Source organism: Streptomyces dangxiongensis (assembly GCF_003675325.1).
GTDB lineage: Bacteria > Actinomycetota > Actinomycetes > Streptomycetales > Streptomycetaceae > Streptomyces > Streptomyces dangxiongensis.
In genome coordinates this window covers 340,509-398,179 of record NZ_CP033073.1, presented here as the reverse complement: position 1 = coordinate 398,179, position 57,671 = coordinate 340,509, and the positions used below count along the sequence as shown (strand labels likewise).

Sequence of the window (57,671 nt, the reverse complement as noted above, 5' to 3'; positions counted from 1 at the left end):
CGCTGTACCTCGGCCCGGAGGTCCCACAGGAGACCCTGCTGTGGCAGGACCCGCTGCCCGAGCGCGAGGGCGAGTTGATCGACGACGCGGACATCGCGGCCCTGAAGACCAAGCTGCTCGACTCGGGTCTCAGCGTCTCCCGGCTGGTCACCACCGCGTGGGCGTCCGCGTCGACCTTCCGCGGCAGCGACAAGCGCGGTGGCGCCAACGGCGCCCGCATCCGGCTGGCCCCGCAGCGCGGCTGGGAGGTCAACGACCCCGACCAGCTCGCCCAGGTGCTGCGCGCCCTCGAGGGCATCCAGCAGGAGTTCAACGCCTCCTCCGGGGCCCGCAAGGTGTCCCTGGCCGACCTCATCGTCCTCGGCGGTGTCGCCGCCGTGGAGAAGGCCGCCGAGGAAGGCGGCTTCCAGGTCCAGGTGCCCTTCACCCCGGGCCGCGTGGACGCCACCGAGGAGCACACCGACGCCGAGTCCTTCGAGGCGCTGGAGCCGACCGCGGACGGCTTCCGCAACTACCTCGGCAAGGGCAACCGGCTGCCGGCCGAGTTCCTCCTGCTCGACAAGGCGAACCTGCTCGACCTCAGCGCCCCCGAGCTGACCGTCCTCGTCGGCGGCCTGCGCGTCCTCGGCGCCAACCACCAGCAGTCGCAGCTCGGCGTCCTCACCCACACGCCCGGCGTCCTCACCAACGACTTCTTCGTCAACCTGCTCGACCTGGGGACGACGTGGAAGGCGACCTCCGAGGACCAGACCACGTTCGAGGGCCGTGACGCGGGCACGGGCGAGCTGAGGTGGGCCGGCAGCCGCGCCGACCTCGTCTTCGGCTCCAACTCCGAACTGCGCGCCCTCGCCGAGGTCTACGCGAGCGACGACGCGAAGGAGAAGTTCGTCAAGGACTTCGTCGCCGCCTGGGACAAGGTCATGAACGCGGACCGGTTCGACCTCGTCTGACCCCCGGATCCTCTGGCCCGCCGGCCGACGCGTCCGGGTCCGCCCCACGGGGCGGGCCCGGACGTTTTTCCGCTTCCGGGCGGTCAAGTCCGGTTCCCGCCGCCGGGCCGCCGGCGGCCGAGCACCGCCGCACCGCCCGCGCGTACGGTCGTCCGGGGGGATCGGTTCAGGCGCTCTGATGGAACTCCCGCAACCGGTCGGTCCCGGGAACGGGCGCGTCCCGGACAACGGCGCCGCGGTCGTCACTTCCGCCGGTCGGTGGGCGCGGGGCCGGCGGTGGGCGGGGGCGTCCCCTCGGCGGCGGCCCAGGCCGCGAGGAGCTGGATCCTGTCGTGGTCGGGCGTGTGGGGCGGGGCGCTGTAGGCGGTGAGGGTCAGACCGGGCTGGGCGGGCAGTTCCATGGCGTCGAAGTCGAGGGTGATCTCGCCGACGGCGGGATGGCGGAAGGCCTTGCGGCCGGTGTGGTGCAGCCGGACGTCGTGTTTGGCCCAGGCGGTGCGGAATTCGTCGCTACGGGTGACCAGTTCACCGATCAGGCCGGTCAGGTCGCTGTCACCGGGGGCGCGGCCCGCTTCGGTGCGCAGCAGGGACACGGTGGTGTTCACGGCCTCCTCCCAGCGGGGGAAGAACTCGCGCCCGGCCGGGTCGAGGAACTGGAAACGGGCCATGTTGACCGGCTCTCGGACCGCGCCGGCGTGCAGCGGACTGTACAGGGCGCGGCCGAGGGGGTTGGTGGCGAGGACGTCCAGGCGGCCGTTGCGGATGAAGGCCGGGCAGTCGCTCATGGAGTTCCGTACGCGCAGCACGCTGTCGGGCAGCGGCCCGCGGGGACGCCTGGTGCGGCGGTGGGGGCGTTCGGCGGCGGCGCGGGCCAGGTCGTGGAGGTGGGCGCGTTCGGCGTCGTCCAGTCGAAGGGTGCCGGCGACGGCGTCGAGGACCTCCTCGGACGCTCCGGCCAGCCGGCCGCGCTCCAGGCGTACGTAGTAGTCGATGCTGACGCCGGTGAGCAGGGCGACTTCCTCGCGGCGCAGGCCGGGCACGCGCCGGTTGCCGCGGCAGGCGGGCAGCCCCGCCTGCCGCGGGTGATCTTGGCGCGGCGGGAGGCCAGGAACTCGCGGACGTCACTCTCGGTACGCACGCTTCCGGGCTAAGTCGGACGGCGCACCGGTGGGGGGCCCTGTCAGTACCTGTAACGGCAGACCCTTCTTCGCTTCTCTGTCCTGCGGTTTCCTCGATCCCGGCGCCTGCTGGGGGCGACCGGGGACCCGGCGGTTCCCGCCTCCCGTAGGTGCCGGACCACCGGCCCGGCCACACAGTGGCACAAGGGGCCACCCGCCGTCCGTCCGAGGAGTTGTGCCATGCCGAAGCAGTCCGCGCCCCAGGAACTCGCGGAGATCGCGCCCAAGCTCGTCGAGATCACCGACGACGTGCTGTTCGCTGACGTCTGGGAGCGTCCCGGTCTCTCGCCGCGGGACCGCAGTCTCGTCACGGTCAGCGTGCTGGCCGCCCTCTACCGCGGCGAGCAGCTCGGTTACCACCTCGGTGTCGCGCTGGACAACGGGCTGAGCGTCGAGGAGTTGTCCGAGGCCATCACCCACCTGGCTTTCTACGCGGGCTGGCCCAACGCCATGACCGCGATCACCCGGCTCAAGCAGATCGCCGACGAGCGCACCACCGTCTGACCCGTTCCACCACCCCCCCACTCCCGAAGAGAGACACCATGGAATTCGTCAAGCAGCAGGCCACGGTCAAGGCTCCCGCCGACTGGTTCACCGGCGACGTCTGGTTCGACGTGATCCACGCCGGCCAGGAACCGTCCCGGATGCGTGCCAACATGGTCCGCTTCTCCCCGGGCGCCCGCACGAACTGGCACTCCCACGCGCTGGGCCAGACCCTGCACATCGTCTCCGGCATCGCGCTGATCGGCACCCGCGACGGGACCGTCTTCGCAGCGCACCCCGGCCAGACGGTCACCTGCCCCCCGGACGAGGAGCACTGGCACGGCGCCACCCCCGACCGCTTCATGGAACACATCGCGCTGTGGGAGGGCAAGGGCGACGGCGGCGAGGAGACCACCTGGCGGGAACCGGTCACCGACGAGGAGTACTCCGCGGCGTCGGCCGGACTCGGCAACTGACCGCGAGTCCCTCGTCTATTCACATGTATGAATAAGGATCACGTACGCGGCTATTGACGCGTGCGTCGACTCCTCCCTAGCGTCGGGAAGTCCCAGAGGGAAAGCGCTTTCCGGTGGCCTTCACCATGCCATGACCGGCCGTCGGGTTCACCCCCCTGGACACCCGCATCCGCACCGCCGAGCCCGAACCGCTAGGAGACAAGCCGATGCAACTCAGATCCGCCCTGGCGTGCGCAGGTCTGCTCGCCGGCACGCTCGTCGCGCTGTCCGGCACCACCGCCCAGGCCGCCACCACCCGTTACGAAGCCGAGAGTTCCCCCGCGGTGTGCACCGGCACCGTGGACTCCAACTGGGCCGGATTCTCCGGCGCCGGCTTCTGCAACGGCACCAACGCCTCGGGCGCGTACGCCCAGTTCACGGTGAACGCCACCAGTGCCGGCACCGCGACCCTCGGTGTCCGGTTCGCCAACGGGACGGCCGCCGCCCGGTCCGCGACGGTCGCGGTCAACGGGACGGCGGCCACCACGGTGCCGTTCGAGACCACCGGCGCCTGGAGCACCTGGGCGACCAAGACGCTCACCGTGCCGGTCAAGGCCGGCGCCAACACCATCCGCCTCAGCCCCACCGCCGCCGACGGTCTGCCCAACCTCGACTACCTCGACGCCGCCGTGTCCGCGACGCCGGCCGGCACCGTGCTCTACGTGTCGCCGAGCGGCAGCGACGGCGCGGCCGGCACGGAATCGGCCCCGACCACGCTCACCTCCGCCATCAGCCGCATCACGCCCGGCGGCACGATCTACCTGCGCGGAGGGACGTACACCCCGTCCGCCACGGTCACCATCCCGGCCGGCGCCGACGGCACCTCCGGTGCCCGCACCACCCTGTCGGCCTACCCGGGCGAGAAGCCCGTACTGAACTTCTCGGCGCAGAGCGAGAGTCCGGCCAACCGGGGAATCCAGCTGAACGCCTCCTACTGGCGCCTGTACGGCCTGACCGTCGAGCACGCCGGGGACAACGGAATCTTCGTCGGCGGCAGCAACAACGTCGTCGAGCACGTGGTGACCGCCTACAACCGCGACACCGGCCTGCAACTGGGCCGTATGTCCTCCACCACCCCCAACTCCCAGTGGCCGTCGAACAACCTGATCGTCAGTTCCGAGTCGCACGACAACGCGGACTCCGACGGCGAGGACGCCGACGGTTTCGCCGCGAAGCTGACCACCGGCACCGGGAACGTCTTCCGTTACGACGTCTCGCACAACAACATCGACGACGGCTGGGACCTGTACACCAAGACGGACACCGGCGCCATCGGCCCGGTGACCATCGAGTACAGCCTGTCCTACGGCAACGGCACCCTGAGCGACGGCACGGTCAACTCCAACGGCGACCGCAACGGCTACAAGCTGGGCGGCGACGACATCGCGGTGAACCACGTGGTCCGGCACAACATCGCCTACAGGAACGGCCACCACGGATTCACCTACAACAGCAACCCCGGCACGATGGCGGTGTCCGACAACGTCGGCATCGACAACGCCGAGCGCAACTTCTCGTTCGACAAGGGCACTTCGGTGTTCCGTACGGACACGTCGTGCCGCTTCGCCGGCAGCGGCTCCAACGACAAGACCGTCGGTGACGCCGACAGCTCCAACCAGTTCTGGACCGGCACCAACGGTTCCCGCTGCTCCGCGTACGCGGGCGCGCTCGGCTGGTCCTTCGCCTCGGACGGTCATCTCGTGGTGACGTTCGGCGGCGGCGTCGTGACGCCGTAGCCGGTGCACGGCGGACGATGACACGCGGGACGCCGCCCCGGGCGGCGTCCCGTTCCCCGTCCCCGGGGAGGCGCGCTCAGCCGAGGGGATCGTCCGCGGTCACCGGATGCGCCTCCAGCTCCGGCGCGGCCAGCAGGTCGGCGATCAGTGCGGGCGAACCGCCGACATAGGTGCTGACCAGGTCCACGTCACCGCCCAGACACCAGGCGCGGTCCTGCGGCCACCACAGGTCCGGAAGACAGGCGAACACGTCCAGGGACGACGGGGAGACGACGTCGGCCAGCGGGCCTGCCAGCAGGACCTCCGCGCGGCCCGGGGTCTCGAATTTCGGGAACCGGTCGAAGTCCCAGTGGCCGTACCCCTCCCACAGCCCGAACCAGCACCGCTCCGTGGTCCCGGTGTGCCGGGCCAGGACGGGCAGCAGTGCCCGGGCGACGTCCGGCGGGGTCGGCCCCTCCTCGGGGTGTTCGTCCCACACGCCGGGCATGCCGTATTCGGAGGCGTTGACGTACTCCTCGTCCATTCCGATGACCTCGTGCCAGCGGGTGCGCGGCGCCACCCGGGTCCCATGGGCGGCGGCCACCGTCGACCAGCGCACCGGCCGTCCGTCGAGACCGGCCGGGTGCAGGATGCGCGCGTAGGCGGCGAAACCCGGTGCGGCGACGGCCGCCACCGTGCCGAAGGCGCCCTGAACGGACCCGCGTTCGCCGAGCCAGTCGGCGGGGGAGAGGTCGTCGGTCCGTACGCGCAGGCGTCCGTACACGTCCGGGGCGGGTTCCCGGTGGACCGGGCGGAAGTCGTACACCCGCACAGTGTGCCGTGGCCGCGCCCGGAGGGGGCAGGCCGGGGCAGGCCGGGGCGGGCGCCCCGGCCTGCCCCGTCCCTCAGGACTCCGCCGACGGCTCGTCGCTGCCGTAGGGGCGGGTGATGATCTCCATGCCGTGTCCGGCCGGATCGTGGAAGTACAGGCCCCGGCCGCCGTGGTGGTGGTTGATCTCGCCCGGCTGCTTCCCGTGCGGGTCGGCGTAGTAGGTGATCCCGGCCTGCCGGATACGGGCGAAGGCCGCGTCGAACTCCTCGTCGGAAAGGAGGAAGGCGTAGTGCTGCATGACGATCGACTCCGCCGGGACGGTGGCGAAGTCCAGGGTGACCCCGTTGCTCGTGGACACGGGAACGAACGGGCCCCACTCGGCCCCGGCCTCCAGGCCCAGGATGCGGGCCAGGAACGCGGCCGACTCCCGCTTGTCCCGGGCGTGGACGATGGTGTGGTTCAACTCGACTGACATGGGTGGAATGCCTCCGCAAGGCAATCTCACGGGCACCTCCATGCCTCACCCGGCCGGTGACCGGCACGCGATGCCGTACGGCGATCCTAAGGGCCTGCCCTCGGCGGCCCAACGGGGTTATGAGCCAGGCTCGCCGCGCGCGGTTGTCACGCACCGTGACGGTCACCTCGTACGGCCGGCCGCCGTCGCGGACCCGCGCGGCCGACGCCCGCAGTACGTGGGAGGGGGGTGCCCCGAGCGGGGCCGGCCGTCCCAGGAAGCCGGAACGCGGCTCCGGTTCCGGCGGAGGGAAGCCGGGTTTCCCAGTACCGCCAGTAACATGATCACCTTGTTCCGGGTGTACCAGTCAGTCAACTTCGCGCCGTCCGCGGACCGCGCCCCTGCCCGGAGATGTCGATGTCTACTGCCAACGACGCGTTGGAAAACGCGCGCCTCACCTACGAGCAGCACCTGCAGACGTGCCGCCAGTGCCACGCCGACGCCGCTCTCTGCGCCGTGGCGAAGCACCTCCTGCGGCTCTACAACCTCGCCCGCCGGGACCGGCTGCGCGCCACCGGGCAGCACACCCCGACGGCCTGACCGGCAGGAAGCGCTTTTCACCCGCCGCAACGAGGGAACCCGGTCGCCTGTCCCGTCCGCCTAAGACGCAGGAGGCCACTGTGACGGACCAGCCCGGTGACCGGCCCGATCCGGTCACGCAGCACCCGCGCCCCGACTTCCCCGACCAGGACCAGCCGCACCCCGGCTGGACCGGCCCCATGGACCCGCCGCCCGACCACGGCGAGGACTCCTACCGCGGCACCGGCCGTCTCGAGGGCCTCAGGACCGTGATCACGGGCGGGGACTCCGGCATCGGACGCGCGGTGGCGCTCGCCTTCGCCCGCGAGGGCGCCGACGTGCTGTTCACGCATCTCGACGTGGAGGAGGAGGACGCCCGCGAGACGTCCCAACTGGTGGAGGACGCGGGACGCAAGGCGGTCGCCGTGTCCTGCGACATCCGCGAGGAGGACAACTGCCGCTCACTGATCGAGCGGGCGGTCGGCGAGTTCGGCCGTATCGACGTCCTCGTGAACAACGCCGCCTACCAGATGGGCCAGCCGGACGGCATCGAGGCGATCAGCACCGAGCAGTTCGACCGGGTGATGCGGACCAACCTGTACGGGATGTTCTGGCTCACCAAGTTCGCCCTGCCGCACATCCCGGCCGGCGGCTGTGTCATCAACACCACGTCCGTGCAGGCGTACCAGCCCAGCCCGCACCTGCTCGACTACGCGATGACCAAGGGCGCGATCGTCACCTTCACCCACGGACTGGCGCAGATGCTCGCCGAGCGCGGCATCCGGGTCAACGCGGTCGCGCCGGGACCGGTGTGGACGCCGCTCATCCCCGCCACCCTGCCGGACACGGCGGAGTTCGGGAAGCAGAGCCCGCTCGGCCGCCCCGCCCAGCCCGCCGAACTGGCCCCCGCCTACGTGTACCTGGCCTCGCCCCAGGCGAGCTACATCACCGCGGAGGTCCTGAACGCGACGGGCGGCACCCCGCTGCCCTGACCCCGCCCATCCGCTGCCGCCGGGAGCGGTCAGCCGGCCCGGAAGGGCGGCTCGGCCAGGAGTTCCAGCAGCCACCTGGCGCTCTGCGCCGCTCCCGGACCGGCCCCGGACGCGCCGGGGAACATCCGGCCCCAGGCCGCCGCCCGGCTCAGCACACTCAGCCGCCAGGCCAGCGCCGCCGCCCGCCGCAGCCCCGCCGCCGTACGGCCGTGACCCGTCCAGGGCTCCAGATACGCGTCGAGCAGCCGGGGCAGCACCTGCGGGCCGTAGCGGTCGCAGGCCCGCTCGGCGGTGACGCGCAGACTGCAGAACGGGTGGGAGACGGCGGCGTCGCCCCAGTCGAAGAAGGTGTAGCGGCCCGGGGCCGGCCGGAACACCTGCCCGTCGTGCAGGTCAGCGTGGTCGAGGCTGTCCGCGACGCCGAGCGAGGCGAGTTCGGCACACCAGTCCACGAGGCGCGGCCGGAGCCCCTCCAGCCGGGCACGTTCCTCCGGGCCCAGCACGCGGTCCCCGGCGAGCAGGTCGTCGAACACCTCCGGCAGACCGGGTGTCCGGGCGGCCGGCACGCCCAGCCGCTCGAGGGCGTGCGCGTGCGGAACCAGGGCGTGCTGCATGCTGGCGTACTGGCCCAGCAGGTCCTCCCAGGCGCGCGGTCCGACGGCCTCCCGGGCGAGCACGGTCCGGAACAGGTCGCCTCCGTCGGGCAGCAGCGACCAGCCGCGCCCGGCGTCGACGGCCAGGGGCCGCAGCACGTGCGCCGGCACCCAGCGGGCCAGGGCGGCGGTCAGCGGCCCCTCGAACGCGCCGGCCGGCGGGCTCGCCTTGAACCAGACCGCCGGCCGCCCCGCGACGGGCACCCGGATCAGCACGGACCACGGTCGCAGCCGCACCTGAAGGCCGCCGGCGGCCCGCAGTCCGTGCGCGGCGAGCCCCTCGGTCACCCAGCCGAGGGCCGCGGCACGCCAGGCCTCCTGCTCCCAGGGGGTCACCGCGTCCTGGTGCTGCCCGCGGTCGACGGTGGTCGTGGTGTCCTCGCGCATCGTCCCATCCCATCACCACCGCCGACGGCCCGGCCAGCGGTTTTGCCGTACACCGGCGCCCGGGGGCGGGCAGGGCCGGCGCGGTGCCCGAAGCTCCGACCGACCCCCGGGGCTCCTACCGGGGTCCGCCCGGTTCAGCGCACCGGGAAGCCGAAGGCGTAGCCCTGCTCCGTCAGCCACGGCAGCAGGGTGTGCAGCGCGGCCACCGTCTGGGAGCGGTCGCCGCCCGCGTCGTGGAAGAGGATCGTGGGGCCGTTCGCCAGCTCGCCCTTGACGGTGGCCACGACGGCGTCCGTGCCCGGCCGCTCGAAGTCCTTGGAGTCGACGTTCCAGCCGAGCGGACGCATCCCGTGCGAGGCCGCCAGTTTCCGGCTGTACGGGGTGAAGGCGCCGCCCGGAGCCCGGTAGTACATCGGGCGCACCCCACCGGACGCCTTGGTGATCTGCCGCTCGGCGTCCACGATCTGCTGTGACTGGTAGGCCGGGGGCTTGGTGTCCATCGTGGTGTCGTGCGACACCGTGTGGTCGCACAGCCGGTGCCCGGCGGCCACCACCTGCCGGACGAGATCCGGGTGGGCCTCGGCCTGGGTGCCGACCATGCAGAACGTCGCCTTCACGCCGTTGTCGCGCAGCACCTGGAGCACCCGCGGGGTCCAGACCGGGTCCGGGCCGTCGTCGATGGTGATGTTGACGGCGTGCTCGCCGCGGTCCGAGGCATGGGCGATGACGGCGGACACGGGCGCCGCCTTGGGCGCGGCGGGCCGGGCCGAGGCACCCGGGCCGGCCGAGCCGCCACCGGTCTGGCCGGCCTGCGCGGTCCACACCGAGGTGGCGGCGGCCACCGCCGTCACCCCGAGCGCCGCCGCGACCATCCGGCCGTACCATCCCCGCCCGCCATGCCGCGCCATGTCCGTCCGCCCCCTGCCGTGTCGATGACTCCCGTCGCCACGCCGACGGGTTCCGTGCACCTGGCAGGACGGCCGCGGACGATCACGGGATCCCTCTGTTACGGATCACGGACAATTCCGGGGCGCTTTGGCGACAGTCGCTCATGGGGCGGGGCCGGAAATCGCCGGTCGGCTCGTCCGGGCTGTTGTGCACCGGCGTACCACCACTTCCAATGGGCCTGCCCGGTGGCGGTCCCGCCGCCGGAACAGCCGCGCGGCGGTGGGGGGTTGGGGAAACGGTGCGTCATTCCGGAACGGGCTCCGGTCATCCGGGGGCAGCGAAGAGGACACGGCGGAAACCCTTGTTCGGTGCGGCGGCGCTCCTGGGCGCCGTCGCACTCGTCGTGCCGGCGGCGCCCGCCCGCGCCGTACCGGCGGCGCCCGGAGTGGCCGCGGCGGGGGAGGGGACGGCGACACCGGCCCTGGTGGACGGGATCCGGGAACCGGCCCCGGCGGCCCGTACGGCGGCGGACGCCGCACGCGCGTACCTCGCCCGGCGCACGGACCGCTACCGGATCGCCGACCCGGCCCGGGACCTGAGGCCCGCCGGTACGCTCACCTCCGGCGGCCGGGAGACCGTGCGGCTCCAGCAGACGTACCACGGAGTGCCGGTCCTGGGCGGCCAGTACATCGTCCGCATGGAACGCGAGGACGGCCGGCGGACCGTCACCGGCACCTCCGGCCGGTACTTCACCGGACTGCACACCGGCACCACCGCCGGCATCGGCGACGACCTGGCCGTCGAGCGCGCCGTCGACGCCGTCCGGCAGGACCTCACCGCCCGCGCGTTCGGCGCCCGCACCGACGACGGGAACACACCGCTCACCGGCACCTCCCACGGCCTGGCCGTACTGCCCACCGGAACCGGCGTCCTCACCCGCCACATCACCGTCCGCGGCACGGACCCGGCGCACGGCGAACCGGTGCTGCGCGAGGTGTACATCGACGCCCGGGCCGGCTACCCGGTTCTGCGGTACAGCGCCGTACGCACCTTCGCCGCCCCGGGCACCAGGCCCGTCCGGGCCACCACGCCCGCCCCCGGCACCACGACCGCCCGGGGCGGCGCGGTCCGCCCCCCGGCCGGCGAACCCGCCCCCGGTACCACCGGCTCAGGCGTCCGGCTGGACGGCACCACCGTCCCGCTGGGCATCACCCACGACGACACCCGCGACACCTACGTACTGCGCGACGGCACCCGCATCCGGAGCACCCCCGGCAACGTCCTGGCCACCTGGGACGCGAGCGGCCGATGGGCGAGCGACCTGTCCGGCGCCTGGCCCGACGGCCTTGAGCAAGTCGCCTCACCCACACCGGAGTTCGGCGCCGAGGCCACCGCGTCGGGTGCGGTGGACGCCCACTGGGCGGCCGGACAGGTCTACGACTACTACCGCACCGCGTTCGGCCGCGACAGCCTGGACGGACACGGCATGACCGTCAACTCCCTCGTCGGCGCGACCGATTACGGACAGCCGTACGTCAACGCCTTCTGGGACGGCCGGAAGATGGTGTACGGCACCGGCGACGCCGAGTACCGGCCGCTGTCCGCCGCACTCGACGTGGTCGGCCACGAGATGACCCACGCGGTCATCGAGCACTCCGCCGACCTGGTCTACGCGGGCCAGTCCGGCGCCATGAACGAGGCCCTCGCCGACTACTTCGGCAACGCCATCGAGTCCGACGCCCGCCACCTGCCGATGGACGACCCGGACTCCGGGCTCCTCGGCGAGACCCTGTGCCGCACCAAGGACCCGCGTACCTGCGCGGTCCGCGACCTGAACGACGCTCGCACCACCGCCGGTTCCTTCCTCGGCGTCGGATTCGGCACCGACAACGGCGGGGTGCACCTGAACTCCACCATCTTCGGCGGCGCGCTCTGGGACATCCGCCAGGACCTCGGCCCCCGCCTCGCCGACGCGGTCGTGTACAAGGCGCTCACCGAGTACCTCACCCCGCTCGACGGCTTCACCCAGGGCCGCGACACGGTCCTCGCCGCCGCCCGGCAGCTACGCGTGGGCGGGAAGAACCTCGCCGCCGTCCGGCGCGCCTTCACCGCGCACGGCATCGTCCCGCACTGGGAGAAGGCCCTAGGCATCGACTCCGAGGTGCTGCTCTCCCGCGTCGAGACCTACGACACCCACCTCGGCGCGGGCGGCGGCTGGTGGGTCGCCTCGGACTCGGACGCGTCCGGCTCCCAGCCGTACTCGGTGTGGGCCGGCCGCACCGACGGCCGGAAGCGGCCCAGGCTGATCAGCCCCGATGACGGCCGCTACCACGTGAACCCGGCCACCGACGGCACCACGGTGGTGTGGCAGGCGCACGGGGCCGACGGCGTGGACATCCTGGCCCGGTCCCTCGCGGGCGGACCGGTGCGCACCCTGTGGCACGGCCGCAGCGTCGGCACCACGCTCGGCGTCGACGGCGACATCGTGACCTTCGCCTACAACAACTACGGAGGCAGGGCGGGCGTGGCCTACCTGAGCCTGAAGGACCCGTCCGACGTGGTCACCATCGGCGGCGGCACCTACCACCGGGCGACCTTCCCGTCGGTGAGCGGCGGCAGGATCGTCTACCAGGACCGGCAGCGCGTCAGCGCGGTGTACGAGGCCACCACCCGGCTGATCGACGTGGCCACCGGCGAACAGACGGTGGTCCAGCAGGCCGGTCCGGAGACCAGCCTCGGTCCGACGGCCCTCACCGGCGACCACGTCTACTGGCTCCTCGACGCGGTCGACCAGAACGGCGCCACCACCCTGCGCCGCGCCGGCCTCGACGGGTCGGACGTCACCGACCTCAGCCCGGAGACCGGCCCCCACGCCCTGAACATCGCCGACCTGACGGCCTCCGCGCGAGCGGTGACGGTGGTCGCCCGGACGCCCTCGTCCGGGACCGGCAACGCGGCACTGGCCAAGCTCTGGCAGTTCGCACCGCACCACGAGGGGCGGGGCACGCACCGCGCCCGGGTCTCCTGCAACCGGGGCGAGCAGCTCTCCGCCGCCGCGGCCGGCGGTACCCGGGTCGTCTGGCTGGACGCGACCACCGGCCACGGCGACGTGGTGACCCGGGCCCGCCCGCACGGCAGGTGCGCCTGACCGCACCCACGCCCGACCGCCCGACCACCGGACCGCCGGACACCCGACCCCGGCGTCCTCATCGCCGAGGTCCGCGATGTCGTCGGGGCGCACCTTCTGCCCGGGGAGTACTGAGCACGGACGGCACGACGGTGGGCGGGGGTGGGGGGGAACTCCAGGTCGACGGTGGTGGCAGCCCCCCGTCCGGCACGGTGACTGGCAGGCTGTTCCGGCCGGGCGGCCGTGCGCAGACTCGACCGCATGACGATTTCCACCGACGCCTCCCCGGGGCCAGCGGCGTCCGCCGCCCGATCCCGTACACCCGGCTCCGCGGCCGGCAGCGACTACGCCCGGCTGTCCCGACGTATCGCCGAGGCGGGCCTGTTCGAGCGGCGCCCCGGCTACTACACGGCACGGCTCGGTACGGTGATCGCGCTGCTGGCGGCCGGCTGGGCGGCCTTCCTCGCGCTCGGCGACCGCTGGTGGCAGCTAACCGTGGCCGCCTTCCTGGCCCTCGTGTTCGGACAGGTCGCCCTCGCGGCCCACGACCTGGCCCACCGCCAGGTCTTCCGGCGGCGCCGGCCGAGCGAGACCTGGGGCCGGCTCTTCGCGAACCTCGGGATCGGGATGAGCTACGGCTGGTGGATGAACAAGCACACCCGCCACCACGCCCACCCCAACCACGAGGAGCTCGACCCCGACGTCGCCCCTGACATCCTCGTGTGGTCCACCGGGCAGGCCCGCTCCAGCCGCGGCGTGGCCCGCCTCATCGGCGGACACCAGGCGCTGCTGTTCTTCCCGCTGCTCACCCTGGAGGGCCTCAACCTGCACGTCGCGAGCGTGCGGGCGCTGCGCTCGCCGGCCATGAAGAACCGCCTGCTGGAGGGGACGCTGCTCCTCCTGCACATCGCGGGCTACCTGACCGCGCTGTTCCTGGTGCTCAGCCCCGGCAAGGCGGTGGCGTTCCTCGCCGTGCACCAGGCCCTCTTCGGTGTCTACCTGGGCTGCACCTTCGCCCCCAACCACAAGGGCATGCCCACCTTCACCGGCGACGAACAGCCGGACTTCCTGCGCCGCCAGGTCCTCACCTCCCGCAACGTGCGCGGCGGCCGGCTCACCGACGTACTGCTCGGCGGGCTCAACCACCAGATAGAGCACCACCTGTTCCCGAGTATGCCCACGCCCCATCTGCGGCGGGCCCGGGTCCTCGTCCGCGCGTACTGCGCGGAGGCAGGGGTGCCGTACCACGAGACCGGGCTGATCCGGTCCTACCGCGAGGCCCTCACCCATCTGCACCGGGTGGGGGAACCGATCAGGCGGCGGCGCCGGGCGTCCTGACGCCCGGCGGGGGCGCTACGGCGGTGACCGCGGTGCCGGCCGGGCGGTCCGCCGCCGCCCCCGCGCCGCTCAGGAGCGGACCAGCGGCGTGTCGACCAGATGCTCGGCCAGGAACCACGCCTGGAGTTCGCCGGTCCGGACGACCTGCGAGACGAGCAGGTCGTTGGTGCCGTCGTCGCCCAGTTCGGCGGCGCGCGCCGCGGCGTCGTGCGCGTCCACGAGGATGGACTCGTGGGCCTCCAGGAGCCGGGACAGCATCGCCGGCACCTCCTCGACGCCGTCCGGCGGCCGGGGGATGGTCGTGATCTCGGCGACGTGCCGGGTGTCGCCCACGGCGACACCGCCCAGCGTCTGCACCCGCTCCGCCAGGGTGTCGACCAGTTCGAGCTGCTCCCCGGCATGCTTGTCCAGCACCAGGTGCAGTTGGTAGAAGGTCGCGCCGCGCATCAGCCAGTGGTGCTTCTTGTAGAGGCCGTAGAGGATCTGGGTGTCGGCCAGGACCCGGTTCAGGCGCTGGCAGGAGTACATCCGCGCCTCGTAGGACAGACCGAGCGGGAACTGCTTGACGGTCCCGAACTCCTGGATCACCTCGCCCTTCTGATGCAGCCACGGCTGGCTGCCGCTCGCGTGGTGGGTGTCGCTCGTCATGATGTGCTCCCTGCGGTGCGTGCTGTGCGTACGGCGACGACGCTAGGCACGGACACGTGGACGGCTTGCCCGTGCGCGCATGCCCCGATGCCCACCGGCGCATCGCTCGGGACGCCTCCCGCGCCGGAAGCCGCAGTCGGGCGGTGTCGGACGCGGCGGCCCCTCGGGCACGGCGGGCGCGACGCCCCACCCGCGACACGCGTCTCACGCGCCCCCCGACGGGCACGGACAGGACACGGCCGGAGCGTCCAGAGGCAAGCGCGACCGCGTCCCCTCCGTAGCGTTCCCGCCTGAACCGGCCGCACGACCCGCTCTCCGGCGCCGCCGCCCGTGACCCGCGTCCCCCCAGGGGCCCTTCACCGGTCGCGGCGGCCCGGTCCCCGGTCAGGAGCCGAACCCCATCCACCGACAGGGAGTCTCCCGTGTCCACCACCGACAAGCCGACCGTCGTCCTGGTCCACGGCGCCTTCGCCGACGGCTCGAGCTGGAGCGCCGTCGTCGAACGGCTCCAGCGGCACGGGCACCGCGTGCTGGTACCGGCCCTGCCGCTGCGCGGCCTGGCGAGCGACGCCGCCTACATCCGCGGCGTCCTCGACGGCGTCGAGGGGCCGATCGTCCTCGTCGGCCACTCCTACGGCGGGGCGGTCATCAGCCACGCCGCCACCGGTGCGCCGCGCGTCAAGGCACTGGTGTACATCGCGGCGTTCGTCCCCGACATCGGGGAGAGCACGCTCGGTCTCACCGGCAAGTTCCCCGGCAGCACCCTCGCCGAGGCCACCACCGCGCAGTCCTACCCGCTGCCCGGAGGCGGCCAGGGCGAGGAACTCGTCATCCGCCAGGACGTGTTCCGGCAGCAGTTCGCCGACGGCGTCCCCGAAACCACCGCACAGGTGATGGCGGTGGGGCAGCGCCCGATCGCCGTGGCCGCCCTCCAGGAGGAGGCCACGGCGGCGGCGTGGCGGGACATCCCGAGCTGGTACCTGGTCGCCACCGAGGACCGCAACATCCCGCCGGCCGCCGAGCGGTGGATGGCCAGCCGCGCGGACGCCCACACCGTCACCGTCCGCGCGCCGCACGCCGTCTCCGTGAGCGACCCCGGCCCCGTCACGGACCTCGTCCTGCGCGCCGTGCACGAGGTCCGCTCCGGGCACTGAGCACCCGGGACACGGGCGACGGCCCACCGGCCGACCGCGCCCCCGCCCCGGCCACCCCACGGCGCCCGGGGCCTGCCGGCCGTCACGGCATCCCGGCGGGGAGGCGGGCGGACCAGCGAGGCGCGCGGGGCGCGGCATGGGGACGCGGCCGGCCGGTGCACGGGGACGCGGTGCGTGGTCCGGGCAGCGTTTCGTGGATCTAGCGGATTCACGCGATGCGGTCGTCCGGCGTCCCTTGGCACGGTGTGCGGACAGCACACACACCGAAGGGCGGACATCATGTCGCCGCACTCACTGGCACCGGCACCGGCACCGGGGGACCGTCTCCCGGGCACGCTCTACGCCACGGACGCCATACCCCTCCACCTCAGACGGACCTACTGGCGCGAGGCCCTGTCCCGCACGTTCGCCGAACTCGACATCACCGTCCCCGACGACCGGTGCGCGGGAACCCTGCGCACCTCCCGGCTGGGCCACGTCCGCGTCGCCACGGTGGACAGCGGCCCCCTGCGGGTACGGCGGACCCCGGCGCCGACCGCACCGGCCTCGGACGAGCACCTCGTCGTCAAGCTCCTGGTACGCGGCACCGCGAGTGTCGAGCAGGACGGGCGCGCGGCCGAACTGCGCCCCGGGGACATCGTCATCTGCGACATGGCACGCCCCCTGCGGGCGGACTTCGCCACCCCCTTCCAGACCAAGTCCCTGGTGTTCCCGCGCCGGCTGCCGGACCTGGGCGAAGCCGGACTGCGCCGGCTCACCGCGCGGCCCGTCCACCCCGGGACACCGCTCGGCACCCTGCTGCTCCCGCTGCTCACCACGCTCGTGGACACGGCGGAGACCTACCCCCGGGCCCTGGGGGACGCCCAGGCCCGCCACGTCCTCGACCTGCTCGGGGTGCTGGCCGCGGACCGGCTCGGCCAGGAACCCTCCGGCACGCCCGACGCCGCCCGGGTGCTGCTGCCCCGCATCCGGATCTTCATCGACGACCAGCTCGCCGACCCGGACCTGGCCCCGGACGTCATCGCCCGGGCCCACCACATCTCCGTCCGCTATCTGCACCGGCTGTTCCAGGCCGAGGACGTCACCGTCAGCCGCTGGATCCAGCGCCGCCGGCTCCAGCGGTGCCGGCGCGAACTGGCCCGCCGCGAGGCCGCCGGCCACACCATCGCGGCCGTGGCCCACCGCTGGGGCTTCACCAGCGCTGCCCACTTCAGCCGCGTCTTCCGCGCCGCCTACGGGATGTCCCCCGCCGAGTGGCGCGACGCGGCGGCACACACGCCCCGGACGGCCCCGGGTGCCCTGCCGCAGGCGCCGACCCCGCCGTACCGGCACATCCTTCCGCCCCCGGGCCCGCGCCCCGTCCTCACCGGGGAGACGGACCGCACGGCGGCCTGAGCCACCCGGCGGCGCCCGCACCGCACCGCCCGCCACCGGCCGCACCCCGCCCCCGCCGGGTTTCCGCGGCGCTGCCCACCGGCCACACCGCGCCCCACGATCACGGCCCGCCCCCGGTCGACCCGGGCACCGTAGAGCTGCCCGCCGTACTCCCTCACCGCGGACGCAGGCCGGTCCCGTCCCCGTAGGGCAGCCCGCCGTATCCCCTCGCCGCGCAGGCCGGCCGTCCAGCCGCCGGCTCGGGCCCGCGTGGAACTGCCCGCCACACCCTCACCGCGCGCGCAGGCCGACCCCGTCCCCGTAGAGCTGCCCGCCGTACACCCTCGCCGTGCACGCCGGCCGTCCCCGACCCGTCTCTCCCGGGCCCCGCGGACCGCCCCGCCGTACCCCCTCACCCCCGCGCACCCCCTCCGGACGTGCGCAAACCCGTCGTTCCTTGTCATAGTGTCCCCGGCGCGTCGTCCGGCGAGGCCGGGGCCGTGCTCCGGTGGCGGGAGCCGGCGCGGTGGAGCGGGGTCACCGCTCGTGGGGCGCCCCGGCTTCGGCCGGCGGGCGCGGAACGCGGAGGGGCGGAAGTGGCGGCGGCAGACGGATCGCTGTCCCGGGACGGGTTGCGCGGCCGGGAGGCCGAGCAGGAGAGGGTGCGGTCCCTGATCGCGGCGGTGGCCCGGACCGGAAGCGGCGCGCTGGCCCTGATCGAGGGCGAGGCGGGCATCGGGAAGACCGCGCTGCTCGCCGAGACCGTCACCCTGGCCCGCGCCGCCGGATTCGCCGCCGGCGTCGGAAAGGCCGACGAACTCCACCACATCGCGCCCCTGTCGTCGCTGGCGGCGAGCCTGCTCCACGGTGACCGGCCGCTGCTGCCCGGCGACGCCTTCGCCGACCTCGCCGGCAGCCACGACCAGCGGATCTGGCTCGTGGAACGCCTCGCGGAGGCCATCGAGTCCAAAGCCCGCGGCGGCCCGGTGCTGATCGCCCTGGACGACATCCAGTGGGCCGACCCGCTGAGCCGCTTCGCCCTGAGACACCTGCCGGCCCGCCTGCGGACCTCGCCCGTCCTGTGGGTGCTGACCAGGCGCCAGGGGCCCGGCGGGCCGGCGGAGGAGATCGCCACGGCCGCGCACGAGGCACTCACCACGGTCACGGTCGCCCTGGGCCCGCTGTCCGGCACGGCCATCGGGCAGCTCGCCGGAGACGTCCTGGGCGCGGCCGTCGACGACCGGCTGCGGCAGCTACTCGAAGGCGCCGGCGGCAACCCGTTCCTCGCCGTCGAGATGCTCGCCGGCCTGCGCGCCGCCGGCCCGTCGGGCGAGCCCGTGCCCGAGGGCCTCGTCGTGGGCGTGCGCGGCAGACTCGCCTCCCTGCGGCCCGGCACGCTGCGCTTCCTCCAGATGGGGTCGGTGCTGGGCCGTGGCTTCACCTTCCAGGCCGCCGCCGCCCTGTGCGGCCGGCCGCCCGCCGCGTTGCTGGAGGCGCTCCAGGAGGCGGTGCGCGCCGGGCTCCTGGACGACGAGGGCGACCAACTGGTGTTCCGGCACGACCTGCTGCGCCAGGCGGTCTACGTCGACATCCCGCCGTCGGCCCGCAAGGCGCTGCACCGGGAGGCGGCCGGACATCTCGTCGCCGCCGGCCACCAGCCGATCGACGCCGTCTCGCACATCCTCAGAAGCGCCCTGCCCGGCGACGAGGAAGCGGCCGCGCTGTTGCGCCGGGCCGCCGACGACGTCCTGCCCGTCACCCCGGGGCTGGCGGCCGACCTGATGACGCGGGCGCTGGACCTGGTGCCGCCGCCACGTCCGTCGGGCTTCGTGACGGGGGAGCGGGCGATCGTCTGTCTGACCCGCGCGGGCCGGGACCGGGAGGCGCTGGCCGCCGCCGACCGGCTGCTGGCCTGCCGGCCGCCCCTCGACGCCTTCGGCCGGGTCCAGGCGGCCCTCGGCGGAGCCCTGTGGAGCCTGGACCTCGCCGACGAGCTGCGCCGCCGTACCGAGGCCGCACTGGCCGTCGGCGGGGCCGCCCCCGAGGTCGCGGCACGGCTGGCGGCGCTGCGGGCGCTGGCCCTGTCCCGGGGGGAGGACCTGGCCGCGGCGCGCACGGCCGGGGAGGACGCCCTGCGTGACGCCATCTCGACCCAGGACCGGGAGGCCCATGTGCTGGCCCTGTCCGCGCTCGGCGAGATCGCGCAGAACGCCGGGGAGAGCGCCCTCGCGCTGCAGCGGTTCGCCGCGCTGAGCGCCGTCGACGGTGCCTACCTGCCCGAGGAGATCGTCGCGCACCTGCACCTGGACGACTTCGCCTGCGGTGAACGGCTGTTGCTGCGGGCGGCGGACGACGCGGGCTCGCCCCGGCAGGCGATGCTCCAGTGGGCCCAGGCCCAGTACCACCTGGGGCTGGGCCGGCTCGACGACGCGGAGACCGCCTTCGTGACGATGGAACGCCTGGAGGACGACGTACAGGCCCTCGTCCAGCAGGTCAACGCGCGCGTGGTCCGCTCCCGGATCGCCCTGCTGCGCGGCGACCGGGACACCGCTCGCCACCACCTGGCCGCCGCGCGGGAGAGGCGGGCGAGGAAACCGAACCCCGGCAACACCGCCGTGGTCCACTTCCTCGAGGCGGTGCACGCCGACGCCGACGGGGACGTCGCACGGGCCGTCGAGGCGATCCGGCGGGTGCAGCGGACGGGCCCGTTCATGCGCTGGCGGCTGCTGCGCGACTGGGCCGCCGCGGCGGTACGCATGGCGCTGCGCGGCGCGGAACACGCGCTCGCCGAGGACCTGGCCGCGCAGGCGCAGGCGCACGCCGCGCGGAACCCGGCGGTGCCCACCGCCACCGGTGTCGCGGCGCACGCCATGGGCCTGGTCCGCGACGACCTCGGCCTGCTGGAACACGCGGTGACGCTGCTCCGGGCGAGCCCCCGCCCGCTCGTCCGGGCCGCCGCGTGCGCCGACCTCGGGCCGGCCCTGCTGGCGGCGGGCCGCAAGGCCGAGGCCGTGACCGTCCTGACCGAGGCCCACGGCCTGTACGCCGGGTCGGGCGCCCAGGCCCCGGCAGCGGCCGTGCTGCGGGTGCTGGAACGCGCGGGGGCCGGCAGCCGCCGGGCGCAGGCCGCCCCGCACCCCGTGCACGGCTGGGAGGCGCTCACCGCCTCGGAGAAGAAGGTCGCGCGTCTCATCGCGGAGGGCCACACCAACAGGTCGGCCGCCGAGACACTCGTGGTCTCCCCGCACACGGTCAACACCCATCTGACGTCCGTCTTCCGCAAGCTGGAGGTCAACTCCCGGGTGCAGCTAGCCAACACGGTGGCGGCCCTGCGCGAGAACTGACGGCCGGGGTTGGTACGTTCGCGCGAGGCGCGGCGCGGCCGACGGTGCTTGGCTGGCCCATCGAATCCAGCCGGAGGCCACCGCCATGCACGGACCCACCGCCCTACCGCCGACCGTCGTGCTCGTGCACGGGGCGTTCGCCGACGCCTCCTGCTGGAGCGCGGTCATCGGTCACCTGCGGGCCGCCGGCCTGGCCGTGGTCGCCCCCGCGAACCCGCTGCGCGGGCTGGCGCACGACGCCGCCTGCCTCCAGGCCCTCCTGGACCGGGCGGCCGGCCCGGTCGTCCTCGTCGGCCACGGCTACGGCGGCGCGGTGATCACCCAGGCCGCCGCGTGCGACGGCGTGCTGGCGCTGTGCTACGTCGCGGCGTTCGGGCTCGACGCCGGGGAGTGCGTCCAGGACGTCCTGTGCCGCTTCGCCCCCACGCCGATGGCGGACGCCACCGTCACCGCCGTGGACCGGGGCGGACTGCGCATCCGGGCGGAGCGGTTCGCGCAGGTGTACGCCGCCGACCTCCCGCCCCGCACCGCACACCTGCTGGCCACCGCCCAACGGCCCATCAAGGCGGAGGCGTTGACCGAACGGTCCGGGCGGCCGGGGTGGGCCTGGACCCCGTCCTGGTACGCCGTCGCCACCGCCGACAGGATGCTCAACCCCTCCGCCCAGCGGTTCATGGCCCAGCGTATGACGGCGACCGAACACGTGCTGGACGCCTCGCACGCCGTCGTGCTGTCCCGGCCGGAGGCCGTGGCGGCGATGATCCGGGAGGCCGTCGTCCAGGGCATGGCCCGCGACGACGGCCACGGCCCCGCCCCGGCCGCGTGAGCCGCCCGTGGCCTACCATGATCCGGTCGCCGGGGCGGGCCGGCGTACGCCGCAGGAACCTCCCGCGACCGACATACCGTGCCCGCACCTGTACCCCGGGAAACGAACCACCATGATCTCACCGACCGGTCCGCTGATCCGGCGCATGTCGCGGCTGTTGGGCGCCGCCGTGCTCGTCCTGGCCGCCGGCGGATGCGCCGGCGGGACCGCGGACCGGTCCGCCACCGTCACCTCGATCACCGCGCTCGACTACTACACCGACGCCACCGAACACGCCCAGTGGAGCCGGCGGCTCGCTGACTGCGGCAGGACGGCGGGCGTCACCGTGAGGCACAGCAGCGTCCCGGTGCCCGCGGTGGTCCCCACGGTCCTCCGGCAGGGGGCGGCACGAACCCTGCCCGACCTGCTGATGCTCGACAACCCCGACGTGCAGCAGATCGCCGCGACCGGCGCGCTGACGCCGCTGGACCGGTACGGCATCGACTCCAGCGGCTTCTTCCCGGGCATCTCGGCGGCCGGCAGCTACCGGGGCACGGTGTACGGACTGGCGCCCACCGTCAACACGACCGCCCTCTTCTACAACAAGGACATGCTCCGCGAGGCCCGTGTCGCCGTACCGAGGACCTGGGACGAGCTGAAGGCGGCGGCGGCCAGGCTGACCCGCCCCGGCCGGTACGGCATGGCGGTCTCCGCCAATGCCACCGCGGAGGGTAGCTGGCAGTTGCTGCCGTTCCTGTGGTCCAACGGCGCCGACGAGCGGCGGCTGGACTCCCCGCAGGCCGCGCAGGCGCTCCGGCTCTGGGTCGACCTCCTCCGGAGCGGATCCATGTCGAGATCGGTGCTCAACTGGACGCAGGCCGACGTCCACGACCAGTTCGTCGCCGGCCGGGCCGCCATGATGGTCAACGGCCCCTGGCGGATCGCCGCCATGAACCGGACGGAGAAACTGCACTGGGGAGTCGCCCCCCTCCCGGTCCGCACGGCGGGGCAGACCCTGGCGACACCGCTCGGCGGAGAGATGTGGACGGTGCCGCGCAGCGGTTCCCCGGCCCGGCAGGAGAAGGCCGCCCGGGTGCTCGCCTGTCTGACCGACGATGCGCACATGCTCGCCCTGGCCCGGCAGAACTTCACCGTGCCCGCCCGGACCCGGGTGGCCGACCGGTACGCCGCGCAGGTGCCGTCGATGGCCGCGTTCGTGCGGAGCGCCCGGACCGCCCGCTCCCGTACCGGCCGGCTCGGCGCCCGGTGGCCCCGGGCGGCGACCGGGATGTACACCGCGATCCAGTCCGCGCTGACCGGCGAGGAGACACCACGGCAGGCGCTCCGGCAGGGGCAGCGCATCGCCACCGCGCGCTGAGGGCACCGGGAGGCCCGGTAGGGCGGGTCAGGGGCGGATCCAGCCGGCGTCCGCGGCGGAGAGCCGGTGGGTCGTGACGGACGTGGCCGCCAGCAGCGCCAGCCCCAGCCCCAGGGTCAGGACCAGGTGGCCGTGGCGCAGCAGCAGGGCCCCGGCCAGGGCCCCGGTGAACATGGCGAGGACGGACAGGATCCGGCGGCCGGGCCGGGGGGCCTCACCGCCGGCCGGCGTGGAGTCCGCGGCCAGTCCGGTCAGCGTCAGGGTCAGCACGGTGGTGGTCAGGTCCGGGACGCCCAGCCGCCGGGCCACGGCGTTCTGCAGGCCCATCGCCAGTCCCAGGAACACGATGAGCGTGTACTGGACGCCGGTCGTGACCCGGCCGTCCGCATACGCGGCGACGGCCACGGCCACCGCCACCAGCACCGTCTGGGCCCCGGTGGCCGCCCGCAGCAGATGCCCGCGGTGCGTCGCGAACCGGGTGCCGAGTCCGCCTCCGGTGAGCGCACCGAGCAGGAAGGAGGCGATGGCGGTGAGGGAGGCGAGCGCCGACAGGTTCGCCGCACCGCCGAGGGCGAAGCCCAGGAAGACGACGTTGCCGGTCATGTTGGCCACGAAGACGTGGTCGAGTGCCAGGTAGCTGACGGCGTCGACCAGGCCGGTGACCAGCGTCAGGGTGAGCAGCAGCGGGGGCAGCGGCCCCTGCCGGTCCCCGGCGGGCGGTACTAGCGTACGCGCGGCGTCAGTCAGCAGCTTGCGCATGCGGGACTCCTCGGGAGGGGGCCGGGGCGCGGTGCAGGACCGCCCGGGTGAGCAGGCCGCTGGTCGGGCCGATCACCAGCGCCGGGAGGACGATCCACACCGGCCAGGGAGTGAGCCCGGACGCGTGGTCGAGGGACCAGCGGCCGGGCCCGGTGAGGGCGAGCGCGGCGCAGGCGGCGACGAGGACGAGCGGGTACTCGTAGCCGTCGTTCTGCACCCACAGGCCGTGGACGCGTTTGACGGTGCCGGCGACCGTCATCACACCCATGGCGGCCATCGCCGCCAGGGGCGTGAGCAGCCCGGCGGTCAGGAACAGACCGGCCCCGATCTGACTGGCCCCCGCGACGACGGCGGTGAGCCGGCCGCCACGGAATCCGTCGTGGCGGAACTCCTCGGTGCCGCCCGCCAGACCATGGCCCCCGAGGTGGAAACTCACTTTCTGTACCCCGTGCCCGGCGATGAGCAGCCCCACCACCAGCCGGAGCACCAGCAGTCCCGTGTTCATCTTCTCCTGCCTGTTCCTGACGTGTCCGGTGGTGCGGGTCAGCCGGCCGCGTGGGCGCCGGTGAGGGCCTGGGCGTAGACGATGCCGAGGCCGTAGGCGCCGCCGTGCTCCTTCACGACGTCCGTCACGGCGGTGTAGGTCTCCGTGCGGGCCCAGTCGCGCTGGAGTTCCAGCAGCACCTGTACCCAGGTGACGGGGACGGCGCCGGCCTGGATCATGCGCTGCACGGCGTGCTCGTGGGCCTGGGGGCTGACGCCGCCGGAGGCGTCGGTGACGACGTACACCTCATAGCCCTGGGCGAGCGCGGACAGGGTGGGCAGCACCACGCAGACCTCGGTCCACAGACCGGCGATGACGAGCTTGGGCCGGCCGGTGGCCCTGACGGCCTCGACGAAGGCGGCGTCCTCCCAGGCGTTCATGCTGGTGCGGTCGATGATCTTCTGGTCGGGGAAGACGTCCGCGAGCTGGGGCAGGATCGGGCCGGAGAAGGACTCGGCGGCCACGGTGCTCAGCACGACCGGGACGTCGAAGGCCCGGGCGGCCCTGGCCAGGCCGAGGGTGGCGTTGATGATGGCGGTGCGGTCACCGCTGCCGGTGCCGAAGAACATCTGCGGCTGGTGGTCCACGAACAGCACGGCGCAGTTGTCCGGCGTGAGCAGGTCGGGGCTGGGAGCGGGCGTGACATCGGCGATGTCGACCATGAGGGTGGGCCTTTCTGGGCAGGGAGCGGCGCGGACCGCTGTCCGTGCCGCGGGAGGGCGCCGTCCGGTGGACGGTGCCGGCGGGTGGGAACCCGGAAGGGACGGCTCGGGGGCCCGGCCCCTTCCGGGGGTTCAGAGGACGAAGCAGGGATCGGAGGAGATGTCCGGGGCGTCCGCGACCAGGCCGCGCGTGACGCGCCACGCCCGGTGTTCCTCGGACGCGGTGACGGCCTCGCCCAGCAGTTGGGCCTGGCGGGCGCCGGCGGCGCCGGGCCGGGAGGCCTGGTAACCGCCGTAGTGGGCGACCGGGCTCCAGCCGGGGCTGACGGGCGGCAGCTCCTCGTCCAGCCCCTCGTACTCGGCGGTGGCGTACACGATCCGGCCACCGGTGATGGTGAGGAGCGACTCGATGTGCGGGATGTCCGGCTCGGGCACGGTGAAGTAGTCCTCGGACAGCACCGCGAGGTCGGCGTAACAGCCCGGACGCAGCACGCCCTTGACCTCCTCCTCGCCGGTCAGCGCGGCCCCGGCGCGGGTGAACATCTCCAGCGCGGTCGTGCGGTCGACCCGGTTCGCCGGCGGGCGCAGCGGCAGGCCGGCGACGTTGCGCCCGCTGACCAGCCAGTGCAGGGCGACCCAGGGGTTGTAGGTGGAGACCCGGGTGGCGTCCGTGCCGGCGGCCACCGTCAGCCCGCGCTCCAGCATGGCCCGGACCGGCGGGGCGTCGGCCGCGGCCCCGGGGCCGTAGCGGCGCAGGAACGCCTCGCCCTGGAAGGACAGCCTGTTCTGCACGGACACCGCCCCGCCCAGGGCGGCGATCCGGTCCAGGCTCGCCGGGGACACGGTCTCCGCGTGGTCGAACAGCCACCGGTTGCCGCCCGGGAAGAGTCCCTCGGCGGCGAGCTTCTCGAAGACGGCGAGATCGCGGCGGATCGTCTCGTCGTACGTGGCGTGCAGCCGGAAACCCCACCCGTGCTCCAGGAGAAGGCGCACCGCCTTCTCGAACTCCGTCTCGTAGCCGGAGGCGAGTTCCGGGCGCGGCTGGGCGAAGTTCTCGAAGTCGGCCGCCGCCCAGGTCAGGTTCTCCCCGGCGCCGTTCAGCCGCAGCCACGCGTCACCGTCCCCGGGGCGGGCCGACTCGGTCCAGCGGGTCAGGTCGGCCAGTTCCTGCCCGGCCGTCTGCGGGAAGAGGTGGTAGGCGATCCGCAGCGACAACTGACCGGCCTCGGCCAGTTCGACCACGGTGGCGTAGTTCTCGGGGAAGCTCTGGAAACCGCCGGCCGCGTCGATGGCCGACGTCAGTCCGAACCGGTTCAGTTCCCGCAGGAAGTGCCGGGTGGAGGTCTTGCGGTCCGCGTCCGCGAGCACGGGCGCCTTCGCCAGGGTCGAGTACAGCACCAGGGCGCTCGGCGCGGCCAGCAGCATGCCGGTGGGCTCGCCGTCCCGGCCGCGCACGATCTGGCCGCCCCGGGGATCGGGCGTGTCCCTGCCGTACCCGGCGGCCTTGAGCGCCGCCCGGTTCAGTACGGCCGACTGGTACAGGTGCAGGACGAACACGGGGGTGTCCGGAGCCGCCGCGTTCAGCTCTGCCACGGTCGGCAGCCGGCGCTCGGCGAACTGCTCGGCCGACCAGCCGCCCACCACCCGCACCCACTGCCCCTTGGGTGTGCGCGCCGCCTGTTCCCGCAGCATCCGCAGACCCTCGCGCAACGTCGGAACGCCGTCCCAGCGCAGCTCAAGGACGTAGTTCAGACCGCCGCGGATCACGTGCAGATGAGCGTCGTTGAGCCCCGGGACCACCCGCCGGCCGAGCGCGTCGACCACCCGCGTGGCCGCGCCGACGTGCGGGGCGACGTCGTGGTCGTCCCCGACGACCGTGATGACACCGTCCCGCACGGCGATCGCCCCGGCCCGCGGCCGGCCACGGTCGCCGGTGTGGACCTTCGCGTTGCGGACGACCAGGTCCGCGGCATCGTCGGTGGCCTGCGGGACCAGCCCGACCGGCATCGTCGGCACCCTGGAACCCCCCTTCTCAAGCGACATGTGCGCGTCGCAGCACGTCATGGCACGGACCGGCCGACGCGTCGTGTTCCCGCACATCGGCGCGGTCGCGTCTGCCCCGCCCTCACGCTAGGCACCTCCGGCGCGGCGGCCTTCCTGTGCGTGCACCCCGACTGGTCCGCCCGTGCACGACGCCCGGTCGGCCCTGGTGACCACGACGACGAGGGCCGCGCACAGCAGCCCGGCGACGAGCGCGGGTGCCGGTGCGAAGGCGGCGGCCGGCACCGCGACGGCGACGGCGGGGAACGCGAACCGCTCGGTGCCGCGGCGCCGGTGAGGGCGTACGTGCACGGCCCACACCGTGATCAGGAACACCGCCACCGGCACGGTGACCGCGGCACGCGCGGCCAGGGGCACCGCGTCACCGTGGCGCTGCGTCAGCACGGCGTAAGCGGCCAGGCCGGCGCCCTCGGCCGCGGCCGAGGCGAAGACCGGGAAGTGGCCGTACGCCCAGACGAACCTCCTGCGCGCCGCTCGGTGCGTCGTGGCGAGGATCGTGTGCGCGGGCCGCGCGAAGTACAGCCACCACATGGCGAAGACCATGAGCAGACCCCCGACCGCCAGCAGGTACAGCGCGCCGGAGTCGCGGTGCCGGCCGGCCGCGTCACGGACCGCGGCGGCGGCGGCGGCCACGGACTCGCCGAGCACGATGAGGACGAACGACTCGTAGCGCTCGGCGATGTGACGGGGATGCCACGGGGTCATCCCCGCAGACTGCGCCCACACGGGGACCGTCAGCTCGCCGGCGATCATCACCAGGATCGCCGGCAACCGCACCTGCGCCGGGACGAACAGCAACGCCGTCCACCCCAGTTGGCAGAGTGTCACCCCGGCGGCGAAGCGCAGCGCGGTCCGGCGCCGGGCCGGATCCGACCGCGCGGCCCGCAGCCACAGGGCGGCCAGGGTCGTCCGCAGGACCGCGTACCCCAGGGTGATGACGCGCAGGTCACCGTCCTCGAAGGCCCGGGCGACCCCGGCGGCCAGCACGAGTGACCCGGTGATCTGCGCGAGCACCGTCAGCCGGTACGGCACGTCGTCCGGGTCGTAGGCGGAGGCGAACCAGGTCAGGTTCATCCACGCCCACCAGACCGTGAAGAAGACCAGCGCGAAACGCAGGGCGCCGGAGGCGGCGTGTCCGCCGGCCACCGCGGCGCTCAGGCCCCGGGAGGCCTCCGCCACGGCGATGACGAAGCACAGGCCGAAGAGGAGCTCCAGAGACGTGGCGGTCCGGTGCGGCTCACCGGGGTCCCGCCCCCGCATGGCCCCTCCGGGACGCGACCACCCCGCCGCACCGCCCGGTGAACGCCCCGTGCGGCGGCGGCTCATGACACCGAGGACGATCCCGCCGGCCCGTGCGCCCACTTCCGTTCCTCTCCTCGTGCCCGTCGGCCCGGGCAGCCGTTGCGAGCGTGGAGGGGACCGGGCGGACGGCTGCGCCCGCCGGCGCACGAACAGTTGCCCCCGCGCGCACACCGTCCGGCGGACGGCCCGTGCGCGCGCCCCGCCCGCCGGGCGCCCCGGACGGGGCCTCGTCGCCGAGCTGGAGCCGACGCCGCCCCGGCGGTCGGCCTCACCCGGAGCGGCTGGCGGTGCTCAGGGCGCGGTTCGGGGGCGCAGGACGCGTCGCTGACCCCGGCGGACCTCCAGCCGCTGTGCGGCACGCCGCCAAGCACGCCGCGCACCCTCGCGACCCCGCGCGAGCCGTCCAGGAGACGCGTCCGCCCGCACCGCACCGACCGGCGGGCGGGAGCCGAGGTGCGGCACGATGGCACCATGGTGCGCGTCGCGCTGTTCCACTCGGTTCTCGTTCTGCGCCCGGTCGAGCTGCTCGCCGCCGAGCGACTGCGTCGCGCCGGTCACGAGGTCGTCACGCCCGACCTCTTCGGGGGCGAGACCGCGGCCCCCCTGGACCAGGGCTTCCGGCTGCTCGACCGGGTCGGCTGGGCGGCGGTGGCCCGTCGCGCCCGGCAGGCCCTCAGCGGCATGCCGGACGACACGGTGCTCGCCGGTGTCCCGACGGGCGCGGGCGTGGTCGCCGAGGTCTGGCCCCAACGCCCGGCCGCCGCCGGCGTCCTTCTCCCGCACGCCACCGCCGGCCTTCCCGGGTCCGCCCGGCCGGGACTCCGGGTGCAGCCGCACGCCGCAAACCGGACGACTTCGCACCGCCCGAGCGCGTCGCCGCGCTGCACCGGACGGCCCGGAAGAGGGGCGTCGACCTGGAGGTCTTCCGCTACCCGGGCGTCGGCCACTTCCACACCGAGCCCGCACTTCCCGACCACGACCCCGCCACGACCGAGCTGACGTGGCGCCGGGTACTGGACTTCCTCGACCTGAGGCCCACGCTCTAGCGGTCACCGGCCGCACGGACCGGCACGAACCGGTACGGACGGTCACCGTACGATAGCTGGCCGCGACGATTCCCTGCTTGTCCGTGCCCAGTGGGCGCGGTGCGCCGAGTATCACCCCCCGGGGGTCTGCATGAAGATGTGGAATCCTGCATACTCTTCCTATGTCCAAGGTCCTCACTTCCCTTCCGGTCGGCGAGCGCGTCGGCATTGCCTTCTCCGGCGGCCTCGACACGTCGGTCGCCGTCGCATGGATGCGCGACAAGGGCGCCATCCCGTGCACCTACACCGCCGACATCGGCCAGTACGACGAGCCCGACATCGCCTCGGTGCCCGGCCGTGCGACCAGCTACGGCGCCGAGGTGGCGCGTCTGGTCGACTGCCGGGCGGCCCTCGTCGAGGAGGGACTGGCCGCTCTGGCCTGCGGCGCGTTCCACATCCGCTCGGGCGGGCGCGTCTACTTCAACACCACGCCCCTCGGCCGCGCCGTCACCGGCACCCTGCTGGTGCGGGCCATGCTCGAGGACGACGTGCAGATCTGGGGTGACGGCTCCACCTTCAAGGGCAACGACATCGAGCGGTTCTACCGCTACGGGCTGCTCGCCAACCCGCACCTGCGGATCTACAAGCCCTGGCTGGACTCCGGCTTCGTGACCGAGCTGGGGGGCCGCAAGGAGATGTCCGAGTGGCTGCTCGCGCACGGGCTGCCCTACCGCGACAGCACGGAGAAGGCGTACTCCACCGACGCCAACATCTGGGGCGCCACCCACGAGGCCAAGACCCTGGAGCACCTGGACACCGGCATCGAGACCGTCGAGCCGATCATGGGCGTCCGGCACTGGGACCCCGAGGTCGACATCGCCCCCGAGGACGTGACCATCGGCTTCGACCAGGGCCGCCCGGTGACCGTCAACGGCAAGGAGTTCGCCTCCCCGGTCGAACTGGTCATGGAGGTGAACGCCATCGGGGGCCGCCACGGCCTCGGCATGTCGGACCAGATCGAGAACCGGATCATCGAGGCCAAGAGCCGGGGCATCTACGAGGCCCCCGGCATGGCCCTGCTGCACATCGCCTACGAGCGCCTGGTCAACGCGATCCACAACGAGGACACCGTCGCCCAGTACCACAACGAGGGCCGCCGCCTCGGCCGGCTGCTCTACGAGGGCCGCTGGCTGGACCCGCAGGCGCTGATGGTCCGTGAGTCGCTGCAACGCTGGGTCGGCGCCGCCGTCACCGGCGAGGTGACCCTGCGGCTACGGCGCGGCGAGGACTACTCGCTCCTCGACACGACCGGCCCCGCGTTCAGCTACCACCCGGACAAGCTGTCCATGGAGCGCACCGAGGACTCCGCGTTCGGCCCCTCCGACCGCATCGGCCAGCTCACCATGCGCAACCTCGACATCGCCGACTCCCGCGCGCGCCTGGAGCAGTACGCGGGACTCGGCCTGATCGGCACCGGGCATCCCGCCATCGGCGCCGCCCAGGCGGCCGCGACCGGGCTGATCGGCAGCATGCCGGAGGGCGGCGCCGAGGTCATCGCCTCCCGCGGCGAGGCCGCCGCCGGTGACGAGATGCTGGACCGCGCCGCGATGGAGTCCGGCGCGGACTGACCGGTCACCGGTTGCGCGCCCCCGTGCAGCGGGCCCCGGCGGTGTCACACCGCCGGGGCCCGCCGCCGTCCGCCCGGGCCGGACCGGGAGCCCCGGCCGGCCCGGGCCGCCACGCACCGTCCGGCCCCCTCCCACCGGCAACGCCGCCCGGTACGCGGGTCCTTCACCCCGCTCTCACGACGCGCACACGCCGTGCACGCGCCGCTCGTGCGGGCCGTCCCACCGGCGACGATCCCGCGCCACCGTGGCGCAAAATAGTCAGGTCCATGATCGGTGGACTGTGATAGACATGGAGGCCACAGGGCGGGGCTCACTCAGACACACGACACACAGGCGGTACGCCGCCACCGCACGTCAGTGCACACAGTCCCCGGGACCGGGCCGCATACCGCGACGACCCCCACGTCACCGTCCTCCCGGCCCGGCCGGGACCGGACGAGCCGCGAACCCGGGCACCACGCCAGCCCCGTCCACCACTCAAGGGAGCGCCGTGCCAGCACACCAGACGCCCACTGCCGCACCACGGGTACGTGAGGTCATGGCTGCTGGCACCAGACGCCGCCAGGCGCCACCCCGGAGGCCGTGACCCGCAGGCCGCCACGCCGGCACCCCGCCGGCCGGCACGCGCCTCGTCACGCAACCGGACGCCCCTCACGCAGTACCTCGTCGTGGATCCCCTTGGGTGGTGTGCACATGCAGAACAATTCCGGTCCCAGCAGCGTGTCCCTGCACCGCTTCGGACCGTCGGACCAGGCGGGGGACCAGGCTCGCGGAGCCGGCCTCGTCTGCTTCCCGCACGCCGGGGGAGGGGCGACGGCCTACGCCTCCTGGCGGCGCGTACTACCCGACCGGATCGACCTCTACGCCCATGTCCCGCCCGGGCGGGAGGCGCGCGGACGCGAGGCCCTGCTGCACTCCGTGCCCGACCTCGTGGCAGACGTCATGCCGGCCGTCCTCGCGCTTCCGCAGCCGCTGATCCTGGTCGGGCACAGCTTCGGGGCATGCCTGGCCTACGCGGTGGCGCAGCAACTGACCCGACTGGGGCGCCCGCCGGCCCACCTCGCCGTGCTCGCGGCCGGAGCACCCGGACCGGCGACACCCCGGGCGCCCGGGGACGACCACGAGATCGAGCTGCTCTGGAAACGTCTCGGCGCGAACCCCGCGGGACTCGACCGCCCCGCGTTCCGGGAACGGTTCTTCCCCGTGCTGCGCGCGGACCTCACCGCGCACGCCTCCTTCCGCCCGCCGCTCGACGGACCGCGCCTGACGACACCCGTCACCGCGCTGTACGGGGACGAGGACCTCGACGTGACGGCCGACGTGGCGGCCACCTGGCGCCCGCTGTGCGCCGGCCCCTTCCGGCTGGAGGCGGTGCCGGGCGGGCACTTCTTCCCGCAGAACTCGACGCCCGCGACCATCGGCGCGCTCGCCCGCGCGCTCGATGTCTAGTTCGGTCGTCCGGGGAATGGCCCGGTTTATCCGTCCAGGCCGCCGCGGAATGCAGAGAAGTCCCCCTTGAGTGTTCGATTGACGACGGATAAGCTGCCGAGGTCGAGGATTCACGGTATTCGCACAGGGGGAACATGTGGCGATAGCACCCGACAAACCGGGGACCCTGCACCAGTTTTTCGAGGAAAGCGTCCGAAAAGCTCCCGATAGTATCGCCCTGGAGTACGAGGGCGAATGCATCAGCTACGGCGAACTGAACCGCAGAGCCAACAAGCTGGCGCACTACCTACGCGACACCGCCGGAGTCGTCCCGGACGACCGGGTGGCCATTCTCGTACGGCATCCGCCGAGCGTGGTCATCGGCATGCTCGCCGCGCTCAAGGCCGGCGGTGCCTATGTCGCCCTCGATCCGGACAACCCGCCGGCCGTGACGCACCGCATCATCGAGAACACGTCGCCCCGGGCACTGCTCGTCGAGTCGTCCGCCGCGGCGGGCGCCGCGTTCTTCAGCGGCGCGCTCTTCGTGACCGACGTCATGAGCGCCACCCTCGACACGCCGGACACCGACCCGGCACCACTGTCGACGCCCACGGATCTCGCCTATGTGATCCACACCTCGGGCACGACCGGGACACCGAAGGCGACAGCGGTCGAGCACCACTCGATCGTCAAGACGCTGACCTGGCGCAACGCCTACTACGGGTTCGGTCCGGACGACACGACGCTCGCCATGCCCCGGCCCTCGTTCGACAGTTCGGTGGCCGACACCTTCTGCGCCCTCACCTCCGGAGCGCGCCTCCTCCTGCCCGCCCGGGACCGCATCACGGACCGGCGCTATCTCATCGGCCTGATGGAGCGGCGGGAGGTCTCGCACTTCCTCATCACCCCGGCGCTCTACAGCCGGCTCCTCGCCGGCATGAGCGCACAATCGACCAAAGCGCTGCGAAGTATCACGATCGCCGGGGAATGGTTCACCTCCAGCCTCGTCCGTGAGCATTTCTCCCGGCTTCCCGACGTGAAACTCCTCAATGAGTACGGCCCCTCCGAGAATTCCGTGTGCTCCACGGTCCACTCGCTCGACGCCTCGGATCCGCACGTGCTCATCGGAAAGCCCATCGACCACACCGAAGTTTTCGTGGTGGATGAGGAGGGAGAGCCGGTGGAACCCGGCGGCACGGGCGAGCTGTATCTTGCCGGAGCCCGCCTGGCCCGGGGCTACCTGGGTGATCCGGAATTGACCGAGGGAAGCTTCTTCGTGCCCTCGTCCCCACGTTTCGGCGGAAATCGGGTCTACCGGACCGGTGACATCGTCCGGGTGCACGAGGACGGCAATCTCCAATTCGTGGAGCGCCGGGACCAACAGGTGAAGATCCGGGGCCGGCGCGTCGAGCTGGGTGACGTGGCCGAGGCCCTGACGAAGGACGACTCGGTCGACCACGTCGTGCTGCTGCGCCGCGACATCACCTCGGCGACGCCCCGCCTGGTCGCCTTCGTCGTCGGCCCCACGGCGAGCGACGTCGAACGGCTGCGCGCCACGGCGCAGGAGAGCCTGCCGGACTACATGGTCCCGTCGGCGATCATCCCGGTCGACGCCGTGCCCGTCACCGCGCACGGCAAGGTGGACGAAGCGGCCCTCGCCGCGCTGTACTCCGACGCGACCTCACCGGCGGGCCCGGCGCCCGAGCCGGCGTCACCCGTCGAATCCGCGCTCCTCACGATCTGGCAGAAGATCTTCGCGCCCCTCGGAGTGGGCCTGGACGACGACTTCTTCGAACTCGGCGGCGATTCCCTCAGCGTGATGGACCTCGTCGCCGACGTGGAGGAGAGCCTGGGGGTCCAACTGGACAACTCGGATCCCTACACGGGCAGAACCATTCGAAGCCTGGCTCTCGTCATCGAGAACCGGCAGAACAGCGAGGTGGGTAAACCTTGAGTGGACAGGGCGGTACTGATTCCATGGTCACGGAGTTCTCGGGCGTCGACCACGACGTGGTCATCGCGGGCGGTGGCCTGGCCGGGCTCTGCCTCGCCAAGCAGCTCAGGGACGCCTATCCCTCGCTCAGCGTCCTCGTGTGCGAGCGCGAGCGCTCGCCCATTCCCGTGTCCGCGTTCAAGGTGGGCGAATCGACGGTCGAGGTGGGCGCGCACTACTTCGCCGCGGTCGTCGGCATACGGGACTACCTCGAGGAACACCAGCTCGAGAAGCTCGGTCTGCGCTACTTCTACGGCGACCGCCCCGACTTCCACCAGGAGTCCGAGTTCGGCGTCAAGCGGTTCCTGCCGGCGAAGTCCTACCAGCTCAACCGGGGCTCCCTGGAGGAGCACCTGCGGGTGGTCGCGGCCGGCGCCGGGGCCGAACTCACCCAGGGCGTACGCGTCCTGGACATCGAGCTGGGCGAGCAGGACGCACCGCACCGGGTGACGTACCAGAGCGACGACGAGGACAACCCGCAGACGACCACCGTCACCTGCCGCTGGGTCGTCGACGCCACCGGCCGGCACCGGCTCCTCCAGCGCAAGCTGGGGCTCACCAAGCGGTACCCGAAGCCGCACAACTCCGTCTGGTTCCGGCTCGAAGGACGCCTGGACACCGACGAGCTGGTGGCGCCGGACGAGACGGCCTGGCACGACCGCGCGGACGAGCCCCGGTGGCATTCCACCAACCACTTCATGTTCGAGGGCGGCTGGGTCTGGGCCATCCCGCTGGCCCCGAACCACACCAGCGTCGGCATCGTCGTGAGCGACGAACTCCATCCGGTCACCGGCTACAACCGGATCGAGAAGGCCATCGACTTCGTGGTCGACCGCGTCCCCGGCTTCGACCCCGCCATCCGCGAACTCCCGGTCCTCGACTTCCGGGTCCTGAAGAACTACAGCCACTCCTCCCACCAGGTGTTCTCCCACGACCGGTGGGCGTGCGTCGGCGACGCCGCGGTCTTCGCGGACCCCTACTACTCGGTGGGCTCGAACCTGATCGGCTACGCCAACGGATTCGTGACCGAGATGATCGGCCGCGACCGGGCGGGATCCTTCCAGGCGGAGTTCGTCCGCTACGCCAACCGGTGGTTCCTGTCCCTGGCCGAGGGACTCACCCAGAACATCCAGGGGTCGTACGCCTTCCACGACAACCCGGTGATCATGTCCCTGAAGACCATCTGGGACTACTACGTCGGGTGGGCGTTCTCCGACCCGCAGTTCTACGGCAAGACGTACCTGGACGAGTCCGCGAGCACGACGCTCAGCGCGCTCGGCGCCCCCGTGGTGGCGACCCAGGGCGCCGTCATGAACCTGCTCAAGGCATGGTCGGGCAGCTACCGGGGCGTCTTCGAGTTCGACTACATCGACTACTTCGACGACCTGCCGACCCTCGCCCGCCTCTTCGTGCAGAACCTGCCCGCCGACGACACCGAGACGCCGGACTTCGGATCGGTGCTGGTGAGCATCCGCGACGGCATCGACCGCATCGAGGAACTGGCGCACGTCCTGTTCTACCTGGCCCTGGAGGACGCGCTGCCCGAGCACCTCGACGCGGTCCGCTCCCGCGGCTGGCTGAACGTGTCGGCGCTGAGCCTGGACCCGGACCGCTGGGAGAAGGACGGCCTGTTCGCACCGAAGAGCCGGCCCCGGCTGGACGAGGTCAAGAAGCTCGAGGAGGAACTGCGCCCGCTGTACCGGGTCTCGACGCCCGTCCAGCAGTAGGCCACCGCGCCCCGCACAGCGGGTTCACCTCCCCGGAGGTGAACCCGCTGTTCCCGTGCGGCGCCGCGGCAGGCACATCGCCCGCGGCCCAGGGACACGGCACCCGTACCCGCCGGGGCCCGTCAGCGGCCGCCCGGCGCCGCCGCGGACACCGGGCCGGCCGAGGACATCGGGTCGGCGTCCGCCGCCCGCACGCGGCGGCACAGCAGCAGCAGCGGCTGCGTCAGCAGCGTGGTCGCGATCGCCATCAGCACGAACACGGTGTAGAGCGGTCCGCTCAACAGCCCGGCGGCCAGGCCGGCGTTGAGAGCGATCAGCTCGGTGAGCCCCCGGGTGCTGAGCAGCACCCCGATCGTCAGCGACGTACGGTTGTCCAGCCCGCAGACACGCGCCGCCAGCGCCCCGGACCCCACCTTGGCGACGACGGCGAGCACCGTGACCACCGTCAGCACGGCCACCGCGGTGCCGCCCAGCGCGCCGATGGCGACACTGCGGCCCGACACCACGAAGAAGAACGGCAGCAGCAGCGACCCCACGCTGTCCAGCGAACGCACCAGCTCCGGGTCCATGGTGCCGTCGGGCTCCCGCGGTGTGACCACCCCGGCGAGCAGCGCACCGAAGATGACGTGCAGGCCGAGTGCGCTGGTCGCCCACGCGGCCGTGAAGGCGAACCCGATCAGCAGGGCCAGCCGAGGCTGCGCGGAGACGCCGGGGAAACGATGGAACCGCTTCAGCAGCAGCCGCGCGGGCCACACCATCACGGCGACGAAGACCACCAGCAGGAGCAGGCGTACCGGCAGTGACATCCCGGACTCGCCGCCCTTGCCCTGCATGAGGGTGCCGAGCAGGACCGCCCACCCGACGATGTCGATCAGGCCGGCGGCCGAGACGGCGATGACGCCGGGAACCGTCCCGGCCAGCCCGCCCTCCCGCACGACGACGACCAGCACCGGTACGGCCGTGATCGACAACGCGACGGCCAGGAAGAGGACCGAACTCACCGGCATGTGGTGCGGAACGCCCAGCTTCTCCAGCGTGCCGTGGAACAGCAGCGTGGCGCCCGCGCCCACCGCCATCGGCACGGCGAACGCCGCGGCGGCGACCGTCAGCGTGGTCCGCGACCTGCCGCGCAGCAGGCTCAGGTCGAGCTCGTACCCGACGACGTACAGGAACAGCACCAGGGACACCTGGCTCAGTCCTGTCAGCATCGGGGCTATCGCCTGGGGAAACAGCGTGTCCCCGACGGAGTCCGGGAGCTGGGACAGCAGGCTGGGGCCGAGGGCGATGCCGGCGATGAGCTGGCCCACGATGGTGGGCTGGCCGAGTCTGCGGGACACCCACCCGCCCACGTGGGCGGCCAGCAAAATCACCGCCGACGCTCCGACGAGATGGGTGACGGCCAGGTCAGGACTCACAGGTTTCCCCCGTTGTCGGCGCCGTGCAGCACGGGTGCGGCAGGCGCGGTGATGCCGTCCGGGAACGGTTCCCGGGGCTGGGCGAAGCAGCTCAGTGCCTGGTCGAGGCCCTGGCGCAGCGCCTGTGCCGTGCGCTGCCCGGCACTCTGCGGGTCCGTCTCCAGGCGCAGCGTCCGCCGGCCGGTCGGGGCCGTGGCGAGCAGGGTCACGCTCAGCGGCACGGGGCCGGCCGGCGGGGCGACGGCCTCCGAGGCGACCAGCACCGTGGGCAGGCCACGGGCCGGGACCGCCGTCCGGACGGCCCGGTCCACCGCCACGACCAGGTCGGCCGGGGTGGTCGCGCCGGCCACGTCCACCGGGCAGCGCACGCGCGCCGACGCCCGCTGCACCTGCAGCTCGCCCGGGCCGTGGCAGCCGGCGGTCAGCAGCGCCACCGCGGAGGTCAGCACCACGAGTTCCTCGGCCGCCCGTCCGCCACTGATGCGGGCCAGAGCCCGTACGGCGCTCTCGGACAGGGGAAGGTCGGTCGTGGTGCGCGCCGGTCCGCCGCCTGCGTCGGCCGCCGGGGCGGGCAGTGCGGCCAGCGGCGCGTCCGGGTCGTCCAGTGCGGCCCGCAGGACCTCCCGGAGCTGCTCGCCGATGCGCGCGGCGCTGTGCGCCGTGAACCGGTCGAGGCGGTGGCCGACACGGATCTCAGCGGGCCGGGCGGTGCCCGGCTCCGGAAGCTGGAAACCGAAGGAGAGGTCGAAGTCACCGACGTGCGGCGGCTCGTCCAGATGCCGGGCCGTGCGCCGGCCGTCGCCCTCGCCGGCCGTGACGGCCGGTGACATCACCGTCTCCACCAGCACGTCGAACAGCGGGTTGCGGCCCGCCGTCCGCGGCAGCGCCAGGTCCTCCACGATCCGGTCGAACGGATACTCCTCGTGCTCCTGGACGTCGAGGGCGGTCCGGCGGACCCGCTCCAGCAGGCCGGCGAAGGAGTCCGCCGGATCCAGCGCGGTGCGCAGGACGACCGTGTTGGCGAACAGGCCGACCTCCTCCGCCAGTCCGGGCGCCGAGCGGCCGGCCACCACCGTGCCCAGTGGCAGGTCGGTGAGGCCCGTCAGCCGGTGCAGCAGCACGCGGGCCGCCGCCACGCACACCATGAACGGCGTGGCCGAGGCCCGCACGGCCACCGCCCGCAGCCGGCCCGTCAGCTCCTCGTCCAGGGGCACGCGGGCCTGTCCGCCCGCGCTGTCGCGCACGGCGCCCGCCGTGTGGTCGGCGGGCAGCGGGGGGAGCGGGGGCAGATCGCCGAGCGTCTGCCGCCAGTACGACGAGTGCGCCGCCCCGTTCCGTGCGGCCAGCCGGTCCGCCAGCGCCCGGGTGTGCGTACGGTAGCCCGGCAGCGGAGGCAGCACGGCGGGCCGCCCCGACTCCAAGGCGCCGGCCGCCGTGAGCAGGTCGCGCAGCAGGACGGTGTACGACCAGCCGTCGTTCACGCAGTGGTGGACGTTGAACAGCAGCACGGGCCGGTGGCCCTCGGCGCTCAGGTACCGCAGCCGGAACAGCGGGCCCGTGGCCAGGTCGAAGCGCCACCTGGTCTCCTCGTCCCGCGCCCGGGCGAGCACGGCCTCGAAGTCCTGGGGCGCGACCGGCTGGATGAGCGGCGCGAGGTCCAGGTCACCGGCGTCGTGCACGACCTGCCGCAGTTCCGCGCCCGAGCCGGCCGAGGGCAGGTCGAAGGTGGTGCGCAGCGACTCGTGCCGGACCACCACCGCGTGCACCCCGGCGCGCAGCGCCCCTTCGGACAGCGGACGGTCCAGCTCGTACGCCTCCACCATGTTGTGGGCACGCGACTCGCCCTCGTCCAGCGCCTCCAGCAGCCACATGCGCCGCTGCGCGTTGCTCGCCTCGATCGTGGCCGGCAGCGGCTCCCCGGACGCCCGCGGCACCGGAGCGGTGGCGGGCGCGGCGGGGGACGGCCGTGCGTCGCGCAGCCCCTGCCGTACGGCTTCGGCCAGTGCCCCGGGGGTCCGCGCGGTGAAGATCTGCCGTACGGCCACCCCGCACTCCGGTTCCGCGGCGCACAGGGCGCTGACCAACTGGGCGGCGGTGAGGCTGTGGCCGCCGGCCTCGAAGAAGTCCTCGTCGGCGGAGCGGGGCGGCTGCCCGAACACCGCCTCCCAGGCGTCGGCGACCGTCCGCGAGGCGTCGTCGTACGTCGCCCAGACCTCCGTGGCCCGGGGATCGGGCGAGGCCGCGAGCGCGGTCCGGTCGATCTTCCCGTGCGGTGTCCGGGGGAGTGCGGGCAGTTGGGTGAGGAGGCGGGGGACCATGTGCGCGGGCAGCCCCTCCGCCAGCCGGGAGCGGACGACGGCAGGTTCGACGGCGGTGTCGGCCGTGTACCAGGCGGCCAGCGTCACCGAGTCCGCCCCGGCCGGCCGGGGCAGCACCACCGCCTCGCGCACCCCGGCCAGCCGCACCAGCGCCTGTTCCACCTCGCCCGGCTCCACCCGCTGGCCGTGGAGCTGGACCTGGCTGTCGATCCGGCCCAGGAAGTCGAGCGTGCCGTCGGCGTTCCAGCGGGCGAGGTCACCCGTGCGGAAGCTGTGACCGGCGTCGCCCACCGGACACGGGACGAAGCGCTCCGCCGTGGCCTCCGGCGCGTTGAGGTAGCCGGCCGCCACACCGGGGCCGGCGACATAGATCTCCCCGGGGACGCCTACGGGCGCCGGGATGCCCCACCGGGTCACCAGCAGCACGCCGAAACCGGGGGAGGGGGAGCCGATGGGCACCGACATCAGCTCGGCGGCCCGGTCGCCGGGGCACACGTACGACGCGCACTCCACGGTCGCCTCGCACGGGCCGTAGAGGTTGACCAGCGTGCCGATGCGCAGCCGGCCCCGGGTGCGGGCCATCAGGCCGCGCGGCACGGCGTCGCCGCCGAGGATCAGATGGGAGAGGGGCAGCCCGGCCGTCGGCGGGAGGGCCTCGAGCATGGCCGACAGCAGGCCCGGGACGCAGTTGACGAGGCTGACCCGTTCCGCCCGGATGCGGTCCCAGAAGGTGACGGGGTCCAGTTCGTCGGGGGCCCCCATCGCGACCAGGGTGCCGCCGACGCCGAGCGTCACGAAGATCTGGTACGCCGTCGCGTCCGAGGTGAGCGCGGACAGCAGGGCGGTCCGGACGCCGGCGTCGATACCGAGCTGCTCCGCCGAACTGACCACCTTGTGGCGCAGTTGGTCGTGCCGGATGCTCACCGGGCGCGGCAGCCCGGTGGACCCCGAGGTGAAGAACACGACGGCCTCGTCCTGGGGCCGTACCCGCGGTGCGGGTGTCCCGCCGGCCTCGGTGCCCGGCCGGTCGCCGAGGACCCGGACCGAGGGCACGGCCGGCAGGGCGCAGCCGGCGGGAGGCCGGTCGCCGATCAGGAGCTTGGCCTCGCTCAGCCGGAGGAGATGGCTGATGCGCTGTTCCGGATGGCCGGGATCGACGGGAACATAGGCGGCGCCCGCCCGCAGGACGGCCAGCACGGCCACGACGAGGCTCGCGCCGCGCGGCAGCAGTACGGCGACCCGGTCGCCGGGGCCGATCCCGTGCTCGGTGCGCAGCTCACCGGCAAGGAGCGCCGCCCGCCGCAGCAGTTCGTCGTACGACAGGCGGGTGGCGCCGTCGACGACCGCGGTCCGGTCCCCGTTCCGGGCGGCCGTCGCGTCGACCAGGTCGAGGAGCGACAGGGCGGGACAGGCGGCCGGCAGCGGCAGTCCGCTCCAGCGCTCCAGCTCGGCGCGCTGGTCGGGGCCGAGCACGTCCAACTGCCCGGCGGGACGCCGCGGATCGCGGCCCAGATCGGTCAGCGCGGCGGCGACGCACCGGGGCAGGCCCGACACGGCCACCGGCACCCGCCCGTGCGCGGACACCACCTCCACCCGCAGGGTGCCGTCCTCCTCCAGCCGCCCGCGCACCTCGACCCCGGCGCGCGCGGGCCCGGCGGGCTCCCCGGACGCCTGCCACCGTACGGCCAGTTGGGACAGGGCGTCGCTCTCCGCCGCGCCCGCCGCCTGGAGTTGGGCGGCCAGCGCGGCACGGTGCCGCCAGGCGAACGGGGTGGCCGCGAGCAGGTCGGCGTGGGCCGAGGTGAGGAACTCGGTCATCGGCGTCGTCGGCCCCAGCGGTGTCCGCAGGGCGAGTTCGGCCTCCGGATCGGCCGGTGAGGGGCAGAGCACGGCCAGGTCCCCGGCCGCTCCGAACGCGGTCAGGCACAGCCGTGTGGCGGCGAGCAGGAGCAGGTGCAGGCCGACCGGATCGTCACCCGCGACGCGCCGTAGCGCCGCGGCCGGACCGGCCGGCACGAACGCCGCCTCCGGTACCGGCGCGGTCGCGCCGCCCGGCTCCAGCAGGGGCTCCCGCCGGATGCCCTGGAGCATCGCGAGCCAGTGCGCCCGCACTGCCGCGGAGTCTCTTTCCGCCGCGTGGCCGGAAACAGTGGTTCCGGGTGAGGAGTGCGTCGGTCCAGGGGTAGGGTCAGGGCCTTTCGACAACGGGGGCTCCTCGGCTTGGAAAGAACGGGAGAAGATGCGCGTCAGGAAATCGAACCGGTAACCCCGCAGGGCGCGAGAATGCCCGGGGATGCTTCGGTGGTTTGGTTATCCGCAGAGTCGCGGGGAATGCACGAGGTGCGAAGTGACGCGGCTCACATTGCGGGTTGCTGGGTCGAAGTGTCTGGTGAGACTAGGCTTCGACCCAGTCTTTTCCGGCGACGCGGGGATTGGGAGTCGGTGGACGGAATCGGGGGAAGGGGGCTCTCCGTGGCGTTCTCGGAACGTCGATCGAGGATATCCAGAGCACCCCGAATTTCCCCGCATTTTAGGCCGGAAAAGGTTTACCCCCGTCCGGACCGTTATGTGTCCGATATCTCTCATGAGGGTCCGTCTGTCCCGAATAAAGCCTGAGCACAGAAAAGGAAAGCACACCTCATGAACATCAGAGGAGCATTTCCCGTCGCGGAACTCCCGCTGCGAGCCGACGACCGCATGCCCTGCCTGGAACTGACGGACGCGGAGCACACCGCCCTGCGGGACCTGGCGGAGGCGGCCCTGGACGGCAGTCACGAACAGCCGCTCGACCGGCGACTCGACGAACTCGCCCTCCTCGCACACGAGATACCCCTGCGCATCCGGTCCCACCTCGTCGACTTCCGGCTCACCGGCCGTCCTTACGGCGGTCTCGTCCTCGCCAACCTGCCCGTGTCCGAGGCCCTGGCCGGGCCGACCCCCACCGACTACGTCCACGAACCGGTCAGCGAAGAGGCCGAACGGGCCACCGCCCTGCTGCTCCTGATCGGCTCGCTCCTCGGCGACCCGGTCTCCTTCGTGACCCAGCAGCGGGGCCGTCTGGTGCTCGACCTGTTCCCGATCAAGGGACATGAGGCGGAACAGCTCGGCTCCAGCTCCACCACCACCCTGGAGTGGCACAACGAGGACGCCTTCCACCCGCTGCGCGCCGACTGGATCCTGCTGGCGGGAATCCGCAACCACGACCGGGTGCCGACCACCTTCGCCACCGCCCAGGACATCGAACTGGAGGACCGGGTGCGGGAGGTGCTCTTCCAGGAACGCTTCGTCATCCTGCCGGACGAGTCGCACACCGCCGCCTTCAACAGCAGGACCACCGGCCTGGACGAGGAGAGCTGGGTCGCCGAGGCGTTCCGTGACATCGCCGACCAGCAGACGGCGCCGCGCCGGACGGCGGTCCTCTCCGGCGACCGCGAGGCTCCCTACATCCGCATCGATCCGGCCTTCATGCCACGGTCCCTGGACAGTGAGGCGCTGGAGGCGCTCGACGCGGTGACCGCGGCCATCGACGCCGCGCTGCGGGACGTCGTGGTCGGCCCCGGTGAGCTGCTCATCGTGGACAACAAGCGGGCCGTCCACGGGCGGCGGCCGTTCGCCGCGCGCTACGACGGCACCGACCGGTGGCTGCGGCGCATCAACGTGCTCGCCGACCTGCGCCGGGCCGGCGGACGGCGCTTCGCGCCGCACCGCCGGGCCCTGGTCTGACCGGCCGTCACGCCGGCGGCCCGCCTCGGCGGGCCGCCACCCGTACCGGGCGGCCGGGCCCACGGCCGCCCGGGCGGGCCGGAAGGGCCAAAAGCTCAGAAGTCGTAGGACGTCGCGCCCCATACGTCCTCCTCCTCTTCCGGCAGGCCGCGGGCCGCGCCCACCGGCGTCCGCGGTTCGCTCACCACGGCGGACACCAGCCGCACCAGATCGTCCGCGAAGCCGGCCGCCTCCTCCTCCGTCACCAGCTCCCGGTCGTAGGTGAGGTCCAGGTGCAGCAGGTCGCCGCGGACACTCGCGTACAGCCACAGGTCGCTGTCGGCGGGCAGTTCGTCGGCCAGGACGTCCTCGACCTGCCAGGACGGACCGCTGACGGTCGCGTTCTCCCAGCTGACGCCCAGGTCCAGCAGGACGCTGCGACCGGGCCGCGCACCGATGCCGAGGCGCTCGACCAGGGCGTCGAAGGGCAGCCGGGCGTGCTCGTACGCCTCCACGACCCGCGTGCCCACATGCTCCAGCAGCTCGCCCAGCCCGTCCTGCGGCCCGAACTCCAGGCGCAGCGGCACCGCGTTGGCGAAGTAGCCGACCAGCGCGTCGGCGGCCGGGCTGTGCCGCAGACTCGCGGGGAAGCCCAGCACCAGGTCCGTCGCCCCGGTCGCCCGGTGGAGCAGAGCGGTGAACGCGGTCACCACGACGGCGTACGGCGTCCCCGGGGAGCCCTGGACCGATGCGGCCGGGAGCGTGCGACGGGCGAGTCCGGCGAGTCCCCGGCGCCGGCCCCGGCGTGTGGCGTCCACCAGGTCGGGGGCGGGCCGCACCCCCGCCAGCCGCTCCCTCCAGAACGCCTCCTGCCGCGCGGCCTCCTGCGAGCCGAGCCAGGCCTCTTCCTCGGCGGCCCAGTCACGGTACTGGTAGTCAGGCACGGGCCGCCGGGCACTGCCGTGCCGCTCCACCGCGTCGTACGCGGCGAACAGGTCGTCGAGCAGCACGTTCACGCTGGCGCCGTCGTAGATCAGATGGTGGGCGCCGACCGTGAGCAGGTCACCGCCGGCCGGGCCCTTGATGAGGCACACCTCGAACAGCGGTGCCCGCTCCAGGTCGAAGGTCACGGCACGGGCCCGGCGCAGGGCCTCGCGGACGGCCGGACCGTCGGGATCGGCCTCCGGCAGCTCGGTCACGCGCAGCGGCACGCCCCCGGGGAGCCGGTCCAGCACGGTCAGTCCGGCGGTCGCCCCGGAGGGCAGCACCTGCGCCCGCAGCAGCTCCTGGCGCTCGACGACGGCCGCGAGCGCCGTGCGCAGGGTGTCGGGGGAGAGCGAGCGGCCCGTGCGGACGAGGTCCGCGATGATGAACCGGTCCGCGTGGGTACGGCGCGAGGTCAGCCAGACCCTGCGCTGGGCCCGGGACAGCGGGAAGACACCCTCACCGGCCGGGACCGAGACGGAGGCCGGTGCCGGGCCGGGGGGCGCCGTCGGCTCCGGCCCGCCGTCCGGGAGGACCTCCGCGAGCCGGCGCACCGTCGGGCGGGCGAACACCGTACTGACCGCCACGCCCAGCTCCTTGGCGATGCGTGCCGCGGTGAGGCTGTGGCCGCCCAGCGCGAACAGGTCGGCGTCCGGCTGGTGCACGGGGTGGCCCAGCACCGCCGACCACACGCCGGCCACGCGGAGCTGCGCCGCGGTCAGCTCCGTCTCCGCGACCCCGCCGACACTCGCCCCGGGTTCGGGCGGGGCGGGCAGCGCGGAGCGGTCCAGCTTGCCGATGGAGGTGACCGGCAGCGCCGGTACCGTGACGTAGGCGTCGGGAACCATGTGGGCGGGCAGCCGGTCGGCGAGGTACGCCCGCAGCCGGGCGGGCTCGCCGTCGCCCACGACATAGGCGACGAGACGGTGGGAGCCGTCCCCGGCGGTACCCGGCACCGCCACGACGGCCGCGCCGCGCACTCCGGGCGCCCCGGCCAGCGTCTCGGTGACCTCCCCGGGCTCCACCCGGTGGCCGCGGATCTGCACCTGGTCGTCGATGCGGCCCAGGCACAGAAGGCTTCCGTCGGGCAGCCACCGTCCCAGGTCGCCGGTGCGGTACATCCGCTGCCCGCCGCGCACCGGGTTCGCCACGAACCGTTCCCCCGTCCGACGCTCGTCGCCGAGGTAGCCGCGGGCCAGCCCGATGCCACCGACGCAGATCTCCCCCGGGGCGCCGAACGGCACCAGCGCGCCCTGCTCGTCGAGCAGGTCCACCGTCTTGTTGGGGAACGGCCTGCCCACGGGCGGCTCCCCGCCGCCGGCCCGCACCTGGACGAGGGTGGTGGCGACACTGTCCTCGGACGGGCCGTACTCGTTGAACAGCTCGGCTTCCGGCAGTAGCTGGTGGTGCCGGTCCGCCAGGGCCGCGGTGAGCCGCTCGCCGCCCAGGACGACCTGGCGCAGGGAGGGCAGCCGGTCCCCGGCGTAGTCCAGGATCAACTGGTACAGGCTGGGCACGGTCTGCACATGGGTCACGTTCTCGCGCCGGATGACGGCCGCGACCTCGTCGGGGTCGATGAGCTGCTCCCGCTCCAGGACCACCAGGGGTGCGCCGGAGCAGAGGGCGGACAGCACGTCGGAGATGCCGGCGTCGGCGTGCACCGGGTCGACCTGGAGCACACGGGAGTGCGGGCCGAGGCCGTAGTAGTCGATGCGGTACCGGACCGTGTTGAGGATGCCCAGGTGCTCGACCATGACGCCCTTGGGGGAGCCGGTGGAGCCGGAGGTGTAGACGACGTACGCCAGGTCCTCGGGGCCCGCCGCACGGAACCGCGACTCGGTGGGCGCGGCGCCGGTGTCCCGGCCGAGGACCACGACCGGCTGCGGTGCGCCGGACAGCGACTCGGCCCGGGTGGCGTCGGCGAGCACCGCCGTGGCCCCGCTGTCGGTCAGGAGTTCGCGCACCCGCAGCTCGGGCTGTTCCGGGTCCAGCGGCAGGAAGGCGGAGCCGGTCTTGAGGATGGCCAGCAGGGACACCAGCATCCACTCGGTGCGCGCGCACAGCAGGGCGACGACCCGCTCGGGCCCGGTCGGCGCCGCCGCGGCCAGCCGCGCGGCCAGCCGGTCGGCCATGCCGTCCAGTTCGGCGTAACCGTAGGCGCGGTCACCGCAGACGACTGCGGTGGCGTCGGGCCGCGCGGAGACCTGCTCGGCGAACAGGTCGAGGACGGTGCGCTTGGCCGGGAGTCCCTGGTGCGGGCCGGTGCCGAGTGCGAGCAGGTCGTCCCGCCGGGCTGCCGGCAGTACGGGGAGGAGACCGACCGGGGTGTCCGGCGCGGCGCACACCTCCGCGGCCAGTGCGCCGAGCCGGCCCGCTGTCCGGCGGGCGTCGCGGGCGTCCGCCGTGTCGCTGCGCACGGTCACCGCGACGGGCCCCGCGTCCGGGTCCGGCATACCGGTGAGGCCGGCGTGCCCGCCGAGTCCGTCCGCCGTGAACGCGGTGCCGGACAGGGGCGCACGGCCGACGGCGGCCCCGACGGCCCGCTGCTCGGCACGCAGACAGGCCCGGAAACCGGCGTCCGGGTCGAGGGGCGCGCCCAGTTCCACCTCTCCGCCGGGCAGTACGGCCCGGACGGGGACGGCCGTGCCGGGGGTCAGCCGGTGCAGCAGGACACGCAGGAGCGCGGGGACCGCCGTCGGCACCTCCGCGCCCGCCGAGGCGCACAGGGCGCGCAGCGCGGCACTGGTCTCGTCGTCGAGCGCGACGGTCACCCGTGCTCGGCCATCGGCAACGGTCATCAGGATCTCCTCTGCCAGGGGCGCCTCGGCCGGGAACGCGGACGGGGTACGCCGATTGCGGCACTGCCGGTGGCAGCGGGGGCGGCCGGCACGGCGGTCCGCGCCTGCGGGCCACCAGGACGGTCACTCGGACGGGCGTCAGGACGGGGGACGGCGCGGCCGGCCGGGAGCGGGCCGTGGGTCCGGGTGGGTCGGGAGCGGGCCGGGGGTCCGGGGCCGGCGGCTGTCCGGACGGTGGCGTGGGTCCGGCGACGGTGACGGCGGTTCAGCGCACGCCGGCGGACGCGCCGGTGCTCCTCGGCGTGGACCCGGCCGTACCACCGCGGCCCCGGCCGGTGCGGCTCACGCGGGAGCCGCACGCCTGGCGGCGCCCGCCGCGGGGCCTGCGGTGCTGTGCGTACGGGGGCGTACGGATGCGGTGTCAGCGAAGACCCGCCGGCGCCGCGGGCGCCGACGAGCGGGACCGTACGTCCGGGCGGGAGGCCCTTGCGGGGAAGGCGCTCACCGGGCCGGCGGGCACGGTCTCGCGCCCGGCGTGCCGCCGGGTGTCCGCGGACCGGTGCGGCGACAGGACACGGACGCCACGGTCCGCCCCGGCCGGGCGGGTGCGGCGGGCCCCGCCGGCCACCGTGCGTCGAGGCCTTCGGAGGCGGGTGTCCGGCTCCCGGTGAAGCCGTCGTCCCGGCCGAGTGGAGGGAATGCCTCGATTGCGGGCGTCATGGACGTGCGGTCCTTTCGTCATTCCTGCGGGTGGTCGGCCCGCGCGGGACGAGGAAACGAAGGCGAGAGCCCGGGATTCCGCGCTCCCTGCCCGTCGTGGGGCGAAGCTCGTGACCTTCTCCGTCCGAGCGTGCCATAGTGACGAGTGTCAGCCAAGCGTTTTCCGGGAAAATCTGAAGAGCGGTCGCGGGGGCGGAAGAGGGGCTGTGTCAAGATCCGTTCCGCTGCTATGCTCGTCGTCCGAACGCCTGGTCATACAGGAGGGGACGAACGCGGAAAGTCCGACATGCGGGGGCGGTGCGGTATGTCGAGTTCGCCAGCAGTCGCAAGTGTAATACCGGAGCTGTGGTGATGACCGAGACGCAGACCGATCGTATGCCCGATTTACCGGTCTCGGGGCAGTTGACCTGCGAGGACAGCGGTTTCTTCCGGACTCGTGAAGCATGGGTCGGCAAAAAGGGAAAGCCGTTCTCGGACCGTCCGGAAGGTAATAGGTCAGCTCCTGTTCGCCTTTCCTGGCGTGATTCCCGGCGGCTGCATGCGAACTCCCGCAGAACTCCGCGGTGGGAATCCTGTGAAGAAATGAGAAACGCGGAGCCTGTCTCCGTGTGCGGGTGGATAGCCGCTTTCTCCACGGCCTTCTCCGGGAACTGTCCCGCGGTCGCCCTTTCGGTGCCCCGGGCGCGACGGGCCACGCCGCCCGGCCGGTGAAACGGCGCACTTCCGGCGCGACGCACCTCACCCCGCGGCCCCCGTTCCTCCCGCCGGATTCTCCGGCACATGAACACTCTGTCCGATTCCGTATGCCAGGCACAAGACCGTTCCGAGCCGCGGAGAAAGCCGCGGCCACGTGGGCCTGCGAGGCGAAATCCGCGCCGTGCGGGGCCCGGCCCCGATCCCCTTGAGGACCCGTCATGAGCTTCGAAAACGCACCCCGCCCCACCGCGGCACCGACTCCGACTCCCCTGCGGGCCAGGCTCACCGGAGCCGGGCACAGCGGACGCGGCGAACTCACCGAGGAGCTGACGCCCGCCGCGCGCGAGGGCCTGCGCCGGGTGGCCGGAGAACGCCCTCTGGAGGAACTCGTCGTCCTCACCGCCGCCGCCGCGCTGGTCCTGCGCGCGGCGGAGGACGCGCCCGAACCCGTGCTCACCGTCGCCGGGCCCCGGGGCACGACCGTCTGCGCCGTCACCACCCCCGAGGACGCGTCCCTGCGGGACCTCGTCATCGCCGTCGACACCGCGCTGCGCGGGGCGGACCCCGTGCCCGCCGACGACCCCGGCCTGCCCTTCTCGCTCCTCGTGCGGTCCGACCGGCTGCCGCCCGCGCCGCACGCCGGCACCGCCCTCGTGGTGAGCCTGCGCGAGGCACCGGACGGCGGTCGCACGCTGCACGCCGGCTTCGACACCGGGCGACTGGACGCCTGGTGGGCCGCGGTGGTGCTCCGCTCCCTGGTGACCGTGCTGGCCGCCTTCGCCGAGCCCGCCACCGCCTGCGCCGCCGTCGACCCGACGGCGCCCGAGGACGGGGCCGAGGTGGCCCGCTGGGAGCGCGCCGGCTTCGCGCCGGAGCCCACGCCGGGCACCCTGCTGGGGCCCTTCACGGAACGGGTGCGCGCGACACCGGACGCCGTCGCCGTGGTGGACCGCGATCAGCGCGTCACCTACGCCGAACTCGCCGCGCGGGCCGAGACGGTGGCCCGCCGGCTCGCCGCGGCCGGAGTGCGGCCCGGTGACCGGGTGGCGACCGCGCTGCCCAAGAGCACCGACGCCGTGGCCGTCGTCCTCGGCGTCCTGCGCGCCGCAGCCGCCTACGTACCACTGGACCCCGCACTCCCCGCCGAACGCCTCCGGTTCGTCCTCGACGACGCGGCCTGCGCGGCCGTGGTGACAGACGACCCCGACCCGCTCGCCGGGAGTCCGGTGCCCGTGCTGACGGCCGACGCCCTCGCCGGGACTGCGGAGACCGGCATACAGGGACCGGCCCTGCCCGCCCTCCCGGGCCCGGACGACCCCGCCTACGTCATCTACACCTCCGGCTCCACGGGCACTCCCAAGGGCGTCGCGGTCCGGCACTCCGCCATCGCCGGATACCTGTCCTGGAAGCGGCGCTACCACGAACTCGACGCCGAGACCCGGCTCGTCCAGGTGCCCTCGTTCTCCTTCGACAGCTCTGTCTCCGACCTGTTCTCCGTCCTCGGCGCCGGCGGCACCCTGCTGCTCCTGCCGGAGTCCGACCGGCTGGTGCCGCAGCGCGTGGGGGAGCTGGTGAGCGGTCACCGCGCCACGCACATCACCCTGGTGCCGTCGCTGTACCGCGTCCTGCTCGACGCCCTGGCCGCACCGGGCTCGCTGCGCCTGGTCACCGTGGCCGGCGAGGCGTGCCCCGCCGAACTCGTCGCCCGCCACTTCCAGCGGCTGCCCGGCGTCCGGCTGGTCAACGAGTACGGCCCGACGGAGAACTCGGTCGGCGCGACCGCCTACGACTGCACCGAGGAGTCCCGGCACGGGTTCCCCGTGGGCCGGCCCATCGACACCACCGTCCTGGAGGTGCTCGACGAGCGGGGCCGCCGGCTGCCGCCCGGCTTCCCCGGAGAGATCCATCTCGCCGGGCCGGGTCTGGCCGACGGTTACGTGAACGACCCCGACCTCACCAAGCGGCTCTTCACCGAGGCGGCCGAGGTGCCCGGCGGGCGGCGCTACCGCACCGGGGACCGGGGCTGGTGGACGCCCGCCGGGGTGGAGTTCCTCGGCCGTGGCGACAGCCAGGTCAAGATCCGCGGCAACCGCGTCGAACTCGGCGACGTGGAAGCGGGGCTCTGCTCGGTGCCGGGCGTCGCCTCCGCCGTCGCCCTGGCCGCCCCCGGCGCCGACGGCTCGCTGGTGCTCGTCGCCTTCCTGACCGGCGACGCCGACCCGGACGGCGTACGCGCCGAGGCGCGCCGCGTCCTGCCCGGCCACATGGTGCCCAGCCGGGTCGAGCGGCTCGAGGACATGCCGCTCACCCGCAACGGCAAGGTGGACCGGGCAGCCCTGGCGGACCGGGCCGGGGAACTGCTGCGGGCCACCGCCGCGCACCACACGCAGGCGTCCCCCGTCCCGGCGCCCGAGGAGCACGCCGACGCCGGCCTCACCGCCCGGGTCACGGACCTCTTCGCCGAGGTGCTCGGCGTGTCCGCGGTGGGCCCGGAGGACGACTTCTTCGAGCTGGGCGGGCACAGCCTCGCCGCCGCGCTCCTCGTCATCGAGCTGGAGAACCGGCTCGGCGTGCAGGTGGAGCTGGACGACTTCTTCGACGAGCCCACGGTGGCCGGTGTGTGCCGCGCCGCCACGGCGCCCCGGGAGTGACGCCGGGGCCGGGCGCACCGGCGCCCGGCCCCCCGTCTCAGCCGATGAGCCGGGCACCGACGGAACGCCGCAGACTGCGCGACTTGCGCAGGTCGTGGGTGACGTTGACGCGCTTGAGCCAGCGGTCCGTGCCGTCGTAGCGCGCGGTGAAGGAACTGCGGCCGTGCACGACGCGGTGGTTGTTGAGGAAGACGAACGTGCCGGCGTCCAGCGCGCGGGGACGGGTGCCGCGGGTCAGCAGCTCGTGGGCGGCGGCGAACGCCCGCACCGCCTCGGGATCGTCCTCGGGCGCCGACATGTGCGTGGCGTCGAAGCACAGCAGGGGATCGGTCCGGGAACCGAAGAGCACCGGGACCCGGCCGAGACCGTTGATCAGCCGTGAGATGTTGTCGAAGATCCGCTGATCCTCCGGGGTGCGGACCGTGTTGTTGTGCGGCAGGTGCGAGTCGTCGGAGATGATCTGGAAACGGCTGTCGAAGAGGACGTCGAGCACGTCCGCCGGCAGCGTGGTGAAGTCGGCCTCCGCCACCACCACGGGTATCCGCTCCGGATTGCGCAGGGCGGCCAGGATGATGTAGTCCGCGCGGTAGGGGTGGAAGGCGTCCTCCGTGTGCAGGGTGAGCGCCGTCCTGCTGCCCGTGCCGAGCAGCAGGGTCTCGTACTCCTTGATGGGGAAGACGTCGTTGACCAGGTGGCCGTCCTGCTGGGTCGACCAGCCGAACGGCTCGCCGAGCAACGAGGCGTACAGCAGCAGCAGGATCTCCTCGGGCAGTTCGCGGTGGACGCGCTGTTCGTCGCGCCAGTGCGCCGGGGTGGGGCCGATCCTGTCGTCGTCCACCAGGTGCCCGCTGACGGCGCAGTATCCGTCCGCCCGGTCCAGCTGGAAGGCGCGCAGGAACCTGCGCACCCGCTCCGGCAGCCGGGCGGCCAGCAACGGCAGGTCCTGGAGCAGGCTCTCGCTGTCCGCCGAGGGGTGCTCCGCGGCCAGTTCCAGGGCCAGCCGGTCGGTCTCGGCGGCCTCGTCGGGCGTCAGCCGCAGTTCGGTCGGCCCGGCCGGCTCCGGCACGGACGTCGACGCGGGCGTCGGTGTGGGCGTCGTGGTCATGGGTGTCTCCTGTTCACTGGGATGAGGTCGGGGGCGGCTCACGTGTCGAAGTGGAACCCCTGGAAGGCCTGGGCGGGCGGACCGCTCGGCGGCTGCGCCGGCGCGCCGTGCGCCCCTGGCTCCCCGGCGAGACGGCCGAGTTCGGCGAGGACCCGGCCGGCGATCTGCTCGGCCGTGTCCCGGCCGTAGCGCCCGGTGTCGTACTGGAGGCACAGCCGCAGCCCGTGCTCCTCCTCGACGAACTGGAACGACAGCTCGAACATGCCCCGCCGTTGCAGGAAGGGGCCGCCGCGCAGCGCGATGCCCCGTGGCCCGGCGGGGCCGGTGTCGATGCGCGGGAACAGGGCGACCCACACGTCGAAGAAGGGGCCGCGCCCCGCCGGCCGGGGCGGGTCCAGGGTCGCCACCAGCTCGTCGAAGGCGACCTCGCTGTGGTCGAGGGCGTCCGCCGTCCGCGCCGCCACATGACGCACCAGGCCGGCCGGGTCGTCCCGGCCGGCCAGGTCGAGCCGCAGCGGGACCGTCGCGACGTGGAAACCCACGGCGCCGTCCAGGCCGAGCGGGGAGCGGCGGTCCACGGGGGTGCCCAGACAGACGTCGTCGGTCCGGGTCAGCCCGCCCAGCCCGCTCGCCACGGCCGCGGCGAGCGGCGCGAAGAGACCGGCGTGCGCGGTCGCGGCCAGCGCCCGGAGGCGGGCCGTGACCCGGGGTTCGATGTCCAGCCGGACCGTGTCCGTCACCGCGCCGGCCGGCCCGTGCCGGGGACGGTCCACGGGCAGGAGCAGCGGGGCCGGCGGGGGAGTGAGCAGATCCCGCCAGTGGGCGAGCGACTCCTCCCGCGGACGCGGGGCGGGGCGCGGCCCGGGGACCGGTGCCGCGGGCGGGGCGCCGTCCTGCCGGTAGGCGGCCACCAGTTCGGCCGCCAGGACGGTCAGGGACCGGCCGTCGCACACCAGGTGATCGGCCGTGAGCAGCAGCGACCAGGCGCCGTCCGGCCGCATGAACAGCGTCGAGCGGAAGAGCGGCCCCTCAGCGAGGTCGAAGGGGACCTCGACGCGGTCGTGGACGAGCGCCTCGAACTCCTCCTCGGTGAGGGAACCGTCGCGCAGGTCCACCACGTCCAGCGGAACCGTCCGGTCCGTGACGACCGCCCGGACGGCGCCCTGCCGCTCCACGAAGACGGTCCGCAGCGCCGGGTGGCGGACGGGCAGGCCGGCGACGGCCGAGGCGAGAAGGTCGACGTCCAGCTCCCCCTCGCCCCGCAGCAGACACGGCACGGTGTAGGCGCCGGCGCCGCCGTGCTCGTTCTGGCGCGCCAGCCACAGCCAGCGCACGGACTCCGGCACGTCGTCGTCCGGTGCCCGCGCAGGCTCCGGCGCGGTCCGCGGAGCACCTTCCGTGCCGGTCCGCGGGCCGGGGCCGGCCGTCCCGCCGCGTGCCTCGGCCAGCCGGGCGGCCAGCAGCTCCGGGGTGGCGCACTCGAGGATGTCGCGCACGCGGACCGGAAGCCCGACGGCCTCCTCGACGGACACGGCGAGGGCCAGCGCCGACAGACTGTGTCCGCCGGCGAGGTAGAAGTCCGTGTCGTCGGTCACGTACTCCAGCTCGAGTGCCCGCGCGAACAGCCGGCACAGATCCTGGGTGAGGTCAGTCATGATTCCACTCCGTGACGGCAGAACTCTGCGGAAAAAAACCCTGCACAAACACTCCAGATCTTGTCAATAACCTTCCGCCTGGCGGAGATTGCTGTCATTGCCCTCGTATCTCTGTCGGGTTATGGTGGCGAGCGGAAGGCGCCGGCATATGTTCAGCGCGTCATGTCACCAATGGTGAAGGGGGATTGCCTTGCTCAAGTCCCAGCGACTCGCGGTATTGCCCATCGACTCCTACGACCTGGAAACGGAACTGGCCCTCGTGGACCAGCACGACGCCGGAGGCGAGTACGACGCCTTCACCTTCGGTTCGTGGTCGGCCCATGTGCTGGCCAACGGCAGCGGCGCCGAGTCCGACACCGCGTTCCGCCCGCACGGCGACCGTCTGACCCTCACCGAACTGGGCAGGAAACTGCCCGGAATCATGTCCCTGGTGACCGAGCACTTCCCGCTGGACCGGCTCCAGTGGGTGCGCATCTTCAGCCTCGCGGACGGAATTCTCGCCCCGCACGTGGACTTCCTGGAATTCACCGAACCCGGCACCCGGGTGCAGATTCCGCTGCGTACCGGTGAAGAGTCCCTGCATTCCGAGAACGACCTCGTCTACCACCTCCGCCGCGGTGAGGTCTGGAAGATACACACCACCGACCCGCATTCGGCACGCAGCAGCGCGGGACCCGCCCGGCTCTCCCTCTGTCTCGACTTCGCCGGCGCCGCCGAGCCGGTCGAGATCCGGGGCGACGTCCCGGCGGCGCAGCCGGTGCGCATCCTCGACCTCCCCGAGGTGACCGACGCCGACATCGAGGAACTCATCGGCTCCGGCCCGCGGCTGACCCGGGAGACCATGCGCGCCTCCTTCCGCCGGTTCGCCGCGCTCCACTTCGAGCGGCGGGCCCACGCGACCGCGGCCTTCGACTGGTACGCCGAGGCAGCACGGCGCACCGGCGACGACGTCATGGTCGCCAAGGCGGAGGCGTTCCGCACGTACTGCGTCGACAAGCGCGGCTACCGGGAGACGTTCGCCTGGTGAGGGACCACGGCGAGCCGCACGGCCCCCGGCCCGGGCAGGGCCCTGCGGTCCAGCTTGCCGTTGGCCGAGTACGGCAGCTCGTCCGTCACCCACCAGCGCACCGGCACCATGTAGTCCGGCAGCACGGCGAGCAGCGCGCGACGCAGCTCCTGCGCCGGCGGCGGATCGCCGGTGAGCGCCGCGTGCAGCTCCGTGCCGCCGTCGGCCCGCGCCACCCCGAACACCGCCGCGTCCTTGACCCCCGGCAGCGCGGTGAGCCGGGACTCCGGCTCCCGGGGCTCCACCGCGTTGCCGCGGATCTTGATCAGGTCGTCGATCCGCCCGAGGAGCCCGAGCGTGCCGTCGGCCCGCCAGACGCCCCGGTCCCGCGTGCGGTACAGCCGGGCCCCGGGGAGGAAGGGGTCCTCCACGAAGACGGCCCGGGTGAGTTCCGGGTCCGTGTAACCGCGGGCCACCCCCACCCCGCCGATGTACACCTCGCCGACCTCCCCGTCGGGCACCGGTGCCCGCTCCTCGTCCAGGATGCGGATGTAGGTGTTCCACACCAGTGAGCCGACCGGTGGGCGGGGTTCCAGGTTCCCCCGCTCCGCGCTCATCGAATGGCTCGTCACCATGTGGTTCTCGGCGGGCCCGTAGTGGTTGTGCAGGGTGACCTCGGGACGCCTGGTGAGCAGCCCCTCCAGCTCCGGCGTGACCCGTACCGTCTCGCCGGCGCTGATGATGTGCCGCAGCGCCGGAGCGTGTTCGAGGGTGGTGGGCAGCGACATGAGGATGTCGATGAGGGACTGCGGGAAGTCGACCACCTCGATCCGCTCGCCGATGACGTACTCGACCAGGTCGCGCGGGTCACGCCGTACGTCCGGGTGCGGGACGTACAGGCACCCGCCGCAGGCGAGGGTGTAGAAGATCTCCTGGACCGACACGTCGAAGGTGAGCGGCGCGCACTGCAACACCCTGCGCTCCCGGCCGAGACCGGACCCGTTCGCCTGCCAGGCCGCCAGGTTGGCCAGGCACCGGTGCGTCTGCACGATGCCCTTCGGTGCGCCTGTCGAGCCGGAGCTGAAGATGACGTAGGCGGCGTCCTCGGAAGCGATGCGGGGGCGGGCCGGCGGCGGGCCCGGGTACTCCGCGAGCAGCCGGGTCAGCGTGGTCGCCGCCGTGTCCGGGTGCTCCACGGCCGCACCGGGCGCCCCCTCGTCCAGGACCGTGAGCCGGGCGCTGCTGGAGCGCAGGATCTGCTCGATCCGCTCGCGCGGATAGGTCATGTCCACGGGCAGATAGGCCGCGCCCGCCCGCAGGGTTCCGAGCACCACCGCGGTGAAGTCCACGCCCGCCCGCGCGGCGATCAGCACGGTGTCCCCGTGGCCGACCCCGAACGTGCCGGTCAGGTGGGCGGCCACGGTGTCCGCGAGCCGGTCCAGTTCCGCGTACGACACCGGGGCCCGGCCCTGTTCGCACACCGCCCAGGCGTCCGGACGCGCCGCCGTCTCCCGGTCGACGAGGTCCAGGACCGTCCGGGCGCCGATGTTCACGACCGGCCCGCGGTGCTCCGGGTGCCGGTTGCCGCCGGGCGGGTCCCGGCGGTCGGTGGGCTGGGGCACGGGGTCACACCTCCTGCGCGGGCCACGGGGCCCGCGAGACCGATTCGGGCAGGAACGAGTAGGGGTCCTGCGGGTCGTGCGCGGTCGCCTCGATCACGAGCCGGTGTCCCGCCCCCGCTTCCCGGGCCAGTTCCTCCAGCAGCTCCACCATCACGAGATCCTGGAGCGCCAGCCCGGTCGAGTCGTAGACGGTGCGCCGGTCGCGGAGTTCCGCCTGCCGGGAGGGGTCCGTCAGCAGATCCGTGAGCGAGGGGCCGATCTCCTCCGGGCGCAGCCGCTGGCACTCGCCCTCCGCCATCGCCTGCTCCCGGTGGTCGGGGACGACGACGGCGTCGCGCAGCAGTTCCAGGGGCAGTTCGGTCTTGCCCGGCATGTCCGAGCCGACCGCGTTGATGTGCACCCAGGGCCGCAGGGACGTGCCCTGGAGCACCGGCCCCTGGTCGGGGGCGACGGAGGTGGCCGTGCACAGGATGTCGGCGCGCTCCTCCACCTCCGCCGGCTCGGCCACCCGGACCAGCCCGTCGGGCATCCGCGCCCGGGCCGCGAAGGTGTTCTCCGCCCGGATGTCGGTGTCGCAGACCAGGACCTCGGTGAGCGGGAAGGCCCGGGCGAGGGCGTGCAGTTGCGTCACCGCCTGGGCGCCGCAGCCGATGAGCCCCAGCACGCTGCTGTCGGGCCGGGCCAGCGCCCGGGAGGCCAGCGCGGACGCGGCCCCCGTCCGTATCGCCGTCGCGAAGGTGCCGTCCACGATCGCGCGCAGGTGCCCGGACTCGACGTCGAAGGCGAGCAGGGTGGAGAGGATGGTGGGGAGCTGGTTCTTGACGGGGTTGTGCGGGTTGTAGCCCACCATCTTCATGGAGACGGTCGTGCCGTGGCGGACCGCCGGCATCCATTCGAGCAACCCCAGCCTGGGGGTGGTGAGCAGGAATCCGTCGCGCGTCTTCATTTCCGCGCGAGCGGGACCGCTCGAGGTGAGTACCTCGGTCAGCCGTTCGATCGCCAGGTCGTACAGCCGGCCGAGGCCGACCTCGCTGACGACCGTGGCGACCGCCGGGGCATCGACGATGTGGGTGGTG

38 protein-coding genes and 1 pseudogene (2 of these 39 cut by a window edge) are annotated in these 57,671 nt (G+C 73.5%); 21 read left to right on the top strand and 18 right to left on the bottom strand.

Going from position 1 to position 57,671, the window contains the following annotated elements:
- Positions 1-950: the final stretch of a catalase/peroxidase HPI gene (gene katG / locus D9753_RS02150; RefSeq protein WP_121785462.1), read on the top strand. The gene continues 1,285 nt to the left of window position 1, outside the view; the window shows 950 of its 2,235 coding nt (coding positions 1,286-2,235); its start codon lies beyond the left edge, outside the window; its stop codon occupies positions 948-950.
- A gap of 242 nt (positions 951-1,192) precedes the next feature.
- On the opposite strand, the pseudogene D9753_RS02145 reads toward katG, so the two are convergent.
- Positions 1,193-2,088, bottom strand: a pseudogene (locus D9753_RS02145) (helix-turn-helix transcriptional regulator).
- A 220-nt stretch (positions 2,089-2,308) separates the two neighbouring features.
- On the opposite strand from D9753_RS02145, the gene D9753_RS02140 reads away from it, so the two are divergent.
- From D9753_RS02140 to D9753_RS02130, 3 genes are all read left to right on the top strand, one after another.
- A complete protein-coding gene (locus D9753_RS02140; protein WP_121785461.1) occupies positions 2,309-2,632 on the top strand; it encodes a carboxymuconolactone decarboxylase family protein in 324 nt (107 codons plus the stop codon).
- A gap of 38 nt (positions 2,633-2,670) precedes the next feature.
- A complete protein-coding gene (locus D9753_RS02135) occupies positions 2,671-3,087 on the top strand; it encodes a (R)-mandelonitrile lyase (protein ID WP_121785460.1) in 417 nt (138 codons plus the stop codon).
- A 206-nt stretch (positions 3,088-3,293) separates the two neighbouring features.
- Complete coding sequence (locus D9753_RS02130) at positions 3,294-4,862, top strand: carbohydrate-binding protein (RefSeq protein ID WP_121785459.1); 1,569 nt, start codon at positions 3,294-3,296, stop codon at positions 4,860-4,862.
- Between the two features lie 76 nt (positions 4,863-4,938).
- Here the strand turns inward: D9753_RS02130 and D9753_RS02125 are convergent, their stop codons facing one another.
- On the bottom strand, positions 4,939-5,667 hold the full coding sequence (locus D9753_RS02125; RefSeq protein WP_240468004.1) for a hypothetical protein: 729 nt from the start codon (positions 5,665-5,667) through the stop codon (positions 4,939-4,941).
- A gap of 79 nt (positions 5,668-5,746) precedes the next feature.
- Positions 5,747-6,148: a VOC family protein gene (locus D9753_RS02120; protein WP_121785457.1), complete on the bottom strand. Its 402-nt coding sequence runs from the start codon at positions 6,146-6,148 to the stop codon at positions 5,747-5,749.
- 396 nt (positions 6,149-6,544) lie between these two features.
- On the opposite strand from D9753_RS02120, the gene D9753_RS02115 reads away from it, so the two are divergent.
- Positions 6,545-6,727, top strand: coding sequence for a hypothetical protein (locus D9753_RS02115; protein WP_121785456.1), 183 nt, complete (start codon positions 6,545-6,547; stop codon positions 6,725-6,727).
- Positions 6,728-6,807: 80 nt separating this feature from the next.
- Entirely contained in the window at positions 6,808-7,698 is an 891-nt protein-coding gene (locus tag D9753_RS02110; protein WP_121785455.1) for an SDR family oxidoreductase, read from the top strand.
- Between the two features lie 29 nt (positions 7,699-7,727).
- Here the strand turns inward: D9753_RS02110 and D9753_RS02105 are convergent, their stop codons facing one another.
- Both D9753_RS02105 and D9753_RS02100 read right to left on the bottom strand, forming a co-directional pair.
- Positions 7,728-8,738, bottom strand: a complete 1,011-nt coding sequence (locus tag D9753_RS02105; RefSeq protein ID WP_121785454.1) for a phosphotransferase — start codon at positions 8,736-8,738, stop codon at positions 7,728-7,730.
- Between the two features lie 134 nt (positions 8,739-8,872).
- Complete coding sequence (locus D9753_RS02100; protein WP_205614031.1) at positions 8,873-9,646, bottom strand: polysaccharide deacetylase family protein; 774 nt, start codon at positions 9,644-9,646, stop codon at positions 8,873-8,875.
- A gap of 341 nt (positions 9,647-9,987) precedes the next feature.
- On the opposite strand from D9753_RS02100, the gene D9753_RS02095 reads away from it, so the two are divergent.
- On the top strand, positions 9,988-12,774 hold the full coding sequence (locus D9753_RS02095; RefSeq protein WP_240468003.1) for a M4 family metallopeptidase: 2,787 nt from the start codon (positions 9,988-9,990) through the stop codon (positions 12,772-12,774).
- 240 nt (positions 12,775-13,014) lie between these two features.
- Entirely contained in the window at positions 13,015-14,091 is a 1,077-nt protein-coding gene (locus tag D9753_RS02090) for a fatty acid desaturase family protein (protein WP_121790845.1), read from the top strand.
- A gap of 69 nt (positions 14,092-14,160) precedes the next feature.
- On the opposite strand, the gene D9753_RS02085 is transcribed toward D9753_RS02090, so the two are convergent.
- Entirely contained in the window at positions 14,161-14,739 is a 579-nt protein-coding gene (locus tag D9753_RS02085; RefSeq protein WP_121785451.1) for a Dps family protein, read from the bottom strand.
- Between the two features lie 422 nt (positions 14,740-15,161).
- Here D9753_RS02085 and D9753_RS02080 point away from each other — a divergent pair, with 422 nt between their 5' ends.
- From D9753_RS02080 to D9753_RS02060, 5 genes are all read left to right on the top strand, one after another.
- Positions 15,162-15,893, top strand: a complete 732-nt coding sequence (locus D9753_RS02080; RefSeq protein WP_240468002.1) for an alpha/beta fold hydrolase — start codon at positions 15,162-15,164, stop codon at positions 15,891-15,893.
- A 279-nt stretch (positions 15,894-16,172) separates the two neighbouring features.
- Positions 16,173-17,288, top strand: coding sequence for an AraC-like ligand-binding domain-containing protein (locus D9753_RS02075; protein WP_121785449.1), 1,116 nt, complete (start codon positions 16,173-16,175; stop codon positions 17,286-17,288).
- 575 nt (positions 17,289-17,863) lie between these two features.
- The gene (locus tag D9753_RS02070) at positions 17,864-20,611 is read left to right on the top strand and encodes a helix-turn-helix transcriptional regulator (protein WP_121785448.1); all 2,748 of its coding nucleotides are present in this window, start codon (positions 17,864-17,866) and stop codon (positions 20,609-20,611) included.
- An 85-nt stretch (positions 20,612-20,696) separates the two neighbouring features.
- On the top strand, positions 20,697-21,437 hold the full coding sequence (locus tag D9753_RS02065; protein WP_205614030.1) for an alpha/beta fold hydrolase: 741 nt from the start codon (positions 20,697-20,699) through the stop codon (positions 21,435-21,437).
- 112 nt (positions 21,438-21,549) lie between these two features.
- Positions 21,550-22,794, top strand: coding sequence for an extracellular solute-binding protein (locus tag D9753_RS02060; protein ID WP_240468001.1), 1,245 nt, complete (start codon positions 21,550-21,552; stop codon positions 22,792-22,794).
- Between the two features lie 27 nt (positions 22,795-22,821).
- On the opposite strand, the gene D9753_RS02055 is transcribed toward D9753_RS02060, so the two are convergent.
- From D9753_RS02055 to D9753_RS02035, 5 genes are all read right to left on the bottom strand, one after another.
- Complete coding sequence (locus tag D9753_RS02055) at positions 22,822-23,553, bottom strand: YoaK family protein (RefSeq protein ID WP_121785447.1); 732 nt, start codon at positions 23,551-23,553, stop codon at positions 22,822-22,824.
- Entirely contained in the window at positions 23,534-24,058 is a 525-nt protein-coding gene (locus tag D9753_RS02050) for a DoxX family protein (RefSeq protein ID WP_121790842.1), read from the bottom strand. The genes D9753_RS02055 and D9753_RS02050 overlap by 20 nt, the downstream gene beginning before the upstream one ends.
- Before the next feature lie 38 nt (positions 24,059-24,096).
- Positions 24,097-24,759 carry a hydrolase gene (locus tag D9753_RS02045; protein ID WP_121785446.1) on the bottom strand — a complete coding sequence of 221 codons (663 nt, stop codon included), beginning with the start codon at positions 24,757-24,759 and terminating at the stop codon, positions 24,097-24,099.
- 132 nt (positions 24,760-24,891) lie between these two features.
- A complete protein-coding gene (locus tag D9753_RS02040; RefSeq protein ID WP_205614029.1) occupies positions 24,892-26,766 on the bottom strand; it encodes an amidohydrolase in 1,875 nt (624 codons plus the stop codon).
- 123 nt (positions 26,767-26,889) lie between these two features.
- A complete protein-coding gene (locus D9753_RS02035; RefSeq protein WP_121785445.1) occupies positions 26,890-28,080 on the bottom strand; it encodes a low temperature requirement protein A in 1,191 nt (396 codons plus the stop codon).
- Between the two features lie 92 nt (positions 28,081-28,172).
- Here D9753_RS02035 and D9753_RS02030 point away from each other — a divergent pair, with 92 nt between their 5' ends.
- The 5 genes from D9753_RS02030 to D9753_RS02010 all read left to right on the top strand — a co-directional run bounded on the left by D9753_RS02030 (position 28,173) and on the right by D9753_RS02010 (position 35,923).
- A complete protein-coding gene (locus tag D9753_RS02030) occupies positions 28,173-29,168 on the top strand; it encodes a dienelactone hydrolase family protein (protein WP_338057956.1) in 996 nt (331 codons plus the stop codon).
- Positions 29,169-29,329: 161 nt separating this feature from the next.
- Positions 29,330-30,775, top strand: coding sequence for an argininosuccinate synthase (gene argG / locus D9753_RS02025; RefSeq protein WP_121785444.1), 1,446 nt, complete (start codon positions 29,330-29,332; stop codon positions 30,773-30,775).
- Between the two features lie 693 nt (positions 30,776-31,468).
- Positions 31,469-32,224, top strand: coding sequence for a thioesterase II family protein (locus D9753_RS02020; RefSeq protein ID WP_163010592.1), 756 nt, complete (start codon positions 31,469-31,471; stop codon positions 32,222-32,224).
- A 136-nt stretch (positions 32,225-32,360) separates the two neighbouring features.
- Positions 32,361-34,157, top strand: coding sequence for a non-ribosomal peptide synthetase (locus tag D9753_RS02015; protein WP_121785442.1), 1,797 nt, complete (start codon positions 32,361-32,363; stop codon positions 34,155-34,157).
- Between the two features lie 23 nt (positions 34,158-34,180).
- Entirely contained in the window at positions 34,181-35,923 is a 1,743-nt protein-coding gene (locus D9753_RS02010; protein ID WP_121785441.1) for an NAD(P)/FAD-dependent oxidoreductase, read from the top strand.
- Positions 35,924-36,045: 122 nt separating this feature from the next.
- Here the strand turns inward: D9753_RS02010 and D9753_RS02005 are convergent, their stop codons facing one another.
- The gene (locus D9753_RS02005) at positions 36,046-37,338 is read right to left on the bottom strand and encodes a cation:proton antiporter (protein ID WP_121785440.1); all 1,293 of its coding nucleotides are present in this window, start codon (positions 37,336-37,338) and stop codon (positions 36,046-36,048) included.
- A complete protein-coding gene (locus D9753_RS02000) occupies positions 37,335-41,768 on the bottom strand; it encodes a non-ribosomal peptide synthetase (RefSeq protein ID WP_121785439.1) in 4,434 nt (1,477 codons plus the stop codon). The genes D9753_RS02005 and D9753_RS02000 overlap by 4 nt, the downstream gene beginning before the upstream one ends.
- Before the next feature lie 528 nt (positions 41,769-42,296).
- Between D9753_RS02000 and gntD (D9753_RS01995) the strand changes: the two genes are divergently transcribed.
- The gene (gntD, locus tag D9753_RS01995) at positions 42,297-43,379 is read left to right on the top strand and encodes a guanitoxin biosynthesis L-enduracididine beta-hydroxylase GntD (protein WP_121785438.1); all 1,083 of its coding nucleotides are present in this window, start codon (positions 42,297-42,299) and stop codon (positions 43,377-43,379) included.
- A gap of 95 nt (positions 43,380-43,474) precedes the next feature.
- Here the strand turns inward: gntD (D9753_RS01995) and D9753_RS01990 are convergent, their stop codons facing one another.
- Complete coding sequence (locus tag D9753_RS01990; protein WP_121785437.1) at positions 43,475-47,140, bottom strand: non-ribosomal peptide synthetase; 3,666 nt, start codon at positions 47,138-47,140, stop codon at positions 43,475-43,477.
- A 1,634-nt stretch (positions 47,141-48,774) separates the two neighbouring features.
- On the opposite strand from D9753_RS01990, the gene D9753_RS01985 reads away from it, so the two are divergent.
- A complete protein-coding gene (locus D9753_RS01985) occupies positions 48,775-51,207 on the top strand; it encodes a non-ribosomal peptide synthetase (protein WP_121785436.1) in 2,433 nt (810 codons plus the stop codon).
- 37 nt (positions 51,208-51,244) lie between these two features.
- Here the strand turns inward: D9753_RS01985 and gntD (D9753_RS01980) are convergent, their stop codons facing one another.
- Together gntD (D9753_RS01980) and D9753_RS01975 are read right to left on the bottom strand one after the other, a co-directional pair.
- Positions 51,245-52,312, bottom strand: a complete 1,068-nt coding sequence (gntD, locus tag D9753_RS01980) for a guanitoxin biosynthesis L-enduracididine beta-hydroxylase GntD (protein WP_121785435.1) — start codon at positions 52,310-52,312, stop codon at positions 51,245-51,247.
- Positions 52,313-52,350: 38 nt separating this feature from the next.
- A complete protein-coding gene (locus tag D9753_RS01975) occupies positions 52,351-53,967 on the bottom strand; it encodes a condensation domain-containing protein (protein ID WP_121785434.1) in 1,617 nt (538 codons plus the stop codon).
- Between the two features lie 190 nt (positions 53,968-54,157).
- On the opposite strand from D9753_RS01975, the gene D9753_RS01970 reads away from it, so the two are divergent.
- A complete protein-coding gene (locus tag D9753_RS01970; RefSeq protein ID WP_163010591.1) occupies positions 54,158-54,994 on the top strand; it encodes a putative nonproteinogenic amino acid hydroxylase in 837 nt (278 codons plus the stop codon).
- On the opposite strand, the gene D9753_RS01965 is transcribed toward D9753_RS01970, so the two are convergent.
- Both D9753_RS01965 and D9753_RS01960 read right to left on the bottom strand, forming a co-directional pair.
- Entirely contained in the window at positions 54,970-56,595 is a 1,626-nt protein-coding gene (locus D9753_RS01965; protein ID WP_121785432.1) for an amino acid adenylation domain-containing protein, read from the bottom strand. The genes D9753_RS01970 and D9753_RS01965 overlap by 25 nt on opposite strands.
- Before the next feature lie 4 nt (positions 56,596-56,599).
- Positions 56,600-57,671, bottom strand: the 3' portion of a protein-coding gene (locus tag D9753_RS01960) for an ornithine cyclodeaminase family protein (RefSeq protein ID WP_121785431.1). It continues 11 nt past the right edge of the window; 1,072 of the gene's 1,083 nt are visible here — the last part of the coding sequence; the start codon falls outside the window, past its right edge; its stop codon occupies positions 56,600-56,602.

Excerpts from the sequence above, each read along its gene's own strand:
- D9753_RS02140 (WP_121785461.1), top strand. The coding sequence starts at position 2,309 with ATGCCGAAGCAGTCCGCGCCCCAGGAACTCGCGGAGATCGCGCCCAAG.
- D9753_RS02135 (WP_121785460.1), top strand. The coding sequence starts at position 2,671 with ATGGAATTCGTCAAGCAGCAGGCCACGGTCAAGGCTCCCGCCGACTGG.
- D9753_RS02130 (WP_121785459.1), top strand. The coding sequence starts at position 3,294 with ATGCAACTCAGATCCGCCCTGGCGTGCGCAGGTCTGCTCGCCGGCACG.
- D9753_RS02120 (WP_121785457.1), bottom strand. The coding sequence starts at position 6,148 with ATGTCAGTCGAGTTGAACCACACCATCGTCCACGCCCGGGACAAGCGG.
- D9753_RS02115 (WP_121785456.1), top strand. The coding sequence starts at position 6,545 with ATGTCTACTGCCAACGACGCGTTGGAAAACGCGCGCCTCACCTACGAG.
- D9753_RS02105 (WP_121785454.1), bottom strand. The coding sequence starts at position 8,738 with ATGCGCGAGGACACCACGACCACCGTCGACCGCGGGCAGCACCAGGAC.
- D9753_RS02100 (WP_205614031.1), bottom strand. The coding sequence starts at position 9,646 with ATGGCGCGGCATGGCGGGCGGGGATGGTACGGCCGGATGGTCGCGGCG.
- D9753_RS02090 (WP_121790845.1), top strand. The coding sequence starts at position 13,015 with ATGACGATTTCCACCGACGCCTCCCCGGGGCCAGCGGCGTCCGCCGCC.
- D9753_RS02085 (WP_121785451.1), bottom strand. The coding sequence starts at position 14,739 with ATGACGAGCGACACCCACCACGCGAGCGGCAGCCAGCCGTGGCTGCAT.
- D9753_RS02075 (WP_121785449.1), top strand. The coding sequence starts at position 16,173 with ATGTCGCCGCACTCACTGGCACCGGCACCGGCACCGGGGGACCGTCTC.
- D9753_RS02065 (WP_205614030.1), top strand. The coding sequence starts at position 20,697 with ATGCACGGACCCACCGCCCTACCGCCGACCGTCGTGCTCGTGCACGGG.
- D9753_RS02060 (WP_240468001.1), top strand. The coding sequence starts at position 21,550 with ATGATCTCACCGACCGGTCCGCTGATCCGGCGCATGTCGCGGCTGTTG.
- D9753_RS02055 (WP_121785447.1), bottom strand. The coding sequence starts at position 23,553 with ATGCGCAAGCTGCTGACTGACGCCGCGCGTACGCTAGTACCGCCCGCC.
- D9753_RS02050 (WP_121790842.1), bottom strand. The coding sequence starts at position 24,058 with ATGAACACGGGACTGCTGGTGCTCCGGCTGGTGGTGGGGCTGCTCATC.
- D9753_RS02045 (WP_121785446.1), bottom strand. The coding sequence starts at position 24,759 with ATGGTCGACATCGCCGATGTCACGCCCGCTCCCAGCCCCGACCTGCTC.
- D9753_RS02040 (WP_205614029.1), bottom strand. The coding sequence starts at position 26,766 with ATGCCGGTCGGGCTGGTCCCGCAGGCCACCGACGATGCCGCGGACCTG.
- D9753_RS02035 (WP_121785445.1), bottom strand. The coding sequence starts at position 28,080 with ATGCGGGGGCGGGACCCCGGTGAGCCGCACCGGACCGCCACGTCTCTG.
- argG (WP_121785444.1), top strand. The coding sequence starts at position 29,330 with ATGTCCAAGGTCCTCACTTCCCTTCCGGTCGGCGAGCGCGTCGGCATT.
- D9753_RS02020 (WP_163010592.1), top strand. The coding sequence starts at position 31,469 with ATGCAGAACAATTCCGGTCCCAGCAGCGTGTCCCTGCACCGCTTCGGA.
- D9753_RS02010 (WP_121785441.1), top strand. The coding sequence starts at position 34,181 with ATGGTCACGGAGTTCTCGGGCGTCGACCACGACGTGGTCATCGCGGGC.
- gntD (WP_121785438.1), top strand. The coding sequence starts at position 42,297 with ATGAACATCAGAGGAGCATTTCCCGTCGCGGAACTCCCGCTGCGAGCC.
- D9753_RS01990 (WP_121785437.1), bottom strand. The coding sequence starts at position 47,140 with ATGACCGTTGCCGATGGCCGAGCACGGGTGACCGTCGCGCTCGACGAC.
- D9753_RS01985 (WP_121785436.1), top strand. The coding sequence starts at position 48,775 with ATGAGCTTCGAAAACGCACCCCGCCCCACCGCGGCACCGACTCCGACT.
- gntD (WP_121785435.1), bottom strand. The coding sequence starts at position 52,312 with ATGACCACGACGCCCACACCGACGCCCGCGTCGACGTCCGTGCCGGAG.
- D9753_RS01975 (WP_121785434.1), bottom strand. The coding sequence starts at position 53,967 with ATGACTGACCTCACCCAGGATCTGTGCCGGCTGTTCGCGCGGGCACTC.